The 54,186-nt window shown below is 42.7% G+C and carries 45 protein-coding genes, 1 tRNA gene and 3 pseudogenes; 23 read left to right on the top strand and 26 right to left on the bottom strand.

Going from position 1 to position 54,186, the window contains the following annotated elements; genetic code table 11:
* From EI162_RS03010 to glpK, 3 genes are all read right to left on the bottom strand, one after another.
* Positions 1–280, bottom strand: a 280-nt coding sequence (locus tag EI162_RS03010; RefSeq protein WP_192522951.1) for a transposase, incomplete at its 3' end; no start/stop codon positions are given.
* Positions 281–650: 370 nt separating this feature from the next.
* Positions 651–1,121, bottom strand: a complete 471-nt coding sequence (locus EI162_RS03005) for a hypothetical protein (protein ID WP_225735201.1) — start codon at positions 1,119–1,121, stop codon at positions 651–653.
* A gap of 507 nt (positions 1,122–1,628) precedes the next feature.
* Positions 1,629–3,230, bottom strand: coding sequence for a glycerol kinase GlpK (gene glpK / locus EI162_RS03000; RefSeq protein WP_192522949.1), 1,602 nt, complete (start codon positions 3,228–3,230; stop codon positions 1,629–1,631).
* A 536-nt stretch (positions 3,231–3,766) separates the two neighbouring features.
* Here glpK and EI162_RS02995 point away from each other — a divergent pair.
* From EI162_RS02995 to EI162_RS02980, 4 genes are all read left to right on the top strand, one after another.
* Complete coding sequence (locus tag EI162_RS02995; protein WP_192522948.1) at positions 3,767–5,443, top strand: TolC family protein; 1,677 nt, start codon at positions 3,767–3,769, stop codon at positions 5,441–5,443.
* An 89-nt stretch (positions 5,444–5,532) separates the two neighbouring features.
* On the top strand, positions 5,533–6,741 hold the full coding sequence (locus tag EI162_RS02990) for an HlyD family secretion protein (RefSeq protein WP_192522947.1): 1,209 nt from the start codon (positions 5,533–5,535) through the stop codon (positions 6,739–6,741).
* Positions 6,742–6,744: 3 nt separating this feature from the next.
* Positions 6,745–8,058: an ABC transporter permease gene (locus tag EI162_RS02985; RefSeq protein ID WP_192522946.1), complete on the top strand. Its 1,314-nt coding sequence runs from the start codon at positions 6,745–6,747 to the stop codon at positions 8,056–8,058.
* Positions 8,058–9,248, top strand: a complete 1,191-nt coding sequence (locus EI162_RS02980; protein ID WP_192522945.1) for an ABC transporter permease — start codon at positions 8,058–8,060, stop codon at positions 9,246–9,248. Before EI162_RS02985 ends, EI162_RS02980 begins: the two co-directional genes overlap by 1 nt.
* A gap of 118 nt (positions 9,249–9,366) precedes the next feature.
* Here EI162_RS02980 and sthA read toward each other — a convergent pair whose 3' ends face one another.
* The 3 genes from sthA to EI162_RS02965 all read right to left on the bottom strand — a co-directional run bounded on the left by sthA (position 9,367) and on the right by EI162_RS02965 (position 12,483).
* Positions 9,367–11,010, bottom strand: coding sequence for a Si-specific NAD(P)(+) transhydrogenase (sthA, locus tag EI162_RS02975; protein WP_192522944.1), 1,644 nt, complete (start codon positions 11,008–11,010; stop codon positions 9,367–9,369).
* A gap of 81 nt (positions 11,011–11,091) precedes the next feature.
* Entirely contained in the window at positions 11,092–11,496 is a 405-nt protein-coding gene (locus EI162_RS02970; protein ID WP_192522943.1) for a hypothetical protein, read from the bottom strand.
* A 90-nt stretch (positions 11,497–11,586) separates the two neighbouring features.
* Positions 11,587–12,483, bottom strand: coding sequence for a pyruvate, water dikinase regulatory protein (locus tag EI162_RS02965; RefSeq protein ID WP_225736896.1), 897 nt, complete (start codon positions 12,481–12,483; stop codon positions 11,587–11,589).
* Positions 12,484–13,231: 748 nt separating this feature from the next.
* Between EI162_RS02965 and ppsA the strand changes: the two genes are divergently transcribed.
* The 6 genes from ppsA (at position 13,232) to EI162_RS02935 (ending at position 18,829) form a co-directional block, all read left to right on the top strand.
* A complete protein-coding gene (ppsA, locus tag EI162_RS02960) occupies positions 13,232–15,616 on the top strand; it encodes a phosphoenolpyruvate synthase (protein ID WP_192522942.1) in 2,385 nt (794 codons plus the stop codon).
* A gap of 173 nt (positions 15,617–15,789) precedes the next feature.
* On the top strand, positions 15,790–16,785 hold the full coding sequence (locus EI162_RS02955; protein ID WP_192522941.1) for an RDD family protein: 996 nt from the start codon (positions 15,790–15,792) through the stop codon (positions 16,783–16,785).
* A gap of 292 nt (positions 16,786–17,077) precedes the next feature.
* Complete coding sequence (rpsF, locus tag EI162_RS02950) at positions 17,078–17,476, top strand: 30S ribosomal protein S6 (protein ID WP_192522940.1); 399 nt, start codon at positions 17,078–17,080, stop codon at positions 17,474–17,476.
* 16 nt (positions 17,477–17,492) lie between these two features.
* On the top strand, positions 17,493–17,720 hold the full coding sequence (gene rpsR, locus EI162_RS02945; protein WP_058368567.1) for a 30S ribosomal protein S18: 228 nt from the start codon (positions 17,493–17,495) through the stop codon (positions 17,718–17,720).
* Between the two features lie 25 nt (positions 17,721–17,745).
* A complete protein-coding gene (gene rplI, locus EI162_RS02940; RefSeq protein WP_192522939.1) occupies positions 17,746–18,258 on the top strand; it encodes a 50S ribosomal protein L9 in 513 nt (170 codons plus the stop codon).
* A 346-nt stretch (positions 18,259–18,604) separates the two neighbouring features.
* Positions 18,605–18,829 (top strand): hypothetical protein, encoded by a 225-nt coding sequence (locus EI162_RS02935; protein WP_192522938.1) that lies wholly within the window; start codon positions 18,605–18,607, stop codon positions 18,827–18,829.
* A 62-nt stretch (positions 18,830–18,891) separates the two neighbouring features.
* Here the strand turns inward: EI162_RS02935 and EI162_RS02930 are convergent, their stop codons facing one another.
* From EI162_RS02930 to cobT, 3 genes are read right to left on the bottom strand one after another with little or no spacing between them, the layout of a single operon-like run.
* A complete protein-coding gene (locus EI162_RS02930) occupies positions 18,892–19,455 on the bottom strand; it encodes a histidine phosphatase family protein (RefSeq protein ID WP_192522937.1) in 564 nt (187 codons plus the stop codon).
* 33 nt (positions 19,456–19,488) lie between these two features.
* A complete protein-coding gene (cobS, locus tag EI162_RS02925; protein ID WP_192522936.1) occupies positions 19,489–20,352 on the bottom strand; it encodes an adenosylcobinamide-GDP ribazoletransferase in 864 nt (287 codons plus the stop codon).
* Positions 20,352–21,410, bottom strand: a complete 1,059-nt coding sequence (cobT, locus tag EI162_RS02920; protein ID WP_192522935.1) for a nicotinate-nucleotide--dimethylbenzimidazole phosphoribosyltransferase — start codon at positions 21,408–21,410, stop codon at positions 20,352–20,354. Before cobT ends, cobS begins: the two co-directional genes overlap by 1 nt.
* Positions 21,411–21,525: 115 nt before the next feature.
* Here cobT and EI162_RS02915 point away from each other — a divergent pair, with 115 nt between their 5' ends.
* Both EI162_RS02915 and EI162_RS02910 read left to right on the top strand, forming a co-directional pair.
* On the top strand, positions 21,526–22,662 hold the full coding sequence (locus tag EI162_RS02915) for a glycerate kinase (RefSeq protein ID WP_192522934.1): 1,137 nt from the start codon (positions 21,526–21,528) through the stop codon (positions 22,660–22,662).
* Between the two features lie 182 nt (positions 22,663–22,844).
* On the top strand, positions 22,845–23,654 hold the full coding sequence (locus EI162_RS02910) for an enoyl-CoA hydratase (protein ID WP_192522933.1): 810 nt from the start codon (positions 22,845–22,847) through the stop codon (positions 23,652–23,654).
* A 106-nt stretch (positions 23,655–23,760) separates the two neighbouring features.
* Here EI162_RS02910 and EI162_RS02905 read toward each other — a convergent pair whose 3' ends face one another.
* Together EI162_RS02905 and EI162_RS02900 are read right to left on the bottom strand one after the other, a co-directional pair.
* Entirely contained in the window at positions 23,761–24,099 is a 339-nt protein-coding gene (locus EI162_RS02905) for a RidA family protein (RefSeq protein ID WP_192522932.1), read from the bottom strand.
* Positions 24,100–24,169: 70 nt separating this feature from the next.
* Positions 24,170–25,417, bottom strand: a complete 1,248-nt coding sequence (locus tag EI162_RS02900; RefSeq protein ID WP_192522931.1) for an NAD(P)/FAD-dependent oxidoreductase — start codon at positions 25,415–25,417, stop codon at positions 24,170–24,172.
* A 710-nt stretch (positions 25,418–26,127) separates the two neighbouring features.
* Between EI162_RS02900 and EI162_RS02895 the strand changes: the two genes are divergently transcribed.
* Positions 26,128–30,732, top strand: a complete 4,605-nt coding sequence (locus tag EI162_RS02895; RefSeq protein ID WP_225736895.1) for an AAA domain-containing protein — start codon at positions 26,128–26,130, stop codon at positions 30,730–30,732.
* An 87-nt stretch (positions 30,733–30,819) separates the two neighbouring features.
* On the opposite strand, the gene EI162_RS02890 is transcribed toward EI162_RS02895, so the two are convergent.
* Positions 30,820–32,205 carry a DUF2931 family protein gene (locus EI162_RS02890; RefSeq protein ID WP_192522929.1) on the bottom strand — a complete coding sequence of 462 codons (1,386 nt, stop codon included), beginning with the start codon at positions 32,203–32,205 and terminating at the stop codon, positions 30,820–30,822.
* A gap of 190 nt (positions 32,206–32,395) precedes the next feature.
* Positions 32,396–34,555, bottom strand: a complete 2,160-nt coding sequence (locus EI162_RS02885; RefSeq protein WP_192522928.1) for an ATP-dependent helicase — start codon at positions 34,553–34,555, stop codon at positions 32,396–32,398.
* A 249-nt stretch (positions 34,556–34,804) separates the two neighbouring features.
* Here EI162_RS02885 and ychF point away from each other — a divergent pair, with 249 nt between their 5' ends.
* The 3 genes from ychF to EI162_RS02870 all read left to right on the top strand — a co-directional run bounded on the left by ychF (position 34,805) and on the right by EI162_RS02870 (position 38,280).
* Positions 34,805–35,896, top strand: a complete 1,092-nt coding sequence (gene ychF, locus EI162_RS02880) for a redox-regulated ATPase YchF (RefSeq protein ID WP_192522927.1) — start codon at positions 34,805–34,807, stop codon at positions 35,894–35,896.
* Between the two features lie 175 nt (positions 35,897–36,071).
* The gene (locus EI162_RS02875; protein ID WP_192522926.1) at positions 36,072–37,481 is read left to right on the top strand and encodes a deoxyguanosinetriphosphate triphosphohydrolase; all 1,410 of its coding nucleotides are present in this window, start codon (positions 36,072–36,074) and stop codon (positions 37,479–37,481) included.
* A 118-nt stretch (positions 37,482–37,599) separates the two neighbouring features.
* The gene (locus EI162_RS02870) at positions 37,600–38,280 is read left to right on the top strand and encodes a TetR family transcriptional regulator (RefSeq protein ID WP_192522925.1); all 681 of its coding nucleotides are present in this window, start codon (positions 37,600–37,602) and stop codon (positions 38,278–38,280) included.
* Positions 38,281–38,329: 49 nt separating this feature from the next.
* On the opposite strand, the gene gspK is transcribed toward EI162_RS02870, so the two are convergent.
* From gspK to EI162_RS02840, 6 genes are all read right to left on the bottom strand, one after another.
* Positions 38,330–39,406 (bottom strand): type II secretion system minor pseudopilin GspK, encoded by a 1,077-nt coding sequence (gene gspK / locus EI162_RS02865; RefSeq protein WP_225736894.1) that lies wholly within the window; start codon positions 39,404–39,406, stop codon positions 38,330–38,332.
* 12 nt (positions 39,407–39,418) lie between these two features.
* Positions 39,419–40,288 carry a type II secretion system minor pseudopilin GspJ gene (gspJ, locus tag EI162_RS02860; protein ID WP_192522924.1) on the bottom strand — a complete coding sequence of 290 codons (870 nt, stop codon included), beginning with the start codon at positions 40,286–40,288 and terminating at the stop codon, positions 39,419–39,421.
* Entirely contained in the window at positions 40,285–40,929 is a 645-nt protein-coding gene (gene gspI, locus EI162_RS02855; RefSeq protein WP_225736893.1) for a type II secretion system minor pseudopilin GspI, read from the bottom strand. Before gspI ends, gspJ begins: the two co-directional genes overlap by 4 nt.
* Before the next feature lie 3 nt (positions 40,930–40,932).
* On the bottom strand, positions 40,933–41,784 hold the full coding sequence (locus tag EI162_RS02850) for a prepilin-type N-terminal cleavage/methylation domain-containing protein (protein ID WP_192522923.1): 852 nt from the start codon (positions 41,782–41,784) through the stop codon (positions 40,933–40,935).
* 194 nt (positions 41,785–41,978) lie between these two features.
* Positions 41,979–42,659, bottom strand: a complete 681-nt coding sequence (locus tag EI162_RS02845) for a TetR/AcrR family transcriptional regulator (protein ID WP_192522922.1) — start codon at positions 42,657–42,659, stop codon at positions 41,979–41,981.
* 230 nt (positions 42,660–42,889) lie between these two features.
* Positions 42,890–43,678 (bottom strand): TatD family hydrolase, encoded by a 789-nt coding sequence (locus EI162_RS02840; protein WP_192522921.1) that lies wholly within the window; start codon positions 43,676–43,678, stop codon positions 42,890–42,892.
* Positions 43,679–44,020: 342 nt separating this feature from the next.
* On the opposite strand from EI162_RS02840, the gene EI162_RS02835 reads away from it, so the two are divergent.
* Positions 44,021–44,686: an acyltransferase gene (locus tag EI162_RS02835; protein WP_192522920.1), complete on the top strand. Its 666-nt coding sequence runs from the start codon at positions 44,021–44,023 to the stop codon at positions 44,684–44,686.
* 70 nt (positions 44,687–44,756) lie between these two features.
* On the opposite strand, the gene EI162_RS02830 is transcribed toward EI162_RS02835, so the two are convergent.
* Positions 44,757–46,544, bottom strand: coding sequence for a GspE/PulE family protein (locus tag EI162_RS02830; RefSeq protein WP_192522919.1), 1,788 nt, complete (start codon positions 46,542–46,544; stop codon positions 44,757–44,759).
* 132 nt (positions 46,545–46,676) lie between these two features.
* Positions 46,677–47,555 (bottom strand): tRNA (N6-threonylcarbamoyladenosine(37)-N6)-methyltransferase TrmO, encoded by an 879-nt coding sequence (gene tsaA, locus EI162_RS02825; protein WP_192522918.1) that lies wholly within the window; start codon positions 47,553–47,555, stop codon positions 46,677–46,679.
* Positions 47,556–47,946: 391 nt separating this feature from the next.
* Between tsaA and EI162_RS02820 the strand changes: the two genes are divergently transcribed.
* On the top strand, positions 47,947–48,720 hold the full coding sequence (locus tag EI162_RS02820; protein ID WP_192522917.1) for a ferredoxin--NADP reductase: 774 nt from the start codon (positions 47,947–47,949) through the stop codon (positions 48,718–48,720).
* Positions 48,721–48,892: 172 nt separating this feature from the next.
* A tRNA-Leu gene (locus EI162_RS02815) sits at positions 48,893–48,979 on the top strand.
* Positions 48,980–49,290: 311 nt separating this feature from the next.
* Here the strand turns inward: EI162_RS02815 and EI162_RS02810 are convergent.
* The gene (locus tag EI162_RS02810) at positions 49,291–50,040 is read right to left on the bottom strand and encodes a tetratricopeptide repeat protein (RefSeq protein ID WP_192522916.1); all 750 of its coding nucleotides are present in this window, start codon (positions 50,038–50,040) and stop codon (positions 49,291–49,293) included.
* 77 nt (positions 50,041–50,117) lie between these two features.
* Between EI162_RS02810 and EI162_RS14890 the strand changes: the two are divergent.
* A pseudogene (locus EI162_RS14890) lies at positions 50,118–50,276 on the top strand (transposase); the annotation flags it as partial.
* 9 nt (positions 50,277–50,285) lie between these two features.
* Here EI162_RS14890 and EI162_RS02800 read toward each other — a convergent pair.
* Genes EI162_RS02800 through EI162_RS02785 form a run of 4 tightly spaced genes read right to left on the bottom strand, consistent with a single transcriptional unit; the run spans position 50,286 to position 52,753 of the window.
* Positions 50,286–50,690: a hypothetical protein gene (locus tag EI162_RS02800; protein ID WP_192522915.1), complete on the bottom strand. Its 405-nt coding sequence runs from the start codon at positions 50,688–50,690 to the stop codon at positions 50,286–50,288.
* 43 nt (positions 50,691–50,733) lie between these two features.
* Complete coding sequence (locus tag EI162_RS02795) at positions 50,734–51,597, bottom strand: IS3 family transposase (protein WP_318779284.1); 864 nt, start codon at positions 51,595–51,597, stop codon at positions 50,734–50,736.
* Complete coding sequence (locus EI162_RS02790; RefSeq protein ID WP_192522914.1) at positions 51,597–51,908, bottom strand: transposase; 312 nt, start codon at positions 51,906–51,908, stop codon at positions 51,597–51,599. The genes EI162_RS02795 and EI162_RS02790 overlap by 1 nt, the downstream gene beginning before the upstream one ends.
* Before the next feature lie 59 nt (positions 51,909–51,967).
* On the bottom strand, positions 51,968–52,753 hold the full coding sequence (locus EI162_RS02785) for a DUF6708 domain-containing protein (protein WP_192522913.1): 786 nt from the start codon (positions 52,751–52,753) through the stop codon (positions 51,968–51,970).
* Positions 52,754–53,042: 289 nt separating this feature from the next.
* Between EI162_RS02785 and EI162_RS14605 the strand changes: the two are divergent.
* From EI162_RS14605 to EI162_RS02775, 3 genes and pseudogenes are all read left to right on the top strand, one after another.
* Positions 53,043–53,171 (top strand): annotated as a pseudogene (locus EI162_RS14605) (IS5/IS1182 family transposase); the annotation flags it as partial.
* 105 nt (positions 53,172–53,276) lie between these two features.
* Complete coding sequence (locus EI162_RS02780) at positions 53,277–53,978, top strand: DUF2931 family protein (protein WP_192522912.1); 702 nt, start codon at positions 53,277–53,279, stop codon at positions 53,976–53,978.
* Between the two features lie 60 nt (positions 53,979–54,038).
* A pseudogene (locus EI162_RS02775) lies at positions 54,039–54,186 on the top strand (IS982 family transposase); the annotation flags it as partial.

Below are 54,186 nucleotides of genomic sequence, written 5' to 3'. Positions count from 1 at the left end.
GAGTGCCATCGATAAAGACCCATTCAAGGTCTGCGTCCTTGATCAGTAACGTAAAAAGCGCAATCAGCTTATTACTGCGAGACCAGCGCTGGTAAGCTTTATAGATGGTATTGGGCTTGCCAAAGTACGCTGGTAAGTCACGCCAAGGGCAACCAACGCGCATCCGATACAACACACCTTCAACCGTATTTCTAAGATTTCCTTTGTCATAGATATTCAACTCTAGTAAGATAGGTCTTAGTCTTGTCCAGTGTTCATCTTTGAGCATTGTGCGAGGCATAGCGAACGATATCTTTTTTGTGTGAGAACTTAAAGATTAACCGTTCGCTATTTTTTTTGCCATCAATTTGTCGCCAATGTTCAACACGCCCTAGTTATTAGAATCAGTAATCAGATATCGTTTCACTAGATATATTCATACTTACTAATATACAGCAAAAAGGCCTTCAAAGAAATCTTTGAAGGCTTCAAAATAGCATAAATTCGACCTATTTCGACCGTTAAAAAAGGATATCTACAATCGAACTAAATCTAGTAATGCGGTAGTAAGCTTTGGTAGTGTTTAATTACTTAAATGAAGTGCACAGTTAGTCGTACTTAAATATCATTAATATAACACTACCATCAACGTTATCTACCTTTTATATAAATCATGATACACGGTTCCAAGCATCACGTGATGCTCTACGCGCATCATTCCATTCCATACGTGACTCACCTTTCACTTCATGCCAAGAGCGCTCTAAGTCCGCTTCATGGTCTTCAAAACGTGCATCTGCAGGATAACGCGCGCGATTGGCATACCCTACTGCATAAGCTGGATGTAAATCACGGTCAAAGTCGTAACCTTCTTTGTAGTAATCAGCGTTGGCATACTCTGCACGCCAGTAAGCTTCTTCACGTGTCGGATCGATTGCTTCTGCGGCTGCATGACCTGCGCCGCCGCCAACGATAGCACCAATAGCACCACCAATTAATGTACCTAATGGGCCTGCCATGGTACCAATAGCCGCACCTGCCGCTGCACCGCCTACACCGCCTATACCTGTGCCTACTGGGTGTGAGCCTGGCTCACCTGTGATCACGTCAGCATTCAAATCTTTTTTCGATTCTTTAGTCATGTGCTTCACAGCGCCACGATCAATAGCATCATGGTCTTCTATGATATTGTCCTCTTCATGTCTGATTACTCTATTGTCGATCGTATGATCACTACCCGTTGCTCGACGTTCGTTATCATCAATAATTCGCTCTTTATCACCTGCTTCAAGGTAGTCATCAGTAATGACACGATTTTCAGGGTCTGTAACGCGGCCATCGTTATTCATAATATTATCCTTAAATTATTTTTTATATATTAAATTTATTGAGTACTAGCCTTTTAACTTAACGCCAAGTTATCAAGTTCTACAAATAGTAAGCGTTAAAAACCAGCGGTCTTGTTTAAGTCATCTAAAGTATAGAAATTTGTAGGTACTGACCGATAGACCGGTTATGTAAACTGTGTCCAAATTACGACTGTCTTGCGTTACAGCTTGTATTTGTATAACGATTTTGTAAGGTAGCACCACATTTTAAGTAATTTTTAATTGTTTTGTTACACTGATTTAATGTAATTGCTCACCCATTTATATCACTTTCAATGCTCTATCGATGGCTTGTTGCCACTTATTAAGATGTTGCTCACGGATATCGGCAGACATTGTAGGCTCGAAAATCCGGTCAACTTGCCATGACGCTTTCATGGTTGCTTCATCGTATAAGCCGGTTTTCAAACCTGCCAATAACGCGGCACCTTTAGCTGTAATCTCTGTATCTCTAGGGCGCAGCACCGGCACATCGAGTAGGTCTGCTTGGAACTGCATGAGCAAGTCATTGTTTGCAGCGCCGCCATCTACTCTGAGCTCGGTGAGTGGATGCGGACTGTCTTTTTGCATGGCAATAAGCACATCATAAGTTTGGTACGCCACAGCCTCTAGTGCTGCTCGGGCAATGTGAGCTTTGGTTGTACCGCGGCTCATACCTGTAATACTGGCGCTGATATCCGAACGCCAGTAAGGCGCACCCAGACCTGTAAATGCCGGCAGCATGACCACACCCTCACTGCTATCAACTTGCCGCGCTAACTCTTCGATTTCACTACTTTTTTGAATCATTCCTAGATTATCACGCAACCATTGAACGATGGCTCCTGCCATAAACACACTCCCCTCCAAGGCATAAGTAACTTCCTTTTTTGGTGGCTGTAGCATACGCTTTCCTGATTGTACAATTTGCTCAAACGATAGATTTTCTTGGCGCGTTGGCGCTGATTTTCGTTGCCATGCGATGGTCGTCAATAACTTATGTTCGCTAAGTTTAGGGGTCTGACCAATATTCATCAGCATGAAGCAACCTGTACCATACGTATTCTTTGCCATGCCAGCATCGAGGCAGCCTTGTCCAAACAATGCCGCTTGCTGGTCACCCAATACCGCATGAATGGGGATTTGCTTGGCAAACAGTCCTTTTTTGGTTTTGCCAAAGTCGCCGTCAGAGGGCAACACATTAGGTAAAATATTCATAGGTATCGCAAAACGAGCGCACAGCTCCTCTGACCATGCCAGCTTGTGTATATCATATAATAAGGTACGAGAAGCATTGGTCACATCGATGACATGCTCGCCGCCTGTTAGCTTATATATAAGCCAACTATCTATAGTGCCAACCGCTATCTCACCCTTGTTGGCGCGCACGCTCAGTTTGGGATCATTTTCTAAAAACCAAGCGATTTTACTGGCACTAAAGTACGGGTCTAGGCGCAGACCTGTGATACGTTGCACTTCGCTTGCCATATCATCGTGATTATTGTCGCGGGCTTTGGTAGCCCCAGTAATACTTTCAGCAGCGAGCGTTTTACAATAGCTGGCGGTACGTCTGTCTTGCCAAATAATAGCAGGTGCCAGCGGCTTGCCTGTTTGCTTATCCCAAATAACAATAGACTCACGCTGATTGGTAATCGCAATACCACTGACATCGGTCGCAAGCAGTCCCGCCTGATTAATCACATCATGGGCACAGCTTATTTGTGTTTGCCAAATTTGCTGGGCATCTTGCTCAACGAAGCCTGCTTGTGGAGTTTTTAACGTTGTGGGTTGCTGCGCTATTTTAATTGGACGGGCGTGGTCATCGTATAGTATCGCTCGACTCGACGTCGTCCCTTGATCTAATGCCAAAATATATCCTGCCATCGCTCACATCCTATCTTGTTTTATTTACTTTTATAGCATACAACAGTCTTATCTATGGCTCATGAACCATCGTGTAATGAAAGGCTCAGACCTAAAAGCAATTCAATCTCGAGCCTTTGATATAGGCAGTACTAAATAAAATCGATACGTTGGCAGTTTGGTTGGTAACCACGTACTACTGTTATAAATGAGGTTATTATTTGATATAAAAATAGTTAGCTAACATAAAAACAATGTCGACACAACGTAAAACAAGCAAATACTGAGCATTGACCCGTCACCATTGTGGCACTACAGTGTATACTTTGTTATCAATAATGTATTTTTAGTGTCTGTTAATCGTTTATAATATGGCCCTCGCTTTATCAGTGGCAGCTTATAACAACCACCGATGTTAATAATTAGGGCCTGTTCTTATGTCAACGATGGGTATTTTCGACACTTATTCTGTTTGATACTCAGCGTGACGGATAACAGACTTCTTTACTGTGCTGACTTTAAATACTTTGCATTCTAATTAATGGCTTATGTGACTTATGAAATTTGCTTTATCGACTCTGTCTACTGCTGTGCTGACGATTACGTTCATGAGCTTAACGATAGCACCCTTCGCAAGTGCTAACGATAATACGATTAAATCACAAAATGCGCTGACAGCAGACAATGTGACACAGATTGTCGATGCCAATCATCAAAATTACAGTCAAAATGACAGTCAAAAAATTGGCACTCAAGACAGCCCAACTGTTACAACTATTGAGAGCGAAAACGCTGAGCGACAGCCTGACTTGAGTACTCTTATCGATCCCATCACTCACAAAAGTATTGATAACAGTTATCCGTTAGAAGTGTCTAGCTTGTTAAGTCTTGAACAAGCGCAAAATGTTTTATTGCAAGTGTCACCAAAAATCGCCGCCAATCAAGCAGCGATTGCCTCTAGTGAGTTTGAAACTGACGCCCTCAAAACCATAGACAATCCGCTAGTATTCGCTCAAGTATCGGCCAATGCCTACAACTTAGACACGGATATCGATTTATCGACGCTCAAAAACGGCATCGTCAACGACATTAATAATAATGTTGATAGCGTCATTCCTCCTATTCCAGAGTTACCTAATTTCGGTGAACTGGTCGGTGATCGCCTACCAGACTCTTACAATTTAAAGCATTCAGGATCAACAACTGGCGCAGGACTTGGCGTGGTTTGGCCTATTTATACCGCTGGACGCACGACTGCTTTGACAGGCGCCTCTAATGCCCGTACCCAAGAAGCCGTCGCCGACAGTATCTTAGATAAAAACGAGCTTTATAACACCTTGATTGAACGTTACTTTAAGGCACAGTTGGCCATCATTGCCGCCTATTTACGCGACGATGCCTATGATACCTTGCAGCAGACCGACCATATGGCGCAGCGGCTTTTTGAAGAAGGTTTTATCTCCCGTGTTGATCGCTTAGAAGCAAAATCCGCCCTTGCCGATGCAAAAAGCGAGTCGGTCAATGCCAATAACGATGCACGCCTCGCAATGATAGCTTTACAGCGTCTATTGCGTACTGAGTATCGCATCAAACCCTCGACGCCGCTATTTGTTTCCAGCCGCCCTCTACCAGATGTGAATTACTTTCAGGACTTGGCACTCACCAATCATCCCGGTCTACAAAAAGTCGCCGCCAAACGTGCTCAGGCTCAGCAGTTACATGCGCTATCAGATACAGGTTACAAACCTACTGTCATGTTATACGGCTATGGACAAGTTGAAAAAGACCCCAGCTGGGTAGCAGGCATATCTGCAAGCTGGAAGCTGTGGGGCGGACTCGATAAAACGGCCTCACTAGCATCGAGTAATGCCAAGGTACGTCAAGCCGATTTGTCTGAAATTGAAGTTAGTGACAACTTATTATTGCTGGTCGAGAAAAACTGGCACGATGTAAACAATGCCCAATCTCGTTATCAGGCATTACAAAGTAACGTGGATTTGGCTGCTGAAGTATTACGTTTGCGTCGTTTGGGGCTTCAAGAAGGCGTTAATACGCCAATCGAGGTCGTCCAAGCACAAACGCAGTCGCTCAAAGCGCGCACCGAACAAGCGCAAGCGGCGAATACTTATGTACAGTCACTCGCCGCCCTCATGCAAAGCTGCGGCACACCGCTCGCCTTTAATACTTATCTCAATGCTGCGGATATTCAACTACCGACCTTATATGAAAAATAACACAGCTCGTTTATCATTTTAAAAAAATCAGACAACACACGACTTATTTTGCTTATTACCGATTTTATTGCCTTAGGAATCTCACTGTCATGACTGAATCTAGCAACGAATCAGACGACGCACGTAAATTAAACGACTCAGACCAATCATTAGAATCGGGTAATACTGATAATGAGCAGTTGTCTACTGATCCTGTGGTCAATACAACCGATATTGAGCCAGAGCAAACAGTGCCCAGTTATAAGCGCAATCCAGCAAAAACTGACAAGCCTGCGAAGATTAAAAAGATGGTTTTGGTACTGGTGGCTCTAATCGTCTTGGGCTTCATTGCTTATGGTCTATATAAAAGTAACCAACATAGCGAGCCTAAAGTAGTTACTTTGCAAGGACAGATGCAAATGCAGCAAACGTCTATCGGGGCAAAAGTTCCAGGGCGTATTGCACAAATTCTGGTCAAAGAAGGTGAGGCAGTGACAATTGGCCAGCAACTGATCGAGATGGACTCGCCTGAGATTAACGCCAAGATCAATCAAGCACGTGCCGGTAAACAAATGGCACAAAGCCAGCTCGATAAAGCAGAAAACGGTGCCCGCCCACAAGAAATTGCCCAAGCAAAAGCGGCGTGGCAAGCCAATAAAGCGGCGTCTGATTTGGCCGAAAACACCTATCAGCGGGTCAATCGTCTGTACGAAGAAGGCCTAATGGCACGGCAAAAACGCGATGAGGCCTATGCGCAGTATCAAGCCACACAAGACCAGACTGAAGCCGCTCGGTTACAGTATGATTTGGCGAAAGAAGGTGCTCGCAGTGAAGATAAGTCTGCAGCAACCGCACAAGTAGCCCAAGTCGATGCCAAGCTCGAAGAGGCGCTGGTCGCAAAAGAAGAAGCCAACCTAAGAAGCCCTATTGCTGGTATCGTGGACAATGTTATTGTCAGCGCTGGAGAAGTGATTGGTCAAGGCGTCCCTCTGCTTACTTTGGTCAATACCGATGAACAATGGGTAGTGTTAAACGTCACTGAAACGCACCTTAATCAATTTGCGATTGGTCAACGATTTATGGGCACTATCCCTGCTTTATCGTCACCTGAGAAACCTTATACCAAGCAGTTTACGGTATATGCTACCTCGACGTTATCTGACTTTGCCACTTGGCGCCCGACCAATAATGACGATGGTTTTGATGTTCGCACCTTTGAGATTAAAGCGCGACCAACCTCTCCCGATAGGCGGATTCGCTCGGGTATGAGCGTGGTTGTACGTCTCAATTCAACCCCTGTTAATCAGACCCAAGAGTAAGCCATGCGCCTGATTAGACTAGGTGAAGCATTTGTACGTAGTGCTGCCTACGAGCGTCGTTTTTTAGCCAAAAATCCTTGGGATTTTAGCATGGTGGTTTGGATACCATTCCTCACCGTGCTATTGATTTGGTGGATTTTTTCACAAATACAAATCACAGATTTGCCCATTGGAGTCATTGATAATGATCGGGGTCCTGTCGCCAATACCGCTGTGCGTTATTTGGAAGCCAATCCTAACCTAACCGTCAAACAGCTTTATCACTCGCCAGCTGCTGCAGAATCCGCTATCTTGCAACGTGATATCTATGCCGTGGTGATTATTCCCGAGGATTTCTCTCGCAATATCTCCTCAAGTAAGCCTTCGCCTATCGTGCTGCAAGTAAACGCTCAATACGGCACCCACTCAGGCATCATTCAAACCAGTGTTCAATCAGTTATCGCAACGCTATCAGCCGGTGTGGAGATACAACGTCTGGTGAAGCAAGGAATGGCGCCATCCCAAGCGGCGATTAATTACTCACCTGTCGGCATTCAGCGCATCAGTTTGTTTAATGCAGCCACCGATTACCAGCAGTTTTTGGCATCGACCGTCATTCCTGCCCTGTTACATATTTTGGCAATGGTCATTGGAGCCACGACGATTGGGCGTGAATTACGAGATAAGCGAATCGGTCGTTGGTACGACTTTATTGATACTGGTCGCCCTGATTTAGCACAGATTGAAGAAAATAAAGCAGCTGTTCTAGGGGATGGAAACGTCCAAAGTAATGACAATAAACCCCCAATACCTATTAAAGATGTCAAATCTAGACAAGTCAGCACTCTCGTGTTATTAAGTGGTTTGTTGGGTAAGTATTTTTGGCCAACATTGGCTTACAGTATATGGTCAATACTGGCACTGTGGCTTGCAGCTCCGCAGCAAATAGTGGCTATCAGCTCCCTCATTGCCACTTATTTCGGTCTTGTATTACTGATGATGTTGTCATTTTGGCTTGGCGCTATCTTTACTTTGACCTCGTTCTCGTTGCGTATGGGCCTGTCAGCTACTGGTTTTATTTCAGCGCCTTCTTATGCATTTGCTGGGGTCACTTTTCCTTATATCGCTATCAGCGACAGCGCCAAGCATTGGTCGGACGCCCTACCGCTCACCCATTATTTGAAGCTACATATTGCCCAGTTACAAATGCAAGCACCTGTTGCCATCTCACTACCAATTGTCTACGGGCTTACTATAGCGACGCTTATCACTATGTACCTTACCGCCTTACTGAGTAAACGCGCGCTGGCGCATCCTGAACGCTGGGGAGCACGCTAATGTCATCATCAAAAGATAAGTTATCTACTACCACCTCAGATTCAAAAAAGGCCCCTTCAACTCAAGGATTTTTAGGCAGCTTTTTTCAAACGATTAAAGACATATTTTCTGATAAAGGCGTATTACTACTATTAATGATTGCGCCTATTATCTATGGCTTCTTTTATCCTTGGCCGTATTCTACCGAAGTCGTGAATCATGTGCCTGTCGGTATTATCGATAAAGACAATAGTAACTTATCGCAAACCATCGTCCGTTATGCCAACGCAAGCCCGCAGCTGGATACGCAGCGCTTTTTGAATGAGCAAGAAGCCAAAGAAGCTATGTGGGCTGATGAAATCGCGGGCTATATGATTGTCCCTAGTGGGCTTGAGCAGCAAGTACAATCTGGAAAAGCTGCTAGCGTCAGCGTGCTTGGCAATGGTGGTTATTTTCTGTTAAATAAAAACGTACAACTGGGGTTTTTACAGGCCGTTAGTACCGTATCAGCCGGTATCGAAGTTAAGAAAAGCGTCGCGCAAGGGGCTTATTCAGCGACCGCAGCAGCCAACACCCAAGCGGTGCCATTAAAGATTGTTCCTTTATACAATCAGACGGAAGGCTACGGCGCTTATGTCGTGCCCGCGGTGTCTATTCTTATTTTGCAGCAAACCCTTTTGATGTCGACGGCAATGCTGATTGGCACGTGGTATGAGCAACGTCGCCATAGAACCAGTATTCGCGGCTGGCTTGGCCGTATTGCTGCGCTAAGTATGCTTAGCTTTGTGGTTGGCTGCTTTTATTATGGCTGGGCGTTCGAGCTGCACCATTATCCACGCGGACAAAACATGCTTGGCAGTCTATTATTTCTACTGCTATTTTGTCCGACAGTAGCGACACTCGGTTGCGTATTGGGGCTTTGGTTTCGTCAGCGTGAGCGCAGTATGCAAATCTTAATTTTTAGCTCACTACCAATGTTTTTTGTTAGTGGTTATCCGTGGCCGGCCAATCAACTTCCAGAGTTTTTGCAAGTCATACGTTGGTTAATACCAACAACGCCTGGTATCAACACTTCTGTCCAGCTCAATCAAATGGGCGCGAGTGTTACGCAAGTGGCGACAGGTTTTTATGCGCTTGCCGCGTTATGGCTACTTTACTTTATATTACTGCTATTGTTTCGCAGATTGACTTCACATAACAAAACAGCATAATCAAAGACAATCGAAACATCGAAATATTAAGGTATTGAAGCAAAAGTATTGAAGTAAAAAAAGCGCCTGCAATATTTGCAGACGCTTTTTTATTCACTAACTTTCAGCTTTTTAATGTTTAGAACACACGATTCAGACCATTCAATGCTGCTACGCGATACGCTTCTGCCATCGTTGGATAGTTAAAGGTCGTATTCACAAAATACTCAAGCGTCGCATTACACTTCATTACCGCTTGGCCAATATGAATAATCTCTGAGGCATGGTTGCCGTAACAATGAATGCCTAGAATCTCCAATGTATCGCGATGGAATAATATTTTTAGAACGCCCGAGCGTTCACCAATAATCTGCGCCCGTGCTAGGTGCTTAAAGAACGCCTGACCCACTTCATAAGGGACCTTTTCATCCGTCAGCTCTTGCTCAGTCTTACCAATGCTGGAGATTTCAGGAATCGTATAAATACCAGTCGGTACGCTTGATACTGGCTCGGCATCACTATCACCCACCATAAAGGCGGCAGCACAGCGACCTTGATCATAAGCAGCAGAAGCCAGCGACGGCCAACCGATAACATCACCCGCAGCATAAATATTTTTAATCTCAGTACAATAAGTATCATCGACTTTGAGCTGACCACGGCTATTGGCTTCAAGCCCGATGGCTTCTAAATTTAACCCTTCGGTGTTACCTGAGCGACCATTCGACCAAAGGATGGCATCAGACTTGATGCGCTTACCGCTCTTTAAATGCAGAACGACATAATCATCATGGGTCTCAAGATGGTCAATCTCTTCATTACTGCGGATAAGCACACCGAACTGTCTAAAGTCATGGGCGATAGCATCACTGATTTCACTATCTAAGTAGCTTAGTAGCTGGTTTTGGTTATTGATCAAATCAACTTTATAACCAAGACCGGTAAAGATAGAAGCGTACTCACAACCAATCACCCCAGCACCATAAATAATAATCTTTTTGACGATATAATCCATTTGTAGGATTTTATCAGAGTCAAAAACACGCGGATGATTAAAGTCTAAGATTTCAGGGCGGTATGGGCGGCTACCGACGGTGACAATGGCTTTATTAAAAGTAATTTGTTCAAAGACATTTTCATCGGTTTCGATACGTAAAGTATGCGCATCGACAAAACTTGCCCAACCTTGGATAACTTCGATACGGTTACGCTCATAAAAACGTTTATGCGTACCGACTTGATTGCGAATAACTTTTCGTGCATTGGCCAGCACTTTGTTTAGAGGAACCTGTTTATACTCCATCGCATTGGCAAACATAGGATCACGGCGAAAGTTAATCAAGTTAAATACCGATTGGCGTAGTGCTTTACTCGGGATAGTGCCCACATGAGTAGAGTTACCACCAACTTGATCTCGCGGATCAATGACCACCACTCTTTTACCCGATTTGGTCAACTTCATGGCAGCCGCTTCACCAGCAGGGCCTGCACCTAGGACAACCGCATCATACTCATACTCATGGTCATCGCTTTTTAAACGGCGCGAGTCCTTGGCAAAACCAGATTTGATATCGATTCGCGTATCATCAAGTGGATTAATAAGATCAGGATGATACAGGGCATCGTCTTTGATTTGTTCGTGGGTTTGCTCAATATTTTGTTTTTTGTTTTTGCCTTCGGTGTGCTCGGGATTGGGCACGTGACCGCTTTCTTTATTCGATACTTCGGTATGAGTGTCTTTCCCGATATCATTGGTCGCGTCGCTTGGTTTTTTACTTCCCATCGTGTCCTCTTTATATTTACTTATTTATTTGATATTTAGACTATGCATGACACACTATTTTCATGAGTCAAGACTACAGTACTAAGGCGTGCCTACCATACGTTGTGATAGTATGTTTTGCAATGTCCAATGCCCGGTCAGGCTTTTCTTTCCTTCATCAATCTGCGGGCGGGCACTAATGATGTATTCTGTGCCAAGGCTGGGTTCGAAATCATCGACCCAGTCATAAGGAACCTGGAACACGCTGCCATTTTTGCTTGATTTGGCAAGCAAGCACTGCATCGGTAATGCCGATGCACAGGCAACACGATTGGGCATAATCGTTAGTGTTTGTGCTTCACCCAAGACGATAGTTGGAATATAACGTGGTTCAGCTACTGGCTCACGCGCAAAAGGTGACGTCTGGCAGGCACTAAGTAAGCCGACCGCACTCAGTAAACTGGCCATCAATAAAGGTGTCTTGCTAGACGAATAGGATAAACTCATAATATTCTCTATATGGTAATGAGAGGGTATTGAATAACGGGCATCAATAATTTTTTGTTAAGTGGGGCTGGTTTTTACACTCAAACTTTATCAACCAATACGGCGTTTGAGACCTGTCATTTGTAGGATACGAGTGGCAATCTCTTCAACAGACATCTCAGACACGTCTAAGCTTGGAATACCATGGGTAATATAAATCCCTTGTATCGCTCGCTGCTCTTGCTGACATTGCTGATAGCTCGAATAACGACTGCCCGCACGGCGTTCTTGGCGGATTTTTACCAAGCGATCGGTATCGATGAGCAAACCAAACAGCTTGTCCTTGTGCTCGCGTAACGCATTTGGTAGCTGATTGTCGTACAAATCATCTTCGGTCAGCGGGTAATTGGCTGCTCGAATTCCAAACTGTAAAGCTAAGTATAGTGACGTCGGTGTTTTACCCGAACGAGACACCCCAACCAGTATGATATCGGCGGCATTATAATGACGCGTGCGCGCACCATCGTCGTTGTCTAGCGCAAAATGTACCGCATCAATACGCTCTTTATAAGTCTCAGAATCGACATCATCGTGTGCATGACCGGAATGTCCATCCGGCTCTACGCCAGTCTCTTCAGCGACGCGCCCTATCAGTCCTTCATACATGTCTAGGTTACAGCCGTGCGCAGAATTGATTTTTTGACGAATTTCAGGGCTAACAATCGTATCAAATACCAAAGGTAGCAACCCGTCTCTTTGATAGGCCATATTGATTTGTTCGACGGCATCTTCGGCGCGCTCTAAGCTATCGACATAAGGTAGCACTCGCGTCTCAAAAGGCACCGAGGCAAACTGACTCAAAATAGCACGACCCAGTGTCTCAGCAGTAATCGCTGTCCCATCTGAGATAAAAAATGCCGTTCTGATGGCTTGTGAGCTGTCTAAGTTTAGCGCATGGCGGTTTTGAATGGTAGGTTTCACTTGTTCAGCGGGATTGCTTGAGTACATAACTTTGACACCTCGATTAAAAACACAATAGTAATCTTTATTTAGCTTTTATTATTCATTCATTTTAGACTCATTTTCCACTTTATATAAGTCTGATATTGAACATCTATACAGCGACAAGCGCCTATTATTCATGCTCACATTATACGCACAATAGCGGCCCAATAGAAATTAATGTTACAGGCGTACACTTAGTAAAGACAACATTACAATCAGTATTGAAACCAATATTATTTTTAGTCTGGTCATAGCAATTGACGATAATAATCCTGCACTTTTATCATTAATGTTTATCTTAATTCAGCATAATTTGTCCTATATGTTATTTGCTATATATAGCTATAGTAGATTCATTGTAAAAACCATACAGGGCTATTGGCTATATTTTTTCAGCCTTTGTCACGCTGATAAGTAGCAAGTAAGAAAAATTTATGCCAATAGAATACTATTTTGGAATATAGCTCCTTTATAGTAAAACATAGCTCTTTATAGTAAATTGATACTATTTAGCTGTTTTATGATAAAGCGGGCTTATCACTATCAGCCAACGTCATATTGGCTTTTATTAGCATTGAACCAACCCTTAAAAATTTATAATTTGGCATATCCTGCGTAAATTATGTAGCAAAGCCCACAATTTGTATCTTTTTGACAAATACTTTGGTTCTAACCCTCGAAATTCTTAAAATATAGGGGTATAATCCACCATTATAATCTTTACTAAATAACCTTATTTTCTGGAGTTATCATGGCAGCGCAATCTACAGCACTTGTAATCAATCTTGATCAGCTAGGAAAAAACGACATTGATATGGTCGGTGGTAAGAATGCCTCGCTTGGCGAGATGATCAGCCATCTATCTGATTTGGGCGTTAGCGTTCCAGGCGGCTTTGCCACCACTTCAAATGCGTTCAACCGCTTTTTGACAGAAACAGGCTTGCTTGAAAAAATCAACAACGAGCTAAAAACATTAGACGTCAATGATGTTAACAAGCTGGCTGCTACGGGTAAAAAAATTCGTACGTGGATTATTGAGCAAGAGCTGCCAAAAGACCTTGAGCAAGAAGTGCGTCAGTCATTTGAAACCATGAGCGGCGGCGAAGATATCGCCGTTGCTGTGCGTTCGTCTGCGACTGCTGAAGATTTGCCAGATGCTTCATTTGCCGGTCAGCAAGAAACTTATCTGAACATTCGTGGTATTGATAATGTCCTACTTGCGATTAAAGAAGTCTTTGCTTCTTTATATAATGACCGTGCCATCTCTTATCGTGTACATAAAGGCTTTGAGCACGAAGGCGTTGCCCTATCTGCTGCTGTACAACGTATGGTTCGCTCAGAAACTGGCGCCGCTGGTGTGATGTTCACCTTAGATACAGAAAGTGGTTTTGACCAAGTGGTCTTTATCACTTCAAGCTATGGTTTGGGCGAGATGGTCGTACAAGGCGCGGTAAACCCTGACGAATTCTATATCTCCAAAAGATTACTTGAAAATGGCAAACCTGCGGTCATTCGCCGTAACCTCGGTAGCAAACATAAGAAAATGATTTATGGTGATGAAGGCAGCACCACTAAATCCGTAACAATCGTTGATGTCGAAAAACAAGAGCGTATGCAGTTCTCTCTATCTACTGAAGAGCTGAACTCACTTGCCAAGCAAGCGATGACGATTGAGAAGCATTATGGTCAAGCGATGGACATCGAATGGGCAAAAGACGGCGATAGCGGTGAAATCTTTATCGTCCAAGCCCGTCCTGAAACCGTTAAGAGCCGTCAAGACAGCAACGTAATGGAACGCTACATCATCGACACCACTGGTGCCAAAGTATTGTGCGAAGGTCGCTCAATTGGTCAGCGCATCGGCTCAGGTAAAGTACGTATCGTTAGCAACCTAAACGAGATGGACAAAGTAGAAGAAGGCGACGTACTGGTATCAGACATGACCGATCCTGATTGGGAACCAGTCATGAAACGTGCTTCTGCTATTATTACCAACCGTGGTGGACGTACGTGTCACGCAGCGATTATCGCCCGTGAACTTGGCGTACCAGCCATCGTTGGTTGTGGTAATGCCACTGAGTTATTGGTTGACGGTCAAGACGTAACTGCTTCTTGTGCCGAAGGTGATACTGGCTTCATCTATGAAAGTCAGATTGATTTTGAAGTACAGACCAACTCTGTTGAGTCTATGCCAGAGCTTGCCTTTAAAGTCATGATGAACGTCGGTAACCCAGACCGTGCCTTCTCATTTACCCAAATGCCAAACGAAGGTATCGGTCTTGCACGTCTTGAATTTATCATCAACCGTATGATTGGTGTGCATCCAAAAGCCTTGCTCAACATGAACAGCTTACCACGTGAAATCTCACAAGCAATCAATGAGCGTATCGCAGGTTATGCCTCACCGGTTGACTTCTATGTCGATAAATTGGTCGAAGGCATCTCAACCCTAGCCGTCGCTTTTATGGATCAGCCAGTTATCGTTCGTATGTCAGACTTTAAATCAAACGAATATGCCAACCTTTTAGGTGGTAAACTGTACGAGCCATCAGAAGAAAACCCAATGCTTGGTTTCCGTGGTGCTAGCCGTTATGTTTCTGATAATTTCCGTGACTGCTTTGAGCTTGAGTGTAAAGCCCTTAAGCGTGTCCGTGATGAAATGGGCTTGACCAACGTCGAGATTATGATTCCATTCGTCCGTACCGTTGGTGAAGCAGCTGAAGTCATCGAACTGTTGGCAAAAAATGGCCTAAAACGTGGCGAGAACGGTCTACGCGTCATCATGATGTGTGAGCTACCAACCAATGCGTTACTAGCAGAAGAATTCCTAGAGCACTTCGATGGTTTCTCAATCGGTTCAAACGACTTGACTCAGCTAACACTAGGTCTTGACCGTGACTCAGGTATCGTCTCACATCTATTTGATGAGCGTGATCCTGCCGTTAAGAAGCTATTGTCTATGGCTATTGAGGCTTGTAACAAAGCTGGTAAATACATCGGTATTTGTGGTCAGGGTCCATCAGATCATCCAGACCTTGCTTACTGGCTCATGGAACAAGGCATCAACTCAGTGTCATTGAACCCTGACTCAGTACTTGATACTTGGTTCTTCTTAGCAGGTGAAGAGACCAAATAAGCCGTAACGTTAAGTCACAACGTTAATTCACACCGGCATTTAAGATACAACTATAGCAGGGTCTATTTGAAAAATATTAAATAGGCCCTAATATTATGTATTATAAATAATGACTTAAAGACAGTTTTTAAGAGACAGTTTTTAAAAAACAGTGACTTGAGATATGACTAACTATGCAGGCAATTATGCAGATTTTCCTTGCTCGAAATAACGTACAGGCTGGTCCATACAATTTGGAGCAGCTCAACATCATGTTGGCATCTGGCGAAGTGTTGCTCGATGATTTGATCTGGCATGACGGCTTAGACCAATGGCAACGTGTAGGTAACTTGACCAACAATCAAACAGTATATAGGCCTACTAACACTAGCAACCCTGAGGTCAATGACTCTATTATCAATAACGTCACGGTCTTTCCTGAAGATAATGTCAGCAATGACCAAGATGGTAAATCAGTGTCGTTAGACAGATTGTATGGCAAGCCTGAACGCCCAAAAGCGACCGATAAAGATGTGAAAGTCGATATGGTCACCAATCGTCAGCACACGCCGCATAACAATGTGTCATTAAATAAATCTAATGCCAACAAAACGGTCTCTAGTAAAGATAAAGTCGTTGGTAATATGGTGCTTGCCCCAATTATGTCGCGAGTACTTGCGACTGCACTCAATGGTTTATTGTATTTACTGGCTATCTTTCCGCTAGTCATGGCATTAACCAAAATGGACGTCGACTATAGCAAGTTTCAAGATATCCAAAATATGGACGCAGCGTATCAATACTCAATGACGCTGATGGAGAGTCTTCCTAGTAGCATATTGATGATGTCACAAGTGATGGTCTTTGGCCTGTTTGCTCTACAATTGGTATTTATCACTTTGCGTGGTCAATCGCTAGGTAAGCTAATTACGGGTATCCGCGTGGTCGATCAAACCACCCATCGTTTACCCTCTTTTGGTAAACTCATCGGCATGCGTACCTTGCTGTTGTTCATTATTTACAACTTACTGTTCTCATTTACCAGCTTTTTAGGCTTTGTGATCATTGCTATTCATTATTATATGGCATCGAAAAGCCCTGAAAATATTGGTTGGCATGATAAACTGGCTAAAACCTTAGTGGTAAAAGCCGATAGTAGCCAGCTGGTAAAAGAACCAAAAATAAAATAGTTTATCTGTCATTCTGACTATAAATCATACCTTCTAAAATTGTAATAAAAAAGCAGCGTATTCACGTTGCCTTTTTTATTGATAGAAAGCAGTTTATTGCTTTTATATTTTATTAGCAGTGGCTTAGCGATTAACCTTTGTGTTAATGAATGAGTACTGTTATAATACGGCGCTTTATAAACTAAGCTTATTCTTCATTATTTTTATCCTATTTAATGAGTATTGGGTTTACTTTATAAATCTCCTTGCTATTAACATAGGGTTAATAGCTACTAATCCGTAAGGAGTCATAATGCGACATTACGAACTGGTGTTACTTGTACACCCAGACCAAAGCGACCAAGTGGTCGGCATGGTTGAGCGCTACATCAAGTTAGTTCAAGACAACAACGGTGTTATCCATCGTTTAGAAGATTGGGGCCGTCGTCAGTTGGCTTACCCGATCAACAAGATTCACAAAGCTCATTACGTTCTTTTCAACATTGAAACTGACGGTGAAACTTTAGCTGAACTTGAAGAATTATTCCGTTATAACGACGCGATCATTCGTAGTCTAGTTATGCGCCGTGACGAAGCTGTCACTGAAGAGTCGCAGTTAGCCAAGAATGCCGATGAAAAACGCGCACGCAAAGCAACTACTCGTCGTCCAGACAATCGTGAAAACGACGACAACGACAACAGTGAAGACTAATTAAAGGAGAATACTCATGGCACGTTTCTATCGCCGTCGCAAATTCTGCCGTTTCACTGCTGAAGGCATCACTCACATCGATTATAAAGATGTTGAATTGCTAAAACAGTACATCAGTGATAATGGTAAAATCGTACCAAGCCGCATTACCGGTACATCTACTAAATATCAGCGTCAACTGGCCACTGCTATCAAGCAAGCTCGTTACCTTTCGCTACTTCCGTATACTGACAACCATCAGTAATTTAACCGTTAACTAGGAATGACTCATGCAAATTATTTTGTTACAGCGTATCGTCAACCTTGGTAAACTCGGTGAAACTGTCGATGTGAAACCAGGTTACGGTCGTAACTTTCTTATCCCTCAGGGCAAAGCGCTACCTGCTACTGCAGCTAACATTGAAAAGTTCGAAGCACGTCGTGCCGAGCTTGAAGCTGAAGAAGCAAAAGAAGTAAGCGTTGCTCAAGAACGTGCCGATGCATTGACTGACGTTAATGTTATTATGCGCGCTAAATCAGGTGACGAAGGCAAGCTATTCGGCTCTATCGGTACTCGCGATATCGCTGAAGCATTGACGAACTCAGGTCTAGAAGTTGACCGTGCTGAAATCAAGCTACCTGAAGGTACTTTACGTCAAATTGGCGAATACAATGTTGATATTCAGCTACACCATGACGTTACCGCTAGCATCTTAGTAACCATTCTTTCAGAAGATGGTGATAACGAAGATTCAGCAGAAGAAGAAGTTGAAGACGACAACGAAGACTATTCAGAAGAGTAATTTTTGAATATCTAGAAGTAGTCTAAAAAAACCAGTAACGTCATGTTGCTGGTTTTTTTATATCTATAATTTGACAAATACTCTACCCTGTCTCTTAGGAATAGAACGTTTGAATACTATATCCGAAAACCGTTCCTTAACTAATGATTTTAACAGTAAATTGTATAGTGATATATTCCAGCAATAATTTGTAGTAAATGCCTAATAATTCCTATACTTAACAATAAGATACTACCCACAAAGTCGTCTTTATTAACCTAGTTTGAGTTGCTACCCTCCCTGTGTCTAATTTATAGATTCTTATTTTTTGATTTCTTATTTTTTGATAACGACAGGGTACGACAACATGATAAACACTGATGATAAACTACTATGTATTCAAGGTAATGATTTTTACTCAAAAGGTGAAATCTATACCGTCGGTAGAATCGTCAATAATAAATACTTCCAGCTATTAACGGGCAGCAATGATGATCACTGGTATGCGACATTAGATAACGAAGGCATTTATGTGAGCTTTGATTCTATGACAGCAGAAGACAGCAAAGCTTGGTTTGATAAGATTGCTTAGATAGTGATTATCTTTAGATACAAACTGTATAGGAGTGTTTTGGAAAAATAGGGTCTTTCGGATTAAAACTCTAGCCGGCTACATGATTGATAATTCACGGGTCGTGGCCACTTATTGGCCAGTTTTGGTACCTCTTGGTCAGCGGCAATCATCTTGGCAGCATTTATCCAACCGGCATGACCGACCATTAAGAGGAATTTATGGTTATGTTCATAGCCACTTTCAGCTACCCTTGCATGCAACCATCGCTCAACACGGTCAAATAATTGCTGCAAACTTTCCCCTTTTGCAGGAGAGAAATTCGCAAAGTTATCGCACCAGTCATCAATTTCTTGTTTTTCAATCTGCGCCCAAGCCTGCCCATCCCAAATACCAAAATCAATCTCCGCAAGCTCCTTTGACACTCGACATTCAAAACCACGTTGCGCCAATATTTGCCCGACTCGTAGTGAGCGCTGTAATGGGCTGACCCAAATAACTTTTGGTAATCGATGCAGGCGTACAAAACGCTGAATTTTATTAGCAAGGCGCTTTAGTTTACGCCTATCAACACTGAGATCTGTCTGTCCGATACAAAACCCTTCGGCAGCAATCGGCTTAGGATGACGCCACATATGAACAATCATTAACTATTCCTATCCTTTTCTAACCTTTAAACCTTATATGAATGACACAATGGCAGCGAGTCCTACATAAATAGCGATTTCACTAAGTTGCTGCGTCGCACCCAACCCATCACCGGTATAACCATCTAAACGCCTACGTAATAATCGCCGCATATAATCTGTCGCTATCAGCGCTAATACTAATGCCAATAGCCATTGAGCAAAGCCGATCTGCTGCACCGTATAGGGAAACATAAACGTGACTAGACCAAGTGCTAATAGCAACCAACCGCTGCTATATAACCCTTGTAATGGCGTTAGCTGCTGCGCCATAGGTTTGGCCTTGGCATGCTCAATCTCACCGCCATAGGGCAGCAAAGTAAGTAAGCTAATACACAACAAGCGTGAAGCAGTGTGTCCAACAATCAAGGCAACGATAGCAACAAATAACGGCATAGAAGCCAATAAGCTGATTTTAATTAATAATGCGGATACTAAACCTAAAACACCATAAGTCCCTAGGCGCGAATCCTTCATAATCTCCAACGTACGCTCGCGAGTTAGACCACCACCCAATCCATCACAACTATCGGCAAGCCCGTCTTCGTGAAAAGCGCCCGTTAATTTAATCCCGAAAGCGGTGCTTATTACCGCTGCAACTAATGGGGTAAATAAGACACTGCCAAGCCAAAATACGCCAGCGCAAAGCAAACCGACGAGCAAACCTACTGCGGGAAAATGGCGACTACTTTCGTGCAACCATTGCGGATTATAATGGGTAAATTGTGGTACTGGCAATCGCGTTAAAAACTGGATAGCAACCAATACTAGGCGCCATTCATATTTTATAAACTCGACAATGGATGGTTTAGGTAAAGGGTTATTTGGCGATGTTGAGTGATTTTTTGATTGTGTCATCAGTTATTTTGTCCGCTAATACCTGCGTCACTAAAACTTGCCATTTCATTGATAATGGCACAAGCCGATTGCAATAGTGGATACGCTAACGCTGCACCGCTACCCTCACCTAAACGCATACCCATATTAAGTAGCGGCTCAGCGTTTAGTAATTTTAATAAATGCCCATGCCCCGGCTCGACAGAATGATGTGCAAATACAGCGTACTGTGCGACACCTGGCGCTAAACGCTCCGCCACTAATAACGCGACGCTGGCAATAAAACCATCGATTAAAAGAATACGTCGTTCACTGGCTGCCTGCACCAGCGCACCTGCCATCATAGCAATCTCTAGCCCGCCCAATGCCGCCAATGCGAGCAATGGTGAGTTTACGTCATGATGACGCTCTAATACTTGCGTCAAAATAGTTGCCTTGTGCTGTAACCCTGCATCGTCAAGACCAGTACCGCGCCCGATACAATCTTCAATGGATAAATCTCCTAATCTCGCCAACAATAAACTCGCCGCTGAGGTGTTACCAATACCCATTTCTCCAACAATCAACAAATTGCCGGGTATATCCTCCACCACTCGCTTACCACTTTCAAGCGCAGCTAAGCATTCATCTTCTGTCATCGCGGGTTCTGTTAGCGCGTCACGACTACCGCGACGGACTTTATAATCAAGCAATTTCGGATGGTTTTTAAAAGTAGAGTTGCCAAAGTCGGCATCTACCCCTGCATCAACGACCTTTAATTCAATATCATGTTGGCGTGCGAGTACATTGATAGCAGCGCCACCCTGCAAAAAGTTAATAACCATCTGCGCAGTAACAGTACTAGGGAACGCTGACGTGCCATGCTTGGTCAAACCATGGTCGGCAGCAAATACTCGGATTTGTGGCTGCTCAATATGCGGTGTGGTGGTGCCTTGAATCATACCCAGTTGCAACGCTAATGTCTCTAAACGTCCTAATGCACCAAGCGGTTTGGTTTTTTGGTCTATGATTTGCTGCAGCTGTTGACGTAAGTCGCTATTTTTTATATTGGGAATAATAGGCGCGATAAATGTGTTCAATGAATAATCCTAAACGTTATAAAAAATAGGCGTCTATGTTAGCAGATTAACCAATTTATGATGATAAGATTAAGCTAATTGAACCACCCTAACCTGAAGATTTGTAGAATATAAAATGAAAATCTTAATCGCTCCCGACTCGTTTAAAGAAAGCTTAGAGGCATTAGACGTTTGTCACGCTATCCAATCTGGATTTAGACAAGTGTTTCCAAATGCTGACTATACTCTATTGCCTATGGCTGATGGCGGCGAAGGCACCTCTGCCGTTTTGTCTTATGTATTGGGTGGGCGCTGGAAAGAGGTGCGCGTCCATGACCCCTTGATGCGACCCATTACCGCAAAGTATTTACTATTACCCGATGCCACAGCAGTGATCGAAATCGCTCAGGCCTGTGGCTTACACCTACTCACTGTAGCAGAGCGCAACCCTGTTATTACCAGCAGTTACGGTGTCGGCGAACTGATTGCTGATGCTTTAGACGAAGGCGCCACACGTATCATTATCGGGTTGGGCGGTAGTGCCACCAATGATGCGGGGCTTGGTATGCTAACGGCATTGGGCATGCAGCTTTTTGATATTTATGATAAGCCACTGGCTCAAGGTGGCGGTGAGCTTATCAAACTACAGCGAATAGATAACCAAAAATTCCATGCAAGTGTGCTTGATACGATGTTTGAGGTGGCGTGTGATGTGACCAACCCATTATGTGGTCCGTTAGGTGCCAGTGTGATATTTGGCCCGCAAAAAGGCGCTGATCCTAAACAAGTCGAGCAATTAGATGCCTCATTAAATCACTTTGCTAGTGTATGTAAGCAACAAGGATATCAGGACAATCAACAAGTAGCTGGTGCTGGTGCAGCAGGTGGTCTTGGCTATGCGCTAATGACTTTTTGCCAAGCGCAGTTGCAATCAGGCTTTGATACGATTGCCGAAGTGACTAACTTAGCGCAGCACATTGCCAACGCGGACTTGGTCATCACCGGCGAAGGCAAACTTGATGCTCAAACCGCGATGGGTAAAGTTGCAGGTGGTATCAGTGAACTTGCTAAAGCCAGTCATACGCCAGTCATTGCTATTTGTGGCAGCGTTGACGGTCTAACACCTACTCAGACTTCCCAGTTCGATGTCGTCGTGCCTAGCATCCAAAAGATAGATAGCATCGATCAGGTTCTAAGTCATGCTTATGAAAATATAGAAACGACTGCTGCCAATATTGCCGCTGCCATGCGCTTGGGTCAAAACATGCGATAGAAAAACAGTCCTTTAAAATACTTGCTGTACGCTATTTTTTATGAGTGCGTGGCTTATAGATATATGGCAAAACAAGCAATCTATCATACTACTGATAAAGCTTGCCCTAGTACGCAAATGACTATTTACAGTGCTGCTTAGATGTTATATTGAACTTCAACACTGACGATCAAGGATGACAAATGACCCAGTCAAACCCTACTATAAATATAAGTGAACCGCTCGTTATTAGAGAAAACCACTCAAACAGTGTCGTTACTCTGACGTTAAATCGCCCCAAACAATTCAATGCATTATCTGTTGAGCTACTAACTGCTATGCAAAAAGAGCTGGACAGTATCGCTCAAGACAGCAATATCCGTGTGGTTGTGATTGCAGCCAAAGGTAAAGCATTTTGTGCCGGTCATAACCTAAAAGAGATGCGCGCGCACTCAGACGAAGCATTTCATAACGCTCTATTTCAGCAGTGTAGTCAGATGATGCTGACCATCAATCAAATGCCACAAGTGGTGATTGCTAAAGTACAAGGCATTGCGACGGCAGCTGGCTGCCAACTGGTCGCAACTTGCGATTTGGCAGTCGCCTCTGATAATGCAAAATTTGCTACTTCTGGAATAAATGTGGGACTATTTTGCTCCACGCCTGCCGTTGCGTTAAGTCGCAACCTATCTCGTAAGCAAGCGTTCGAGATGCTCATTACCGGTGAGTTTATCGATGCAAATACTGCCATGCAGCAAGGATTGATTAATCGTGTTGCACCCACTGAACAATTAGATGCGACGCTACAATCATTGGTTGATGCCATTATTAATAAATCGCCTATGGCTACTGCTACAGGCAAAGACATGTTCTATAAACAGCTAGATATGGACTTAGCGAATGCTTATGAATATGCCAGTAAAGTGATGACCTGTAATATGATGGCAGACGATGTGAGCGAAGGCATTGACGCCTTTATCGAAAAGCGCCAAGCGGTATGGAAAGGGCAATAAACGAATCAATAATTTAGCCCGTTATATAAGATAGGCTCCCATGAAAAAGGACATGATATCGCTATCATGTCCTTTTCTTATTCTATGCCAATATCACAATGCGCAATTACTCAGCTGCGATAGCCGTAATCTCAACCAACAATTCAGGACGAGCCAGCGCCGATTCACCGCAAGCGCGAGCTGGTGGCTGCACGCCTTCAAACCACTTGTCCCATACTTCGTTCATCGCCGCAAAATCGGACATACTCTTTACCCATACTGTCGCCATGAGCATTTTTGACTTATCACTACCGACTTCTTGCAGTAGACTTTCGATCTTCTCTAGACAAGTTAATGTTTGGGCTTTGATATCGTCTTCCGCGTTGCCTACTTGACCTGATAAATAAACGGTCTGGTTATGCACAACGATCTTACTCATACGTTGACTGCTGTGTAGTTTTTTCATGGATTATTATCCTTAATTTATTAAAGTACTCGAATATACAAGCATTCAAACAGGTCGTTTTCACGGCTACTTAGCGAGAAAAACGCTCAGCACTAAATGGTTTAATATCGACCAATACGGGTTTATCATGAATCATCTCTTCAACGACACGGCCCGTCATAGGTCCCAAAGTGAAGCCCTGATGACTGTGACCAAAAGCAAACCATAGATTCTCATGCTTAGGCGCAGGACCAATAACTGGCTTCATATCAGGCATACAAGGACGTGATCCTGCCCACGGCTCACTCTCAACTGCATCTTCTAGGGGTAATATTTTGCGAGCAAGTTTTAAGACGGTTTTTAATTGTCCAAAGTTCTTTGGCGCATTCATCGTGGTCATCTCAGCACCCGTCGTAATACGAATACCTTGCTGCATCGGCCCCATGACAAAGCCTTTATCCATATCAAACATGCTGTGATTGATGGTATTTTTTTCGGTCACTTTAAAGTGCTGATGATAGCCACGCATCGGGAACAATGGTAGATTATAACCCAGTGGTTTGATCAAATCATTGGACCAAGGCCCAGCTGCGATGACCAATTTATCACTATAGTAGGTTTCGTTATCAGTAATAACCTTCCAACCGCCCTCTTCTTGGACAATTTCTTTTACACTGCTTTCTTTGATAGTACCTTCCATCTCTTGGAAGTTTTTCGCATAGGCTTTTACTAGCGAGCTTGGGTTAGAGACTTGCCAAGAGTTAAGCCAGTGAATCGCGCCAACGAAACCTTCAAAATTGGCGCTGGGCTCCATTGCTTTTAACTCTTCCACCGTCAGTACGTTATGCTCCACACCCTGATTGCGAGCGTCGATAGCCAATTCGATTGCTTCTTTAAGCGTCTCTTCAGAACGATGTAGCTGCAACCAACCATCACGAGTAATCAGCTCGTCAGCACCCGAGGCAGTAATCATAGTTTGGTGCTCGCTGGTGCAATGCTCAATCAGTGTCTGCCACTCGGCTTCTATTTTTTTAACTGATGCAGGCGTAGAGTATTTCCAATACTGCAAAAGTGCTTGATGATAACGCAAAATCGCTGGAATTCGATAGCGAATATCGGTGCCTTGATTCGGCAATACTCGTATCATTTCAGTCAGCTGGCGCGGAAATGGATGTGTATGTATCGCTTCGCGTTGAATCAATCCCGCGTTGCCGTATGAAGTCTCCGAACCCGGTAGTTTCTTATCTAAAAGTAAAACTTGAGCATTATTTTTTTGTAGATGCCAAGCAACTGATGTGCCAACCATCCCTGCACCGATAACGATAACTTCATAGCGCATAACATGTCCTTTTTTAAGGTCTTAATACAAAGTGTTTAATAAAATAGATATAACGACTAAGGTGGTAATAGTAACGCATTAAGCCAAATATTAAACCCTAATCTCATAATTATTTTTATCATTAAACACTTTTAGTTATGTGTTTTTCTAAGAGGTATTTTTGATAGGAATAGTGAGAGAAATTAGCTGAAATATAGTCCTATATTTAATAACTCATCAATCATCAATCATCAATCATCAATCATCAATCATCAATATTAAGAATAGCAATAATCAGCACTAATTTTTAAAAAGCCTAGGGAGTGTCCTCATTTTGAAAATGGTGATAAAAATGAGATAAATTGCTGTCAAACAAGGAAAATAGCACAGATAATATCAAGATATTAGCCAGATATTTGACGCAGTTTGGCAAGATTTAGCCATTTTTAGCCCATTCAGTTGATTTTGTTCAGATTGAGGGCATGCCCTAGATGTGACTTATTACTATTAATTTCTGTGCTATAGTTTGGTCTTTGTTTTTAGTTTATGAGCGAGCAGTAATCTAAGTGCTTTATGATTTAAGCAGCTTATAAGTAACACCTTATAAATAACACCTAAGAAGTGTCAGTGATTTCAGGGCTAATTTTTTGATGATTTGGAAGAGTTAATAGATGAGTATTTACGTAAAAAGACTGGCCTCTCAGATTGAATTCATTAAGCAGTGCGCTTTGATGAAAAAGACTCCTACTCAAGACTTCGTTAAACACAACGATTTCAATTGTACTGAGGAGCAAGTGATAGGTTTGCCAGGTATTAGTCTCAATGTCACAGACGACACCTCCGAGGATGTTTGGCTTCGTTTAGAGCGCTTACGTGAAAACTCTGCCCCACAACCTAGCAGCGCGCTATTAGCAAGCTGGTTGGATATGCCAACAAAGTTCAGCGACCAACCTTTATTGAAAACAAAAATCAGGGCACACCAATTAGCAGATAATGGCCTTAGAGATTATGAGGAAGCATTTACCCCATTTGAGGTTAAGGATGACCATCAGGATGAGCAACCAGCTTTAGAAGATGACTCACTAACCACAGAAATTTATCTAAAAGATTTTTCTGATAGAGATATGCTGCAAAATGAGTTTAAACGTTATATCGACAATATCTGGAAACCTTGGCTGATAGAAGAAAAACTTGTACGCCAAAGTATTGCTTTATATGCAAAGCTATTTAAGCTCAATCAAATGCTGCAAGGCAATCTGGCTGACGAATCATTGGAGCTGGTTTGGGGTGTGGGTATTGCTGTACAAAAAGATTCTGATAATGAACAAAACAGCGAGCAAATAAAGTATCCATTATTAACCCAGACTATCGAGATAGCATTAGATCAAAAAACAATGGCTTTACTCATAAAGCCTAGCTTAACGCCTCCCATCTTTGAAACCGAACCTTTTTCTATGGATGAGAATCAAGGTTTGGCTAAACTATTAGAAGTCTGTAAACAGTTTTATGAGTCAGAAGATGTTGTATTAAATCCTTTTTTACCCAGTAGCTATGAGCCTATCTTAAAATCAGCGGTGACCTTGCTTGATTCTTCTGGCGTATATTGGCCAGAGCACACAAGTACTGATGCGCGAAAAATACCTAAGGCTCAGAATAACCTTATCGTCACCGATACATGGGTGATTATGGCGCGCCCTAGAAGTAATAATATATTTTTGCAAGACTTGGCTAAGTTCGCGGTCACACTCGAAAACAGTGACGACATTCATTTACCAAGCGCTCTAACCGCCATCTTGACAGAACCTGCTACAGAAAATAGAGAAGTAATACTACCTGCTTATCGCGGTCTATCCATGGTGAATGGCAGTGATAACTATGTAGGCACGCCAGCAGAGTTGTATTTCCCCAAAGCATTCAATAATGAGCAGGTACAAATCATACAACAACTGGATGTCCACGATGGTGTGGTCGTTCAAGGCCCTCCTGGTACTGGCAAGACGCATACCATTGCCAATGTTATTTGTCATTACTTAGCACTGGGCAAGCGAGTTTTGGTCACCTCAATGAAAGACCCCGCTCTAAAAGTCTTGCAAGAGCAACTGCCTGAATCTATTCGACCATTAGCGGTTAGTCTATTGACCAGTGAAAATGAAGGGCTAAAGCAGTTCGAATATACTATTAAAAAAATATCGAGTGAAGTTTCTAGTATCAACCGCGAGGTCTACAAAAAAGAAATCGTCATGCTAAATGACCAAGTTGATACCGTTCATGCCCAGTTGGCCAGCACTGATAATAATATTACCGCTTGGGCACGGTTAAATCTTGATGATATCGTACTGGATAGCGAAACGATTAAACCAATAGACGCAGCAACTGAGGTTGCTCAAAATAGGCAGCTGATCGAAAGCTTCCCCGATACATTAGGCATAGAAAATACTTTTACACCTCGATTTACTCCTGCCGATATTACTGAGCTAAAACGAGCAAGAATAACGCTCGGCATTGATTTGGATTATCTTGATAAAAAAATCCCTGCTGTTGCCAACATGCCGCCTATTAATACGATAAAGCAACTGCACCAAGATTTGATTTATACCAACGAATTAAAAAAAGCCGAGCAGCAAGGCGAGATTCCAAGTTTAGTAGACGACAGTACTAACACTATAAGCATTGCTCACGAAGCTGCTGCTAACACCTCCCATCTGATTGATCTTCTGCAAAAAACGGAAGCGGTTGGACAGGAATGGACAACTAATATTCAGCAGCATTTAGATGACCAGACGAAGCAAGATATTATTCAACATCTAAACATCCTTAACGATGAGATTAAATCTCTATTTAATGAAAGAACGGCTTATTTAACCAAACCCATCACGATAGCTGATGATTTTGATAAAAACCCAGAACTTGTTAGTGCGGTCAAAAACCTATCTGAAGGCAAAAAACCATTTGGTATAGCGGGGATTTTTGGTAAGTCGGTCGAAAAGAAAAACCTTGAAGCTATTATGATAATCTCAACACCGCCCGCAAGCGTAGAGGATTGGCAATATATATCAAGCTTTATAGCGTTTAGGAAAAAGTCACAAGCCCTTATTGTGAGATGGAATGCGTTATCGAACGAACTGTCTTTACCTGTATTTGAAGTCGTGCCTGATAACTTATCTAATTTAAATTCAGCCGTTTATTTATATGAAGACATTATTAATAGCAGAAACCTACAGCACAATATCAAACAAGCTCTAAAGGCTATATTTTTAGACTGGGATATTCTGTCTAACGCGCATTACAATAAAGATATTTTAGCTGAAATTAAAAACACCCTTGAGCAACATTTAAAGAAACATAATCTGGCAGAAAGTCTAACGCTAAAAGAGTCATTATTTAACGAGCTTGCAGACTGTAATGGTGATATTAGTGAAAAACTTGTTATTTTTTTAAAGCAACAAGTTGGCAGTCCGATGTTGTCTGATGCTGCATTACAGACAACGTGGGAAAATCTGCTAACTGAGCTACAGCGAGTGGATAATCTGACAACAGGTTTAGAGACTGTCGCTGCCATCACAGAGATTATTGAAAATAATGGTGCGCCGCTCTGGGCGGAACAATTGCGTTGTCAGCCTTGTGTTGAATCTGAAGATAAATTGTTATCCGATACATTGTTATCCGATAATTTATTGCCTGATAATTGGCAGCAAATTTGGCGGCTTAATAGATTAATGAGCTTTATAGACAGCACAGATGGGCGCAGAGAATTGGTTAATCTAACCAAAACTCGTAGCCGCTTAGAGTCAGATTTAGCAAGGCTTTATCAACAAGCTATCACCAAAAGAGCTTGGCTAAAAGTCGCAGAAAATGCAACGCCAAACGTTAGAGCTTCTTTAGAAAAATACCGCTCCGCCATTATGCGTATTGGTAAAGGCACAGGCAAAGGCGCCCACTATTATCGCCGAGAAGCGCGTGAAGCCTCTGCTGGCGCAAGTGCTGCCATCCCCTGTTGGATTATGCCGCATTATCGTATTTCTGAGTCCTTGCCAGCAGAGTTCGGCAGTTTTGACTTAGTTATCATCGATGAAGCGTCTCAATCTGATTTGACCGCATTACCAGCCATCATGAGAGCGAAAAAAGTTTTAATCGTGGGTGACGATAAGCAGGTTTCACCAGAAGGGGTTGGTCTCGATATCGAAAAAATTCGCAACCTCATGGCGCAATATCTGAGCAATCAAGTGCCTGTATATCGCTCACAAATGTCACCTGATCGCTCAATATATGACTTATTTAAAGTGGTATTTGCTGATAGCACCGTCATGTTAAAAGAACACTTTCGTAGTGTTGCGCCTATTATCGAGTTCTCAAAACGTGAATTTTATAATCATGAACTCATACCATTACGTAAAGCAAAACCCTCAGAACGCCTAGATCCACCATTAATTGATGTGTATATCGCAGATGGCTATCGGCTTAATGGCTCAGATATTAACCCTTCAGAAGTTAGGTTTATCGTCGATGAAATAAAAACGATTACGTCCGATCCAGCTTATAAAGATAAAACCATCGGTGTCGTTTCGTTACTAGGTAATAAGCAAGCGCATAACATTATGGAGTTACTCAATAAAAAGTTGGATGAGGCTGTCATGACCGCTTTTGATATTGCTTGCGGTGATGCTAGAACCTTTCAAGGTAAAGAGCGCGATATCATGTTTTTGTCATTGGTCGTTGCGCCAGGAGCTGCCCATGCGCAAACAAGAGACACCTTCGCCCAGCGCATGAATGTCGCCGCCTCAAGAGCGCGCGATAGAATGTATCTGGTACGTAGTATTGAGCTGGACGAGCTTAGCCAAGCTGACCATTATCGAGCAGAACTCATCAAACACTTCCAAGCGCCGTTTATGCAAGATGAAGAGCAAGTTGCGGATTTGCGTGATAAGTGTGAATCTCCTTTTGAAAAAGAAGTCTTCGACATTCTCATTGAAAGAGGCTATCGAGTCATGCCGCAAGTTAAAGCAGGTGCCTACCGAATTGATATGGTTGTAGAAGGTGAAGAGGACAATAGCTTAGCTATCGAATGTGATGGTGATAAATATCATGGACCTGATAAATGGGAAAGCGATATGCAACGCCAGCGTATCCTTGAGCGTGCTGGTTGGAAATTTTGGCGCTGCTTCGCCTCTACCTTTATAACCCATCAACAGGAAGTCATTGAAGATTTATTGGCGGAGCTGGAACGTTTACAGATTTATCCAATCACTACCGACCAGTCTTACCGCAGCTCATACGTCGAATCTAGAGTGGTCAATACCGTTGAAGAACCAATGGTTAATATAGAAGCTGATGCTTAGATATCTATCATTTATTAGATACTCAGCTCATAGCTATTTGTTTATACAATATCTACCACTTCAAGATATTAAGTAAGGCAAAGGATACTAATCAATATCTACAAAAGCAGGATCGCTCAAATCTTCTACTTTAGGTTTCGTAATAAAACGAGGGTAACCATCTGTATATTGATAAAAAGCGCCTTTAGCGACGGGGGATAAATAATACTGATAAGCACCATCAAGTGGAATTTTTTCAGCCCCTTTTTGTAGATAGGCTTCTTGTAATATCAACTCTTTATTAAAATGTAGCTTTACGGTTGCAAACTCATTTGCATCGACAGTCTCATCGTTGGTCATGTAAGAGCGCTTAGGGTATAGATGTTCGAAGCGCTTAGATAAATAATCAAGGTTTGGGTCCTGATAATAAGGTTGGTATAGCGAAGCATCCCATTTAGGGCGAGGGAAGAAATGCACTTCAATATAATGACGTTGTCCAGTCTCTTTGTCAGCAACCCAAGTGGTGAAAGTGTTGGGAACCGCCTTTAGAACGGTCTTCTCCTTCGCTACCTGTTCATCTACAACATCGTATGCTTCTGTATTAGCAAACTGGGCATAGTACTCTCCATTCCATTCATGCTCATCAATGGTAATGTCAAAGTTCCAAGGGTATTTTATCTGCATACGCTTATACCAGTCTGCGCTGATCTTCCAATCGCCTGACCGCCACCTCTCGTAAACTTCAGGACTTCTCTCTTTTAGGTTATCAATAAAAAACTCTTGCCTAAACTCCTGTCTTATTTGATTTTCTTCTTCATCATTTTTAAAAGGCCCAAAGCCAGTATTCACAGCCCTAAGTACATCAGTACCATATCTAGCTTCTATCTCGGTAGCTTGCCAAGCGCCAAGCTCTATGCGTTGACCAAAGTTACCAATAGCAAAGAGAATAACCCAACCTTCAGGTGCAGTCGCAATTTGTATATTACGGTAAAACAGAGGCACGTTGACATAAGGCACATCAACTGCTGATTCTTCCATTGTGCTTTTTTTAGTGTTAGTAAAGAGCGGTCGTATTTTGTCCATAGGTAGTAGAGTGTCTAGTTGGTAAAACTTATCATTTACTGTGCTGTAATAAGTGAGCTTGAGGCGTTCTGGCAGCGGTTGTTCAAAAGGGTTACCACCAAGAGGGTGTGCGCCATTTTGTCCCCAACGCGAGCCACCACTTCCAATAATAGTTCTTAGCCAAGTACCATCAGCCAAATAAAAGGCAGTATTTAAATCTTTATTTTCTTTAGAATTGATAAACTCTACACCTAATTTGAGCGTATCTTCTGAGTCTTTTTTATCATTAAAGGTGGCTTCGGAGTCAATAACTCCCCATCTAACAGTCATCTCATCGGTTTGATTGTTTTCAGATTTCATGGTTCTACTCCATACGCACGTCGTAATAATAACAATACCAATCAGGATAGTAAGCTTGATAATGATATTCATGGTATATCCTTTTAGTTGTTATTATTAGCTATTGATATTATCCAGTGATGATTTTTCGAGTAGGTAAGTCGGATTGATCCGTAACTAAAACCTCCTAAGATTGTTTCTACGGATTTGACGGCAGCTGTCAGTAGTAGCTTAGCGTAATGATAATTACTTTATAAGATGAGTAACTCAAAAGCGTAACCCCTCACCACCACACTGGATCATCACTCTCATCTATAGAATTTTTGCTGGTCTCGACCACTACCTTATCAGCGGGTAACTCTGCAATAAACCGTGATACTTTGTCGAAATACCCTGAATAGCTTGAGAAGTACTCTGGCGCTGTTAAAAACAACCTATTCTTTGCGCGACTACAGGCAACATAGAACAGCTTACGTTCTTCTTCCAATTCTTCAAAATCACTCAGCGAGCGGTAATGCGGGGTCATACCATCGACCAATGAATTGACAAACACCACCGGCCATTCAAGCCCTTTGGCACTATGAATGGTAGAGATAGTAACTTTATCAGTTTCTTCCTCGCCTTGCTTAGCCTTGCCTGCGGTAGCAACCGAATCATTAGGCGGATCGAGTGCCAAATTTTCTAAAAAACTATCAAGGCTATCATGCTCTGTGGCTAAGTTTTTTAGGACGCGAAAATCCTCGCTGCGCTCGCGCCAGTTCTCTTCAATCGTTTTCAAAATAGGAATATAAAACTCTAAAATTAACGCAATAACTTTTTCGACCGATTCTGCCTGACTGGCTTTGGTCAAAGTCGTATGTAGTGATTTAAGCTGTGGACTTTTTTTAGCGAATGACGGCATTAATAAAGGTTCAAAGGAATTATTGTCGACATTAATCGCTTGAGTCAATCGCGTTGCAGTAACTGCCCCCACGCCTTTAAACAAGGTTAAGATACGATGCCAGGCAATGGTATCATTGGGGTTATAAAGTATTTTGACAAAGGCTAAGACATCTTTGATATGCCGTCTTTCGATAAAGCGAATGCCGCCTACCACAATAAACGGAATATTGCGCTCCATAAACTCTAACTGCACATAACTCGATTGAAAAGACGTTCGGCACAATACCGCAAAATCTTGGTAATCGTAGTCGTCTTTCAATTCTATAATTTTATCAGCGATATATCGCGCTTCTTTAGTTTCATCGCTTAAACGACGAAATACCGGCTTTAATCCGTCTACGGATACCGCAGAGTACAACTGCTTTTGATAGCCCAAGGTGATTTGAGCGGACAAGGCATTGATATAGTCTAAAACAGCAGGCGTACTGCGATAATTTTGCTCAAGCTTAATGAGCTTTGCTTCAGGATAGCTCTCGCCAAATAATAAGATATTCTCATAATTGGCACCGCGAAAGGCATAAATACTTTGGTTGTCATCACCGACGACCATTAGCGACACCGACGCAGGTGCACATATAAGGTCGATTAGCTCTTTTTGCGGGATATTGGTGTCTTGATATTCATCGACCATGATGTAACGATATTGCTTTTGTAATAGCTGCCGAAAAGTATCATTATGCTTTAAATGGCGTACTACTTGGCTGATAATGTCATCAAAATCGTATAAATGATTGGCGCGTTTATATTCATGAAAATCGACCGCCAATTGCTCAATAATGGGAATGTGCACAGCGATATCAGGGTAGCTACTTTCGATTAACTCGCGGATATGAATGCGCCGATTTCTAGACGTTGAAAAGATATTCTGCAAGGTTTTTTTACGCGGAAATGCTTGATTGGTTATCTTAGTCGGATACTTTTTTTCTTTATTAATCAAATCGATGGCATCTTCACTATCGCCCGTATCTAAGATAGTAAAGCGCGGATTGATGCCCAACAATCCTGAGTATTGGCGCAGTAGCATATTGCAAAAAGAATGAAAAGTACCGCTAGTGATATCGTTTAGCGCTTTGCTGTTACTTAGATTGTCGGTAGAAAAAGAACTTGCCAGCAAGGTTTTAGCCCGACCTTTAATCTCATTGGCGGCTTTACGGGTAAAGGTTAATAGCAAAATCTCTTTTGGCGACACGCCATTTTCTATCAGGTAGCTGGTTCTATAGGTCAGAGTTTTGGTTTTGCCAGAGCCTGCACCAGCGATGACCAATACCTTACCGTCGATTGTCGTCGCGGCCAAGAGTTGGTTGGGATTAAGCTCACTGGCGTAATCGACTTGCAAACCCAAATGACTGGCAAGACGCTGATCTAGCACCTTAGCATCAGCATTCATCAAATTGGCTTCAAGCTTTTTAATCGCCTGTTCAAGCTGCTTAAGTTTGGGCTTCATTTCGATGAAGTTTTGTGGATAATTATAATGATGTGTCGCAAAAATTGTGGTGGTCATTGTCAGATACTGCCTTTGATTTTGATATTTTTTGGTGCGCCATTTATTATAAAGTTAGATAAATAAGACGTAGCTTAGCATAATAATGAAAGTGCGAAACGTAAGCGATCATGAGGCATGAAAATCCAATCACATAGCATAACAACCTCACCCATATTGGGTTAAATTTGCTACAATACGCCCAATTTTGATTTACTATTTTGCTAAGTCTTATACCAACTGATTTTATCAATATATTGAGAGCATGTTATGGGTTTTAATTGCGGCATCGTCGGTCTACCAAACGTGGGTAAATCCACCCTGTTCAACGCCTTGACCAAAGCGGGTATCGCCGCTGAAAACTTTCCATTTTGTACCAAAGATCCCAATACAGGCATCGTTCCTGTACCAGATTTACGCCTAAAAGCGCTAGCTGAAATCGTTAAGCCTGAGCGCGTATTACCAACCACGATGGAGTTCGTTGATATCGCCGGTTTGGTCGCTGGCGCCTCAAAAGGCGAAGGCATGGGTAACCAGTTCTTAGCCAATATCCGTGAGACCGATGCGATTGCCCACGTGGTACGCTGTTTTGATGATGACAACGTGGTACACGTTGATGGTCGCGTCAGCCCAATTGATGACATAGAGACTATCAACACCGAATTGGCATTGGCAGATTTAGAAGCGGTTGAGCGTGCTATTCTTAACCTAACCAAAAAGGCCAAAGGCGGCGATAAGGACGCTAACGCCATGCTTGATATCTTCAAAAGAATCGAGCCGTTATTAGCAGAAGGTAAAGCGGCTCGCGGTGCTAACTTAGACAAAGACGAGCAAAAAATGATCAGAAGTTATGGTCTTATTACTCTAAAGCCAACCATGTATATCGCCAACGTCTCTGAGGATGGCTTTGAGAATAACCCATACCTAGATGCCGTACGTAGCTATGCCACTGGCGAAGACTCTATCGTCATCGCTTTATGCAACCAAATAGAAGCGGAAATTGCCCAGCTTGATGAAGATGACAAAAAAGACTTCTTGGCCGAAATGGACATGGAAGAAGCCGGTTTGGATCAGGTCATTCGTGGTGGTTATGATTTGCTAGACATGCAGACTTACTTTACCGCAGGCGTAAAAGAAGTTCGCGCTTGGACTGTCGCTATTGGTGCTACCGCCCCTCAAGCCGCCGGCGTGATTCACACCGATTTTGAGCGCGGATTTATTCGTGCTGAAGTCATCGCTTATGACGACTTTATCGAATACAACGGTGAAAAAGGCGCAGCTGCTGCTGGTAAATCACGCCTAGAAGGTAAAACCTATATCGTACAAGATGGCGATGTGATGCATTTCCGTTTTAACGTTTAAGGTTAAAACTTCAACTTTTAGCGTTAAATATTAAATAGCCTGTTTGCACAGTTTTAGTATAGAACAATCAAAAGTCAGCCTTTGTGCTGGCTTTTTTATGCACGTAATTTTAGTATGATAAGGACAGCCCCTAAAATCGTTTAAAATAATAATAATCAATAGTGAGCTATGATTTATGAGTACTCAATTTGATCAACCAAGCAGTCCTGCTAAGCATTGGGCGCGACTATTTAATGCACAACGTCTGGGCAGTAATAAAAAAGCCCCCGCTCAAGACAGCGCGCGCTCCTCCTTTCATAAGGATTATGACAGACTGGTATTTTCGCACTCCTTTCGGCAGCTCAATCAAAAGACCCAAGTTCATCCATTAACCAATCAATTGGGTATTCATACGCGCTTAACGCATTCGCTTGAGGTATCTTGTATTGGACGTTCTTTGGGTGTCATGGCAGCAGAGAAGCTCCATGATAAATTAGCTGCTGGTTTACCTAATGGAGTCACGCCAGCTGATGTCGGTGTGATTGTTCAAGCGGCTTGCCTCGCCCACGATATTGGCAACCCACCTTTTGGTCATGCTGGAGAGTATGCTATTCGCGACTGGTTTATGCACCCTGACCGACAGCCAGTGTTGCAAAATCTGAGCAGTAACGAGCAGCTGGATTTACTAGCGTATGAGGGCAATGCGCAAGGATTCCGCATATTGACCCGCAATGAGCATCACCCTGACGCAGGCGGCATGCGCTTGACTTGTGCAACGTTGGGCGCGTTTATGAAATATCCTTGGCTTGCTAGTCATCGCAACGACATTTATCAAGGCGAACGTCTTACCAACGTGCAAAAGTTTGGCTGTTTTTATAGTGAAGCCGCGCAGTTAGAAGAACTGGCAGCGTGTTTAAGTCTGCCGCGCTCAGAACAACACGATGGTTTTGCCCGTCATCCCCTCGCCTACTTATTAGAAGCCGCCGATGATATTTGCTATGCGCTGATAGATTTAGAGGATGGTATCAACCTCAATATGCTAACCTATACTGAGGTCGCGGCAATCTTTTATGAGCTGATTGGCGAGCGTCCGAGTAGTATCAGCTTGCCTAAAAACATGTCAGTTAGACAGCATTTGGCATCTCTACGGGCACGAGCCATGATGCGCTTGATCAATGCCGTGACCGATGCTTTTGTTACTAACAGTGATGCTATGCTCGCGGGAACATTAAACGGCAGCCTGTTTACCCATTGTGATGCGAGCGTTCAGAGCGGTATCTCCCAAGCTAAGCAGTTGGCACGTGAAAAAATATTTAATCACCCAAGTAAAGTACGCATGGAGCTGATGGCCAATCAATGTCTGCAGAGCTTGCTCGATGCTTTTATGCCGTTGGCTTGGACTAATGAGAAAAACACACCGTTGTCCTTTGAGCAACAGCGGCTACTAAGATTGCTACAGCCATATTTTGAGGAGCATCGTCGTGTGTTATCAGACAATACCTATCACAATATGCTCAATGTCTTAGACTTTATCACTGGTATGAACGACCATGAAGCGTATCGGTTAGCCCAAGAGCTCCAAGGACACTGGGGCACCATCGTCTAAAAACTAAGCTTAAAAACCGAACCTAAAAACCGAGCCATCAACGATAACCCTATATTTCATTCGTATTTTTGCAATGAAATGAGTATGATAAACATCTATCAGGTAATTTTGAAATATTATGAGTAGTCGCGAACAAAAGAAACTTCAAACTCGACATGCCTTTTTTAATGCAGTGCTGGATCTGTGTATGACCGGGCAATCTTTTAGCTCAATCAGCCTTAGACAGGTAACGCGTGAGGTTGGTGTAGTGCCAACGGCGTTTTATCGGCATTTTGATGATATGGAATCGCTTGGACGAGCATTGGTGGTTGAGGAGCTGGGCGGTACGCTGGCCATATTAAGTGATAGTCTACATATTGGTCGTAAGCGCAGCTTCGATCGTCAAATCGCTAAGAGTATCCAGCTGTTTTTATATATGGTCAGCGATCAGCCCTATTACTGGCAATTTTTAGTCAGTGAGCGCTATGGCGGCTCAGAGTCCGTGCGTAAAGCCATCAATGAGCTCACTAAGAAACATGCGCAAAGCTTAGCTGATGACCTAGCACTACAGCCTGCCTTTACTCATATCAATGACTATGACCGCCGCCTATTGGCTGAGGCTGGGGTTAATATGTTCTTTTCTTGGATTATAGATTGGTTGGAGCTGACTTATACCGAAGACCACGATGATGAAATTGATTTAAACGAGATTGAAGAAAATAAGCAGCTGATGCTACACAACTGTACGCGCCAAGCACAGATGCTGTTTTATGGGGCTTATAACTGGAAGTCTAGTGAAGAAACCCGCTTAAAAGATTAGGGCTGTTAACGCTTTTACTATTTTTAATAATAGTCATTTAAAATAGCGGTCAAAAAACTGGTCGAAATGCCCAAAGTCGCTGTGCTACGACTTTGATATCCTTGGGCGTTTTATTTTTGTCGTCATTGGTAGCATTATTCTCGCTATTATTATCATTTCGACCATTATTGTTGTTACTACTTTCTCTCTCATCATCGGTCGCCATTTTGCTAATGACGATAGTTGCAAAACGCTGTCTTGCCTGACCGACAGTTGCATTATCGCTAGCAGTGATAAGCGCCATAAAAGCTTGGCTATCAACGGCTAATAATGGCGTTATGGCCTTTCTTTGCTCTTCATTTAAGCCACTTAAAATCGGCAATTGCCACACATCATCAACGGACGTAAATGCTTGTTTTTCTCGTAGATCAATAACCGCCTGTATCTGCTTACTGGTCGCACCATCTATCAACGCCGCAAGCAGCACCGGACTTGCCGTATTAATATTAATAGGCAAATAATAGGGTACGACGGTGATATAAGGTCGTAGCAATGCTAACACTTCAGCATTGACGCCCTTAACCTCTTCTAACTGATCGACACTGACAAAAGCTTGATTGGCCAAATTTTTATCCGCCGAGTTACTGGACTGCTGATTATAAACCACACTTTCATCGCCACCGTCTTGATAAACTTCGCTGTCGGTATCTTGATAATCAAGAATGGCAATTGCAATGTCAGGCTCTACATTCAACTGTGTTAACAATTGCTGAAAAACGGTCAAAGCGGCAGTATCTACTGCGCCATGATGATATAAATTATTGATATTAAAACGACCGGCTTCATCGCGCACTTCGATGCCAATACTATGCCTGTCCAATGTATAAGGCGGTAATGGCTGCGCCCAAATATCTTGTGTGCTATCGGTGTCATTTAGCTCATCGTCAGCGCGGATAATTGTCAGCGCTAATTGCTGTCCAGTATTGATATCTTGTAATAACTGATTTTGGTCAAACAATAAACTGCTGCGCCTAATCGCAATCTTTTGACTGGCAAGCATCGCCCCTGCGACCACCGTAATACTGACCACCAATAATAAAATAGTCAGCAGCGCAACCCCACGCTGAGAGTTAGCTATCATTGGCATAAATTGCCTCTATCATTGACCAGATGGCACATTTTCAATAGTATTCCCTGAGTTATTATTTTCTACATTGCCATTGCTAGTGCCATTATTATTACTGTTGCTATTGCTACCACTAGGATTATTAGTTGCATTATTAACATTATCTTGACTGATATTCGGTAGCGGCTGCGGGGCGAGTGCCCATTGCCACACGATTGGCATATCTTGATAGGTAAAACTGACAGCGACACCTTTGGGTATCAGTACAACCTCAGGTGTTGCGTTGGTTTTATTGGCCATTTGCCCTGTTGTTCTATTTGTACCGTTGACATTATTCGTACTATCCGTGTCAGGGAATTTTTTACTCAGTTCTGGTAAATAAGCTTGCCAACGCCCCGCGGTCACACCTTCGAGCAATACACTATCTAAGCTGACGCTATCACGCCCGCTGTCGATACTAGTATATTGACGGCGAATCAAACGCTCATCTGCAAACACATATTCAATATGCTGCACACTAGCGCTACTTTGATAGCGTGGGTCAGGATCAGCAAAGCGGACAAAGCTGACATGCTCGCTATCTAAGCGCATAAAAGGCTCAGGCTCTACTTCATTTGCTGGTGTGCTATTATTGACATTGGAATTTGTAGTGTTATTTATACTGCTATTAGAACTACTTGTATTTTGAGTATTAGGTGCTTGATAAGGGATGATTTGCCCCATGTCTTGTTGCAGCTGCAAATAAGCATATTGCAATGCCGCCACATTATCAGCATGAAACTGCGCACGTTCACGGGCGCGGTTCACGCCATCAAACACCTGCCAGCCCGCCACTGCCAACATCGCAAATATTGCCATGGCAACCATCAGCTCAAGTAAGGTAAATCCATAACTTGATTTCATGGATTTCCTCCTATTTGACCAAGCTCGCTTTTACCTAAATCATTTTTATCTAAATCATTTTTATCTAAATCATTTTTACCTAAATCATTTTTATCTAAATCATTTTTATCTAAATCACTTTTATCTAAATCATTTTTATCTAAATCATTTTTATCTAAATCACTTTTATCTAAGTCACCTTTTCCCAAACGACTTAAATCTAAACTACCCACACCTTGCTTTGGATTACTAAGCATTACATCGATATCAGTCACTGCGTTACGCGCTTGCCCATCTATAACAGGTGCTACAGCGATATTCACTTCCTTTAATGCTGGCGTTATGGCATCACTAACTGTCATTATAATTTGCCAATCGCGACCTTGGGCAGTAATTTTTTGGGTTTTATTCGCTTTCAGCCAGGTTTCTTGAATCCGTAAATCAGCCGCCGCGTTTTGGGCGACAAAATGGGCAAGCGTGCGGGTGCGTAATACCTCAACCGAGCTCAGATAGGCGCTACTGGCTCGGCTAGCAGCCACGGCAACCACGGCTAAAATCGCTAGCGCCACCATTACCTCAATCAAGGTAAATCCACCTTCACGCTGTGATAGGGGCCGCTTTTGCTTGGTATAAACAGGTTTGGTTTTATAACTATCAATCATCTGCTATTGCCCTTGTCCTATCGACATACTGCCATCGGGCATAATGGTAATAACTTCGCCCACCAAACGTGAGTTATGACGTACTTCAATCGTCACAGGTGTTGCTTGACCGGTGCCAAACCATAGCACTTGCGGGACGGCTTGATCGGAAAACCAAGGCTGCATAGCTCGGGCTTGCCCAGTATTTGATACATTACCCGCATCTAGACTTTGCACGCTTAAACTCACGCCAGTAGGCAGTTCGGGCAAACTCATTTCTGGCTCAATGTTCCAACTTGGCGTGGGTGGTTTATCTCCGACAGCACCAGACATACTGGTTAAATCTGCAGATAATTCCATGGCATTTTTAGGGGTACTATCCCTAGTAGCCGACGTAACAGGAACCGTTTGATAAGCGACATAGGGGTTGGACAGGGTAACGATAACAGGGGTGACTTGACCTTGTTTATCCGCTTGCAAACTTAACCCCATCGGTTGCATACGTTCGGCAGATAAAAGCCGCACATAGCTGAGAGAGTCCGTTAAATGCTCATAAAAAGCACGGTTTTTGCGTGATTCACTACCGCCAACCGATAAGCTCATCATGCCAGCAAATATAGATAGAATAACCACCACCACCATTATTTCGACAAGGGTAAAGCCCGCTTGCCGGTGAGTACTTACTGATAGATTAGAAGAGGAAGCGTGAGGATTTTTTAATGAGGAATAATGATAATGTGAATGAAAATGCGTATAAGATACTGGCGCGGTATCTACTTGATCATATGATGGACTTTGGCTGCTTACATTTAAAACATTTAAGTCTAAATGGCAAATGGCGGCTGATCTGGACTGAGTCTTGGCAGTGACCGGCATATTGCACCTATAAGCCTATGATTAGGTTGTGGTATGAAGAGTGATGCTATAATTGGCTGACAAAATCAGTGAGTTTTTAAAGGCTGCTAGCGAATATTCTTTACCGTGCTGCAATATAATATATGGCAACACGCTATCTTACCAAAACTTATTTCAACGACTAACAGCCCAATAAAGACATTGTAATAAAGACACTAATAATTGGTATTGCGGTGTTCTTCTGATTCGGTCTCAATTTGTTCTACCAATTCCTGCATATCCTCATCCATCACCTCATCATCAGCCGGATAGTGGCTAGGCAACTCGAGCATTTGCTGAACAAAAGCATAACGTAAGGTATCACGGCGACCCAGATAACGCTGATAAAAGCTTGAGTTTAATAGCCCCGCCCCGCCCTGACCCATTGCCCAAATAGAAGACAAATAATCGCGCGTACTCAAACTACTGCGCTCATCTTTTAAATAGGCACTAATAATGACAATCAAGCGCTTCATACGCTGACGGCGAATATCATACAACTCACCAAACAGGCGGTTAAGACCGGTCACTGATGCCGCCAAGCGTTCTTCGATTTGGTTAAGTAGCATGGCTTTTTGCGGATTAAACAGCTGCTGAAAAATCATACGCGCCACACCTGCCGATGGACAATCATCAATACGATTGATCTCAAACAGCTGCTCTTCGTAACGAATAATAATACGCAGATAAAGCTCATCTTTACTGGAGAAATGCTTGTATAGCGTGCCTTTAGCCAAATCAAGCTGATCGGCTAAACTGTCTAAAGTGATATCACCATCGCCTGACTCAAGTAGCAGTTGTTCTGCCATCGCTAAGATATTCTCTTCTCGTGCCTTGAACTGATGCTGACGACTCATAATCTCTCCTAAAATCTGACAAGATGAAGCATATGACCATCGTTTATATCGATGCTTCGGCAAAAAGTCGGTGGCTGTACAAAGACTGATCGAGAACCACAATAGAAAATATGCTTGTATTTGCTAAATAGTCATGGATAATCATATCGTTACGCGTAGTATTTCGATTGCTTAGCGCATAAACCTTAAGGCTATCTAATAAATGACTGAGTGGTCATAGCATAACCATTTTAGTGATACTGTGCCAGTAAATTTTCAAAGTTTTTTGCTGTCAGCGAGCCTACCTCCTCCGCACTACAACCATACATCTCGGCAATACAACTTGCCACGTAGGGTACATACGCAGGCTCGTTCGGTCTACCACGCTTGGGAACAGGCGCTAAATAAGGGCTATCAGTCTCAATGAGTATGCGTTCTCTAGGCATGTTTTTTGCCGCATCTTTGATGTTTTGCGCACTCTTAAAGCTGACAATACCTGAAAAGGAAATATAAAACCCTAAGTCTAAGGCGCGTTTGGCGGTTTCCCAGTCTTCGGTAAAGCAATGAATAATGCCGTGCTCAGCACCTTCCGCTTTTAGAATATCAATCGTATCTTCTTTGGCGTCACGCATATGTATCACCAATGGTTTTTTTAGACGTTGGCTGGCATGAATATGACGTGCAAGGCTGGCTTGCTGCTCTTTTTTATTCTCCGTTGACCAGTAATAATCTAGCCCCGTCTCCCCAATCGCCCATACATGATCGGCATTGGCCGTTTCTACCAAACGCTCAACCGTTGCTGACTGCAATATATCGATATCTTCACAAGGATGGATACCGACGCTCATGCCAAGATTGAGCGCCTCATCACCATAAGTACTGACAATATTGGCAATCTCATCATATTCAGCAAAATCACACATAATGGCCATCGCTCGAGTGACATTGGCTGCTTTCATCGCGGCAATCGCCCCAGACAATTGACCATCATACTTGGTTAAATCTAATCGGTTAAGGTGGCAGTGGCTATCAGTAAACATAAATAATCTCGTTAGTAGAACTTTATCAGTTCAGTAAAAAAATTTGGCATTAAAGATGTAGGGCGTGTCATCATTTAGATTGTGAGGCTTAATATGATTAAAGGTGCTAATTGATGACATACTCTAAATGGTAATTGTAGTTATTGCTCTAAAGTAATACCATTCACAAAAATTAGAGTAGCAAGGAAAACGGGTGCAAGTGCTACGCACGGTAGACTAAACGAGTTTGACACAGCTAATCGTACTTTTTGGGTTTGGTATAAGCTATTTTCAAGTGGGATTTAACGATACACTATCAGGATTCTCATCAACTATTTATTTACTTTTCATAAGCCTTTTATTATGAACCATAAAAAAACTATTACGCTTCCCTCTGCCATAACAAGATGGATACCAAAACTGCTATATAAGCAACGGTTTTTATTACAAGACAAAGGACACAATAACCACATCGAGATTGCCAAAGACGTACGTATCATTGGCAATTCGGCGATTACTATTCGTAAAGGCCATGATAATCAAATTACCATCGGTGAGCACGGCAAATTCAACACGTTAAAAATCGATATCAATGGTAATCACAATCAAATCACCATTGCAGAACAGGTCAAATTCTCAGGTCAGTTATTAATAGTCGGTAATCATTTGCACATTCATATCGGCGCGCGTACCACTGCCATTGACTGCTATATTTTGGCACGTGACAAAAGCGTCACTATTGGCAAGGCCTGCATGATATCACGCGGTATTGAAATTCGTGCCACTGACGTTCACAAGGTTTATGACACAGACTCTAATGTGCGATTAAATAAAGCCCATACTGACGTTATTTTAGGCGACCATATTTGGATTGCCGCCAATGTAACCATTTCTAAAAACGTCTCTATTGCTAGTGGTTGTATCATCGCGGCAGGCGCATTTGTCAATAAACCCATTACAACACCAAACTGTATGGTTGCGGGCACGCCAGCCAAAATTATGCGCCAAAATGTACGCTGGGAACGTTAAAGGCTCAAGCTATAAGGCGATGTTTTGTTAAAACAAGTTTGGCGATTTGGAATCAATGCAACGGCGCGCTTTAATAAAGAGGCACCACTCGCATCACTTCTTCTATAGTCGTCAGCCCTTCACTAATACGCTTCGCCCCCGATAAACGTAGTGGTTGTACGCCCTCACGATACGCTTGCTGTTTCAGCACATCTAAATTGGTGTCAGCGGCAACCAGTTTTTTTAGCTCATTGGATAGCGGCATGATTTCATATAGTCCAACGCGACCCTGATAACCAGTATGGCGACAGTGCTCACAACCTTGCGCTGTATAAATCTGTGCTGGCGCGGCAGCACGCCAAGGCTGAACCAATTCCTGCCACTGAATGGCAATCTCACTATCTGCCGTAACATCGACGGCTTTTTTGCAATGCGGGCATAATGTCCGTAACAACCGCTGTGCCATCACCCCCAATATAGTCGCTGACGTCAAAAACGGCTGAATGCCCAAATCATGTAGGCGGGTGATTGAGCTTGGCGCATCATTAGTATGCAGCGTTGAGAGTACCAAATGTCCCGTTAAGGACGCTTGCACTGCCATATTCGCGGTTTCAGCATCACGAATCTCCCCCACCATAATGATGTCAGGGTCTTGACGCATCAAAGAGCGAATGCCATCAGCGAAGTGCAAATCAACGCCAGGGTTGACCTGCATTTGGTTAAAGGCCGGTTCAATCATCTCAATTGGGTCTTCAATGGTACAGACGTTTACCTGTTCAGTCGCCAGTTGCTTGAGGGTGCTATATAAAGTGGTGGTTTTACCCGAACCCGTCGGACCTGTCACCAGAATAATACCATTTGGATGCGCCGTCAGTTCATGCCATGTTTCTAGCTGCTTACCTGATAGACCCAGCTGAGCAAACGAGCGCACCAGTACTTCAGGGTCAAAAACCCGCATGACCAGTTTTTCGCCAAAGGCGGTCGGCATAGTAGAAAGACGTAACTCTGTTTCCAATCCTTTTGGGGTGCGCGTTTTTAAGCGTCCATCCTGCGGCTTACGTTTTTCTGCCACATTGAGCCGTCCTAAAATTTTAATCCGCGCCGTAACCGCGACGATAATCGCCAGCGGCATCTCATAAACGGTATGCAGCACGCCATCGATACGAAAACGCACCTTGCCCGTCTCGCGCCGTGGCTCCAGATGGATATCACTGGCACGCTGCTCAAAGGCATACTGCAACAGCCAGTCAACGACTTTGACAATATGCTGATCGTTGGCATCGGGGTTGGTATTATCACCGAGCTGCAATAATGCTTCCACATTGGTGACGTCAGCCGCCGCGCGTTTGTGTAGAGAGTTAGCGCCAGCAATTGCTTGCGTGACTTGATAAAACTCTTGCCGGTAGCGCTGAATCTGTTCAGGGTTGAGGTAAACCGTACGATAGCTTTTGGATTTGATGAGTTTTTCAATGTTGGCGTGCCAATCGGTATAAAACGGTTGATCGGTGCCAATAATCACTTCATCGAGTGTGACTTCAATCGGCAGAATATGCTGTGAGCGCGCGTATTCAAAAGACATCAGCTGCGTCACCGCAGGCACATCTATTTTTAACGGATCAATACGCACCAGTGTCATACCTGCTTTGGCAGCTAGCCATTGATTGAGCCATGTCAGCGTCAATTTATTGTCAGGGCTATTATGCAGTGCATGGCCATTTGGCAAACCAAACTCACTAATCGTTAGTAGCGGATTCTGCGCTTTATCACGGCGACTAGTAATCACCAGATTGTAGCCGCGTTGATCGATCACCTTATCTGCCAACAGCTCGTCTAGGCACCAACGCAAATCAATCACTATCGAGTACTGTTGAGCTGACATATCTTTCTTCTTTTATGGTTTAAATGGTTTGATCGGTTATAAAATCATGTGCTGTTTTTTATAGTCGGTTTAATTTAAAAGTAGTACAAGGCAACCGAGTGTATAGGTAATACTTTTATAGTAGATTGATGACTATATTTCTATCACTGCCGTTATTTGTAACTCATCTAATGCTAACATCTGAAAGCTCACATCAACAGACTTATAGCGCATGACAAATGGTGTGTTTTTCTCTGTACGACGATAAGCAGGGCGTGGATCTTGGGCGATTAATGCTTTAATAGCATCTAAATCAGACAGGAGTAGTTGTTTTTTTATTTTATCAATGACCGCTGTTACGCTGCGCTTATCTTTCTTACTGTTTTTTTGCTTTTTATCATGTTCGTATTTTATATTATGAGTATGTTGATTATCTACGATTTGCAAAAACTGCTCATGCGCAGGTTCATTGATAGTGACGGTTAATAACGTTGGCGCAGACGGCGCAAAGCCACTTTGTGCCTCAGGTAACGCGTCACTATAAGCCACATAAGGTTTGATATCGATAATTGGTGTGCCATCTATCATATCAGCACCGCTAATGAGAAGTAACACCCGACCTTTGACAACGTCAACACGTTCAAGCTTGACCACAGACAGTCCTAACGCTGACGGTCGATACATACTGCGACTGGCAAACACGCCTATCTTTTGATTACCGCCCAAGCGTGGTGGTCGAACTTGCGGGCGAAAATTATTATTGGCGGTAGTAGTCTGCTTGTCTTTATGTAAATAGTTATGATGAAATTGCCAACTGATCCAAATATGGCTAAACTCGCCAAGGCCAACAAAGGCCGCTGGCGTATCATAAGGCGCTAGCATCTCAATCACGCTGGTTAATGCCACCAGATTCGGCTGTCTTGGTGCGCCAAATTTTTGGGAAAGTGGTGCCCGATGATAGCCGATAACTGGTGCATAATGAATAACTGGGGCGTGATGATGACTATTTAAGGGCATATCGTCATCAGACATAAAACTTCTCCAAACCATTTTTGTTACAGCTATGCTGGCTTTATTAAACAACCTTGTCCAATGATACAAAATTACTCACTAACGATATTCCATTTTATCATGCCTCGCCATCACTGCTAGACGGATTTTTATTTTAAAGTTTGATATTATGATCAAGAAATTTATTGAGAATAACTCGCATTCCTAAAACAATGACTTAAAAACGGGTGTTTATAAACAGCACGAGCACCTTATAAAACTGAATAATAATGTTAAAATAGCGCGATCATCGTCTATATAGACCTTTTACTTTAATAAAAACTTGAAACATTTTATGCCTATCATTGAAAATGCTTATTCAACACTCATTTAAGTTAACCGATACAGATTACTAATTACTAACGAGGGCTTTATGTCAAAACTCCGCACCGAAACGGTTACAGAGGTTCATCATTGGAATGACTCGCTGTTTAGCATCAAAACCACTCGCGACGATGGCTTACGCTTTCGCAATGGCGAGTTTGCGATGATTGGTATCGTTGTCGATGGTAGGCCGCTATTACGCGCTTACTCGATTGCCAGTCCGAACTATGAAGAACATCTGGAGTTTTTCTCCATCAAAGTGCAAGACGGTCCACTCACCTCACGGCTGCAACATATCAAAGTAGGTGATGAGCTATTGGTGAGTAAAAAGCCAACGGGTACTTTGGTGCTAGATGATCTACTCCCTGGCAAAAACCTTTATATGCTATCTACGGGTACTGGACTTGCACCATTTTTAGCCTTGTCACGTGACCCTGAAGTCTATGAGCGTTTTGAAAAAATTGTTTTGGTACATGGCGTGCGTCATGTAAAAGACTTGGCGTATAGTGAAATGTTTGAAGACGAGTTGCCAAATGATGAGATTTTTGGTGAAGACTTCCGTGAAAAGTTTATCTACTATCCGACAGTTACTCGTGAAGATTTTAGAAACACGGGACGTATTACCGACCTGATGAGATCTGGTAAGTTCTTTGAAGATATCGGTCTGCCACCGATGAATAAAGAAGATGATCGCGTGCTTATTTGCGGTAGTATGCCATTCAATGCAGATATTTCTGCTATTTTGGATGATTTTGGCCTGACCGTCTCGCCGCGTATGGGTGTACAGGCAGATTATGCCGTTGAACGTGCCTTTGTAGGTTAAACATCAATGTTGGTTAAAAATCAAATTTTATTGAAAATATAATAAATTATGGTTAACCTTTAGAAAAAGCTTGACGCTCAAAAATAGGCTGCTATAATACGCAGCCTATACAGAGATAACCCTGTAGCCCAATTCGATAATGTTTAGTAGTATAAACCTTATCACCTAACACGCCGGTGTGATGGAATTGGTAGACATGACGGATTCAAAATCCGTTGCCTTTAAAAGCGTGTCGGTTCAAGTCCGACCACCGGTACCAATACATTAAAAGGCTTCCAAGCAATTGGAAGCCTTTTTCTTATTCTATAACTTCTCTTATTTAACCAACCTTTCTATTTAGACTTCCCTAAAACAATCTGCTATTAACCAGCCAGTTTTACTAGTATGCCATTCACAAAATTAGAGTAGCAGGCAAAATGAATGCAAGTGCTACGCACTATAGACTAAACGAGCCTTGTTTTATGTTCTCGGTTATACACCAACTCATTCTTCAGTATACTCCAGAAGCTCTCTATGGCTAAGCTTTTCAACTTCATAGATTTTTACCAAAAATTATTTATAAATTCAGCTCTAATCAGTCTGTTCTTTCATTTCTTCTAACAAGAGAGCTAAATTGCGTTTTGCAGCAGCCCAGCCTTTCTCAGCTGCCTTTTCATACCAGTATTTTGCTTTTTCGTTGTCTTGTTCAACGAATGTTCCACTGTCATAGTAGTATCCTAAGTTATATTGAGCTTCAGTATATTCTAGATCCGCTGCTTGAACTACGTACTCATAAGCTTGTTCATACTTTCCTTGATCAATATAAACTAAAGATAGTCCATTATAAGCACGAGCAGGTTCATCAGCTATACCCAATTGATACCAATAAAGCGCTTTGTCATAGTTTTGCTCTATTCCAAATCCACCTTCGCGGTAAAGTTCACCTAAATTGACTTTTGCTTGTTTACTGCCCTTGTCATTAGCTAAAAGAAAATATTCTTCGGCTTTCTTATAGTCTTTATCTACACCACATCCTGTAAAATGTACAACGCCCAAAAGATTAATAGCCTGTGCGTTTTCTTGATCTGCTGCTTTTTCAAACCAATATCTAGCTTTTTCGCAGTCCTCCATAGGAGTTTCATCAGCAAAAAAGTAGATATACCCCATTAGGTGTTCTTTCTCATTTTGAGTCAAGTCGTCCATCGCAATTATTTTACATTGCTTGCTATCTTCACTTCCTGACAACTCGCACTCTTCATTCAAAGATAGAAACTGATTATCATTTGATTGGCTGGAACAGCTAAATAATAAAAGCGACGAAAATAATATTAAAAACTTCAAAAAACTCTCCTGAGCTTAATCTGAGCTATGCTGAAGAAACCGTGCAAGTAAACTAAGCGTAATAACAGGAGTTTACCATGACCAAGAAAATGAGAACCTACAGTGACGAATTTAAAGCCGAAGCCGTTAAAAAGATAGCAGACAACAGCGGTAATATTTCAACCACCGCAAAGTAGCTTGGCATAGCCATGCAAATCTTATCTAACTGGTATAAAAAAGCCATGCTCGATAGATTGCTGATGTATTTACAACCACCCCAAACTAAACAAGTACCAGAGCTTATCTACCATACTCGGATAGTCACCATGTGGTCTTGCTGCCCCCATCATATCTATAATAAAGGCGCCCACAAATATCATGGCAATAGTAGCAATAATAATACCTAGGCTGTAAACCACCGTCTTCCAAATAGGCTGATTACTCTGTTCAAGGTTGCCCTCTGGTAGATGTTTGTTCAAATCATAAGGGTCATTGGAGTCAATCTGACATTCCGCTTCGATAGCTTTGCTAAAACGATGACGGTAGCTGGTTAGCATTGAAATCACTCGGCCAACATAACGCAGAGCCAATAAAGGTAGAATAACTAATGTCACTGGTTGAAATTCAAACGTGCGTTCAGGATACTCCATGTTCTCATGATCATGATGCACCTCATTGAGTATCAAACTGTAGTGGTCAACTAATTTAGGACACCTAATAAGAGGTTTTGTTAAAGTAGCGTTTCTCTGTTTCTACTGGTGTTAAATAATTGTTGAAAGTATGCGGTCTTACGGTTTGATAGTAGCCCCAGATATAGTCAGTGATGGCGCTCTTAGCCTCAAAGATATTCTCGTAGCCGCCCTTTGGCATCCACTCGGTCTTAAAGCTTCTGAAGAAGCGTTCAGTTGGCGCGTTGTCCCAACAGTTACCTTTTCGGCTCATACTTTGCGTCATACTGTCGCAACTCGCGACTGACTTGGCGAACTCTTTACTGGTGTAGTGCGTGCCCTGATCAGAGTGGAACAGCACGCCACTTGGTCTAAGTCTTGTCTGATACGCCATCTGCAACGCTTTGGCGGTCAAAGTACTGTTAGGAGAGTCTGAGATACTAAAGCCTACCACACGCCGTGCAAACAGGTCTAAAACAACCGCTAAGTAGCACCAGCCACCTTTGATACGAATATTAGTCACATCGCCCGTCCAGACTTGATTAGGCGTGCTTGGACTAAAGTTGCGGTCTAAGATATTGTCATGGGTTTTATGCACTTGATCAGCGTGCTTGTACTTGTGTGTCTTAAACTGACAGCTTTTGAGTCCCATACTTTTCATAAGATTGCCTGCTAAGTAACGCGTCAGTCTAATACTGTGCTCATTCCACAGGATAGCGATAATGGTACGAGCACCAGCCGATTGCTTTGAGTCGTTGAATATTTGACGTATCAAGGCTTTGAGTTTGACCCGCTCTATATCGATAGGTTTAGCCTGTGTGCCATAGTAGTAGCTGCTTCTGACGACACCAAACAGGTGACATAGCTTACGTTTACTTAGGCGTTTGTCTTGCTCTGCAAGCTCGCTGATCAGCGATAGACGTTCAGGCTGTCCAAGGCTAGCAGAGCCGAAGCCTTTTTTAGAATGTCGCGCTCCATAGTCAGTCGTTTAACTTGTTTGCGAAGCTCTTGTAGCTCTCTTTGATCATCGGTTAGTGCTAAACCTTGAGTTGGGCTAATGCCCTTCTGTTCTAGTCGATACTTGCGTACCCAGTTGTCTAAGGTTGATATGCCAACCCCTAAAGACTCTGCCACTTCTGCAACCTTGCGCTTGTGATCAACGACTAAGCCGATGGCTTCTAACTTGAATTCTCGGGTGTATTCTCTGCGTTTGTTAGTCATACTAAGATCCTCTTTGAGTTAGTATAGCCTCTTAAACACTGTCCAACTTTATTATGCCACTACAAACGCTTAAATGACATCAGTGGGGTTTCACGCTTTTCATGTATAGGATAGATGTAACGTATTGCTTCTTTGACTTCTTTTAGTTGCTGATCGTCACCTTCCATATAACGACGGATAAACTCAAAATAACTGATTAAACTTTTATCAAAGACATTGTTTTGAAAGGCAAGCGCAAACATACCTGTGACGGTTTCACCATCCTGATCAAAGGTGACCGCTCTGATGTCTCTGTCCTCATTGATATAGGCAATAAAAAAGGTTAAATCGTCCCAGTTATACACTTCTACTTTACGGTTATATTGACGGACATAGACCTTACGGGTTTTACGGTTAAAGCGGATAGGAGAATGCCATGTGGTAAATAACTCGGTTGAGAGCATACTTATTAATGGACAAAAGGCTAAAACCATAGAAAAAGCAAGAATAAGACAAACACTTAAATATATAATATTAAAATTTGTTATAAATCTCATTACCGCAAAGATGATACCGTTGCTAACAGACAGTCCAACAAACCCTAAAAACAACCCCCATCCTACGGCATCGCCACGTCTCCTTTCATTACGGCCAGTGGTTTCTAGATAAGTTGAGTTGAACTGTACAACCGTTTGTTGAGGGTGCAACGGCACATCATAGGTTTTATCTTTTTCCAATGGCACTCTTTTATGGATACCTTTCACATTATCGAGCTTCTGCCCAACCGCCTGATACCCAGGGGTTAAAAATGGCGGCTTCTTGGTCAGTCGAAATCGCCCTTCCATATCTACAATATATCCACTCATTATTCATTGTCCTTAAGATCGGTATCTTCACCTGCTACAGCACGGTCAAACTCATATTTGATTGACCTTGTCTTTAGCAGCGCCTATACCTATAAATATATTGCATCCTACACACAATTTTCGGACAGTTGTTCTGTTACACTATATTTTTTATTCTGTTGATGATAAATACCAAAAAAATAAACCGCCCCACTCTTAGAGCTAGGACGGTCAGACCAATCGTCTACATAAAATTACCGCTCATACCAATACCCTAGCGACAACCACCTTCTATCCTGTTGCGTTTTGTCGGGCAGTTGGACAAAGCCGTAATGGAGCAACTATAAAGATACACCTATCCTGTGATGCCGATGGATATCCGCTCGATTTTAAAATCACTGGGGGTGAGGTTCACGACAGTCAAGTTGCAGATGAATTGAGGATACGCCCTAGTATGTAGGGCTGAAAAATGAAATCTGATTACATCCTAAAATAACAACGCTTCTTAGCCTCATTTTACCAAAGACAAATAGAGTAAACCCCTATGTCAAAACTTAGTTCACTCAATATAAAGATACTACTTGGCTTGTGTTTATACATCATCATTTTGTTTATCACTATAAACACATATGAAAAACATGAGGAAAAGGTTAAGAGAGAGAATAAAGTCGTCGAATGGGGTGCTGATATAGCAGGCGCCAATTATACTCTATATAAATCGGACAACTTTGGTACGGAAATTAGTTTACAAGCATCGGATAAAATACCCAGTTACAGTACCAGCTTTTATTTAGCAGACGATACTTGGCTGCGCTCGCTTGTTGGCGGCTCTGGTTCTTGGGGCTACGGTAGTACTCCACTGGGTGGTAATGATTTTGAGCAGCCACTACCAGATAAAGTACGTGTTACTTATTTAGATAACGTAGCCAACCAATACTATCAAGGCGAGTATGACTTGCCTACCGATAAGATATATGAGCTGATGACCAGTACTGATAAAAATATGGAAAGTGAACGTCCTGGAGATGCTGGACTTGATAGTAATTATTACGCTATTGAGCTAGCCTTTGCGCCCAATGGTTGGGTGATTGTCTTTGTCACTGGTTGGCCTGGACGAACAGAAATAGCTTCATTCCAAGCCACTCCTATCGAGCCTGACCCAAAAACGCTAGAAGGTGAACCGGTATCTAGTGGCGATGAATACCTTTATATTGATTACCCCACTCTCAACATCGAAAGTGATTGAAAAAAGAAGAGCATCTCACTAATCTATTGTTTTCGACCAAGAATCCAACGGAGTCATGAGATGCCCATAGACGAATTTATCATCAATATCTATTTAATGGTAGAGCAATATTACAAAATAGTCGTCACTAAACCCTTGCGAGGGGCAGGTTACGCGCCAAAGCTGAGTGATCCTGAGATTATTTGCATGGAACTGGTCGGTGAGTTTT

The organism is Psychrobacter sp. FME6 (genome assembly GCF_014861365.1).
Lineage (GTDB): Bacteria > Pseudomonadota > Gammaproteobacteria > Pseudomonadales > Moraxellaceae > Psychrobacter.
This window is presented reverse-complemented; position numbering and strand designations above follow the sequence as displayed.

What these genes read in the sequence shown, in the direction of transcription:
- EI162_RS03005 (WP_225735201.1), bottom strand. Translation starts at nt 1,121, where the DNA reads ATGACTAAAGAATCGAAAAAAGATTTGAATGCTGACGTGATCACAGGT.
- glpK (WP_192522949.1), bottom strand. Translation starts at nt 3,230, where the DNA reads ATGGCAGGATATATTTTGGCATTAGATCAAGGGACGACGTCGAGTCGA.
- EI162_RS02995 (WP_192522948.1), top strand. Translation starts at nt 3,767, where the DNA reads ATGAAATTTGCTTTATCGACTCTGTCTACTGCTGTGCTGACGATTACG.
- EI162_RS02990 (WP_192522947.1), top strand. Translation starts at nt 5,533, where the DNA reads ATGACTGAATCTAGCAACGAATCAGACGACGCACGTAAATTAAACGAC.
- EI162_RS02985 (WP_192522946.1), top strand. Translation starts at nt 6,745, where the DNA reads ATGCGCCTGATTAGACTAGGTGAAGCATTTGTACGTAGTGCTGCCTAC.
- EI162_RS02980 (WP_192522945.1), top strand. Translation starts at nt 8,058, where the DNA reads ATGTCATCATCAAAAGATAAGTTATCTACTACCACCTCAGATTCAAAA.
- sthA (WP_192522944.1), bottom strand. Translation starts at nt 11,010, where the DNA reads ATGGGAAGTAAAAAACCAAGCGACGCGACCAATGATATCGGGAAAGAC.
- EI162_RS02970 (WP_192522943.1), bottom strand. Translation starts at nt 11,496, where the DNA reads ATGAGTTTATCCTATTCGTCTAGCAAGACACCTTTATTGATGGCCAGT.
- EI162_RS02965 (WP_225736896.1), bottom strand. Translation starts at nt 12,483, where the DNA reads ATGTACTCAAGCAATCCCGCTGAACAAGTGAAACCTACCATTCAAAAC.
- ppsA (WP_192522942.1), top strand. Translation starts at nt 13,232, where the DNA reads ATGGCAGCGCAATCTACAGCACTTGTAATCAATCTTGATCAGCTAGGA.
- EI162_RS02955 (WP_192522941.1), top strand. Translation starts at nt 15,790, where the DNA reads ATGCAGGCAATTATGCAGATTTTCCTTGCTCGAAATAACGTACAGGCT.
- rpsF (WP_192522940.1), top strand. Translation starts at nt 17,078, where the DNA reads ATGCGACATTACGAACTGGTGTTACTTGTACACCCAGACCAAAGCGAC.
- rpsR (WP_058368567.1), top strand. Translation starts at nt 17,493, where the DNA reads ATGGCACGTTTCTATCGCCGTCGCAAATTCTGCCGTTTCACTGCTGAA.
- rplI (WP_192522939.1), top strand. Translation starts at nt 17,746, where the DNA reads ATGCAAATTATTTTGTTACAGCGTATCGTCAACCTTGGTAAACTCGGT.
- EI162_RS02935 (WP_192522938.1), top strand. Translation starts at nt 18,605, where the DNA reads ATGATAAACACTGATGATAAACTACTATGTATTCAAGGTAATGATTTT.
- EI162_RS02930 (WP_192522937.1), bottom strand. Translation starts at nt 19,455, where the DNA reads ATGATTGTTCATATGTGGCGTCATCCTAAGCCGATTGCTGCCGAAGGG.
- cobS (WP_192522936.1), bottom strand. Translation starts at nt 20,352, where the DNA reads ATGACACAATCAAAAAATCACTCAACATCGCCAAATAACCCTTTACCT.
- EI162_RS02915 (WP_192522934.1), top strand. Translation starts at nt 21,526, where the DNA reads ATGAAAATCTTAATCGCTCCCGACTCGTTTAAAGAAAGCTTAGAGGCA.
- EI162_RS02910 (WP_192522933.1), top strand. Translation starts at nt 22,845, where the DNA reads ATGACCCAGTCAAACCCTACTATAAATATAAGTGAACCGCTCGTTATT.
- EI162_RS02905 (WP_192522932.1), bottom strand. Translation starts at nt 24,099, where the DNA reads ATGAAAAAACTACACAGCAGTCAACGTATGAGTAAGATCGTTGTGCAT.
- EI162_RS02900 (WP_192522931.1), bottom strand. Translation starts at nt 25,417, where the DNA reads ATGCGCTATGAAGTTATCGTTATCGGTGCAGGGATGGTTGGCACATCA.
- EI162_RS02895 (WP_225736895.1), top strand. Translation starts at nt 26,128, where the DNA reads ATGAAAAAGACTCCTACTCAAGACTTCGTTAAACACAACGATTTCAAT.
- EI162_RS02890 (WP_192522929.1), bottom strand. Translation starts at nt 32,205, where the DNA reads ATGAATATCATTATCAAGCTTACTATCCTGATTGGTATTGTTATTATT.
- EI162_RS02885 (WP_192522928.1), bottom strand. Translation starts at nt 34,555, where the DNA reads ATGACCACCACAATTTTTGCGACACATCATTATAATTATCCACAAAAC.
- ychF (WP_192522927.1), top strand. Translation starts at nt 34,805, where the DNA reads ATGGGTTTTAATTGCGGCATCGTCGGTCTACCAAACGTGGGTAAATCC.
- EI162_RS02875 (WP_192522926.1), top strand. Translation starts at nt 36,072, where the DNA reads ATGAGTACTCAATTTGATCAACCAAGCAGTCCTGCTAAGCATTGGGCG.
- EI162_RS02870 (WP_192522925.1), top strand. Translation starts at nt 37,600, where the DNA reads ATGAGTAGTCGCGAACAAAAGAAACTTCAAACTCGACATGCCTTTTTT.
- gspK (WP_225736894.1), bottom strand. Translation starts at nt 39,406, where the DNA reads ATGCCAATGATAGCTAACTCTCAGCGTGGGGTTGCGCTGCTGACTATT.
- gspJ (WP_192522924.1), bottom strand. Translation starts at nt 40,288, where the DNA reads ATGAAATCAAGTTATGGATTTACCTTACTTGAGCTGATGGTTGCCATG.
- gspI (WP_225736893.1), bottom strand. Translation starts at nt 40,929, where the DNA reads ATGATTGATAGTTATAAAACCAAACCTGTTTATACCAAGCAAAAGCGG.
- EI162_RS02850 (WP_192522923.1), bottom strand. Translation starts at nt 41,784, where the DNA reads ATGCCGGTCACTGCCAAGACTCAGTCCAGATCAGCCGCCATTTGCCAT.
- EI162_RS02845 (WP_192522922.1), bottom strand. Translation starts at nt 42,659, where the DNA reads ATGAGTCGTCAGCATCAGTTCAAGGCACGAGAAGAGAATATCTTAGCG.
- EI162_RS02840 (WP_192522921.1), bottom strand. Translation starts at nt 43,678, where the DNA reads ATGTTTACTGATAGCCACTGCCACCTTAACCGATTAGATTTAACCAAG.
- EI162_RS02835 (WP_192522920.1), top strand. Translation starts at nt 44,021, where the DNA reads ATGAACCATAAAAAAACTATTACGCTTCCCTCTGCCATAACAAGATGG.
- EI162_RS02830 (WP_192522919.1), bottom strand. Translation starts at nt 46,544, where the DNA reads ATGTCAGCTCAACAGTACTCGATAGTGATTGATTTGCGTTGGTGCCTA.
- tsaA (WP_192522918.1), bottom strand. Translation starts at nt 47,555, where the DNA reads ATGTCTGATGACGATATGCCCTTAAATAGTCATCATCACGCCCCAGTT.
- EI162_RS02820 (WP_192522917.1), top strand. Translation starts at nt 47,947, where the DNA reads ATGTCAAAACTCCGCACCGAAACGGTTACAGAGGTTCATCATTGGAAT.
- EI162_RS02790 (WP_192522914.1), bottom strand. Translation starts at nt 51,908, where the DNA reads ATGACTAACAAACGCAGAGAATACACCCGAGAATTCAAGTTAGAAGCC.
- EI162_RS02785 (WP_192522913.1), bottom strand. Translation starts at nt 52,753, where the DNA reads ATGAGTGGATATATTGTAGATATGGAAGGGCGATTTCGACTGACCAAG.
- EI162_RS02780 (WP_192522912.1), top strand. Translation starts at nt 53,277, where the DNA reads ATGTCAAAACTTAGTTCACTCAATATAAAGATACTACTTGGCTTGTGT.